37 protein-coding genes and 1 pseudogene are annotated in these 42,761 nt (G+C 42.7%); 25 read left to right on the top strand and 13 right to left on the bottom strand.

The genetic code is table 11. The annotated features are described in order from the left end of the window. Nucleotides 1–162: 162 nt before the first annotated feature. From mtnA to IM450_RS19445, 3 genes are all read right to left on the bottom strand, one after another. Nucleotides 163–1,242 carry an S-methyl-5-thioribose-1-phosphate isomerase gene (mtnA, locus tag IM450_RS19455; protein ID WP_287669928.1) on the bottom strand — a complete coding sequence of 360 codons (1,080 nt, stop codon included), beginning with the start codon at nt 1,240–1,242 and terminating at the stop codon, nt 163–165. A gap of 157 nt (nt 1,243–1,399) precedes the next feature. Further along, the gene (locus tag IM450_RS19450; protein WP_287669926.1) at nt 1,400–1,795 is read right to left on the bottom strand and encodes a helix-turn-helix domain-containing protein; all 396 of its coding nucleotides are present in this window, start codon (nt 1,793–1,795) and stop codon (nt 1,400–1,402) included. Between the two features lie 193 nt (nt 1,796–1,988). After that, nucleotides 1,989–3,596, bottom strand: coding sequence for an MFS transporter (locus tag IM450_RS19445; protein ID WP_287669924.1), 1,608 nt, complete (start codon nt 3,594–3,596; stop codon nt 1,989–1,991). Between the two features lie 569 nt (nt 3,597–4,165). On the opposite strand from IM450_RS19445, the gene IM450_RS19440 reads away from it, so the two are divergent. The 8 genes from IM450_RS19440 to IM450_RS19405 all read left to right on the top strand — a co-directional run bounded on the left by IM450_RS19440 (nt 4,166) and on the right by IM450_RS19405 (nt 12,861). Then, on the top strand, nt 4,166–5,269 hold the full coding sequence (locus IM450_RS19440; RefSeq protein WP_287669922.1) for a glycosyltransferase family 4 protein: 1,104 nt from the start codon (nt 4,166–4,168) through the stop codon (nt 5,267–5,269). Between the two features lie 493 nt (nt 5,270–5,762). Next, the gene (locus IM450_RS19435; RefSeq protein WP_287669920.1) at nt 5,763–6,488 is read left to right on the top strand and encodes a PEP-CTERM sorting domain-containing protein; all 726 of its coding nucleotides are present in this window, start codon (nt 5,763–5,765) and stop codon (nt 6,486–6,488) included. Between the two features lie 85 nt (nt 6,489–6,573). Beyond that, nucleotides 6,574–6,726, top strand: a complete 153-nt coding sequence (locus tag IM450_RS19430) for a DUF433 domain-containing protein (protein ID WP_287669918.1) — start codon at nt 6,574–6,576, stop codon at nt 6,724–6,726. Between the two features lie 295 nt (nt 6,727–7,021). Further along, the gene (larE, locus tag IM450_RS19425; protein ID WP_002740227.1) at nt 7,022–7,831 is read left to right on the top strand and encodes an ATP-dependent sacrificial sulfur transferase LarE; all 810 of its coding nucleotides are present in this window, start codon (nt 7,022–7,024) and stop codon (nt 7,829–7,831) included. Nucleotides 7,832–8,108: 277 nt separating this feature from the next. Next, the gene (locus IM450_RS19420) at nt 8,109–9,119 is read left to right on the top strand and encodes a permease (protein ID WP_045359294.1); all 1,011 of its coding nucleotides are present in this window, start codon (nt 8,109–8,111) and stop codon (nt 9,117–9,119) included. A gap of 24 nt (nt 9,120–9,143) precedes the next feature. Then, nucleotides 9,144–9,935, top strand: a complete 792-nt coding sequence (locus IM450_RS19415) for a TIGR03943 family putative permease subunit (protein ID WP_287669915.1) — start codon at nt 9,144–9,146, stop codon at nt 9,933–9,935. 39 nt (nt 9,936–9,974) lie between these two features. Further along, nucleotides 9,975–11,453: a hypothetical protein gene (locus tag IM450_RS19410; protein ID WP_287669913.1), complete on the top strand. Its 1,479-nt coding sequence runs from the start codon at nt 9,975–9,977 to the stop codon at nt 11,451–11,453. A gap of 31 nt (nt 11,454–11,484) precedes the next feature. Continuing rightward, on the top strand, nt 11,485–12,861 hold the full coding sequence (locus IM450_RS19405; RefSeq protein WP_287669911.1) for an aldehyde dehydrogenase: 1,377 nt from the start codon (nt 11,485–11,487) through the stop codon (nt 12,859–12,861). Between the two features lie 11 nt (nt 12,862–12,872). Here IM450_RS19405 and IM450_RS19400 read toward each other — a convergent pair whose 3' ends face one another. Both IM450_RS19400 and IM450_RS19395 read right to left on the bottom strand, forming a co-directional pair. After that, entirely contained in the window at nt 12,873–14,282 is a 1,410-nt protein-coding gene (locus tag IM450_RS19400; protein ID WP_287669909.1) for an isochorismate synthase, read from the bottom strand. Nucleotides 14,283–14,517: 235 nt separating this feature from the next. Then, a complete protein-coding gene (locus IM450_RS19395) occupies nt 14,518–14,922 on the bottom strand; it encodes an NIL domain-containing protein (RefSeq protein ID WP_287669907.1) in 405 nt (134 codons plus the stop codon). A 41-nt stretch (nt 14,923–14,963) separates the two neighbouring features. On the opposite strand from IM450_RS19395, the gene IM450_RS19390 reads away from it, so the two are divergent. The 3 genes from IM450_RS19390 (at nt 14,964) to IM450_RS19380 (ending at nt 17,950) form a co-directional block, all read left to right on the top strand. After that, nucleotides 14,964–15,515, top strand: a complete 552-nt coding sequence (locus IM450_RS19390; protein WP_004163817.1) for a thioredoxin family protein — start codon at nt 14,964–14,966, stop codon at nt 15,513–15,515. A 196-nt stretch (nt 15,516–15,711) separates the two neighbouring features. After that, nucleotides 15,712–16,065, top strand: a complete 354-nt coding sequence (locus IM450_RS19385; RefSeq protein ID WP_004163816.1) for a hypothetical protein — start codon at nt 15,712–15,714, stop codon at nt 16,063–16,065. Further along, on the top strand, nt 16,034–17,950 hold the full coding sequence (locus IM450_RS19380; protein ID WP_287669904.1) for a hypothetical protein: 1,917 nt from the start codon (nt 16,034–16,036) through the stop codon (nt 17,948–17,950). Before IM450_RS19385 ends, IM450_RS19380 begins: the two co-directional genes overlap by 32 nt. A 41-nt stretch (nt 17,951–17,991) precedes the next feature. Here IM450_RS19380 and IM450_RS22760 read toward each other — a convergent pair. Beyond that, nucleotides 17,992–18,175 (bottom strand): annotated as a pseudogene (locus IM450_RS22760) (hypothetical protein). A 20-nt stretch (nt 18,176–18,195) separates the two neighbouring features. Then, nucleotides 18,196–20,160 (bottom strand): ATP-dependent zinc metalloprotease FtsH, encoded by a 1,965-nt coding sequence (gene ftsH / locus IM450_RS19375; RefSeq protein WP_287669902.1) that lies wholly within the window; start codon nt 20,158–20,160, stop codon nt 18,196–18,198. Between the two features lie 132 nt (nt 20,161–20,292). Here ftsH and ccsB point away from each other — a divergent pair, with 132 nt between their 5' ends. From ccsB to IM450_RS19345, 6 genes are all read left to right on the top strand, one after another. Beyond that, nucleotides 20,293–21,279, top strand: a complete 987-nt coding sequence (ccsB, locus tag IM450_RS19370; RefSeq protein ID WP_004163813.1) for a c-type cytochrome biogenesis protein CcsB — start codon at nt 20,293–20,295, stop codon at nt 21,277–21,279. Nucleotides 21,280–21,524: 245 nt separating this feature from the next. Continuing rightward, the gene (locus IM450_RS19365; RefSeq protein WP_287669899.1) at nt 21,525–22,418 is read left to right on the top strand and encodes an aspartoacylase; all 894 of its coding nucleotides are present in this window, start codon (nt 21,525–21,527) and stop codon (nt 22,416–22,418) included. 56 nt (nt 22,419–22,474) lie between these two features. Continuing rightward, the gene (locus tag IM450_RS19360) at nt 22,475–23,797 is read left to right on the top strand and encodes a serine/threonine protein kinase (RefSeq protein WP_004163811.1); all 1,323 of its coding nucleotides are present in this window, start codon (nt 22,475–22,477) and stop codon (nt 23,795–23,797) included. A gap of 353 nt (nt 23,798–24,150) precedes the next feature. Next, nucleotides 24,151–25,395, top strand: a complete 1,245-nt coding sequence (locus IM450_RS19355) for an ATP-binding protein (RefSeq protein ID WP_287669897.1) — start codon at nt 24,151–24,153, stop codon at nt 25,393–25,395. Between the two features lie 46 nt (nt 25,396–25,441). Continuing rightward, nucleotides 25,442–26,017 carry a Uma2 family endonuclease gene (locus IM450_RS19350; protein ID WP_287669895.1) on the top strand — a complete coding sequence of 192 codons (576 nt, stop codon included), beginning with the start codon at nt 25,442–25,444 and terminating at the stop codon, nt 26,015–26,017. Nucleotides 26,018–26,097: 80 nt separating this feature from the next. Next, on the top strand, nt 26,098–26,682 hold the full coding sequence (locus IM450_RS19345; protein WP_287669930.1) for a Uma2 family endonuclease: 585 nt from the start codon (nt 26,098–26,100) through the stop codon (nt 26,680–26,682). Nucleotides 26,683–26,695: 13 nt separating this feature from the next. On the opposite strand, the gene IM450_RS19340 is transcribed toward IM450_RS19345, so the two are convergent. Both IM450_RS19340 and ntcA read right to left on the bottom strand, forming a co-directional pair. Continuing rightward, entirely contained in the window at nt 26,696–28,183 is a 1,488-nt protein-coding gene (locus IM450_RS19340) for a DUF3084 domain-containing protein (RefSeq protein ID WP_287669893.1), read from the bottom strand. 7 nt (nt 28,184–28,190) lie between these two features. Next, on the bottom strand, nt 28,191–28,868 hold the full coding sequence (gene ntcA / locus IM450_RS19335) for a global nitrogen regulator NtcA (protein ID WP_002793163.1): 678 nt from the start codon (nt 28,866–28,868) through the stop codon (nt 28,191–28,193). Nucleotides 28,869–29,082: 214 nt separating this feature from the next. On the opposite strand from ntcA, the gene fabI reads away from it, so the two are divergent. Next, complete coding sequence (gene fabI / locus IM450_RS19330; RefSeq protein WP_002760333.1) at nt 29,083–29,859, top strand: enoyl-ACP reductase FabI; 777 nt, start codon at nt 29,083–29,085, stop codon at nt 29,857–29,859. Nucleotides 29,860–30,213: 354 nt separating this feature from the next. Here fabI and IM450_RS19325 read toward each other — a convergent pair whose 3' ends face one another. Genes IM450_RS19325 through IM450_RS19315 form a run of 3 tightly spaced genes read right to left on the bottom strand, consistent with a single transcriptional unit; the run spans nt 30,214 to nt 34,321 of the window. Then, nucleotides 30,214–30,522, bottom strand: coding sequence for a hypothetical protein (locus IM450_RS19325; protein ID WP_287669891.1), 309 nt, complete (start codon nt 30,520–30,522; stop codon nt 30,214–30,216). 7 nt (nt 30,523–30,529) lie between these two features. After that, complete coding sequence (locus tag IM450_RS19320; protein ID WP_287720665.1) at nt 30,530–31,177, bottom strand: hypothetical protein; 648 nt, start codon at nt 31,175–31,177, stop codon at nt 30,530–30,532. Nucleotides 31,178–31,180: 3 nt separating this feature from the next. Beyond that, entirely contained in the window at nt 31,181–34,321 is a 3,141-nt protein-coding gene (locus tag IM450_RS19315) for a CHAT domain-containing protein (RefSeq protein ID WP_287669887.1), read from the bottom strand. A gap of 496 nt (nt 34,322–34,817) precedes the next feature. On the opposite strand from IM450_RS19315, the gene IM450_RS19310 reads away from it, so the two are divergent. From IM450_RS19310 to IM450_RS19300, 3 genes are all read left to right on the top strand, one after another. Then, the gene (locus IM450_RS19310) at nt 34,818–36,728 is read left to right on the top strand and encodes a heavy metal translocating P-type ATPase (RefSeq protein WP_287664664.1); all 1,911 of its coding nucleotides are present in this window, start codon (nt 34,818–34,820) and stop codon (nt 36,726–36,728) included. Between the two features lie 20 nt (nt 36,729–36,748). After that, entirely contained in the window at nt 36,749–38,029 is a 1,281-nt protein-coding gene (hisS, locus tag IM450_RS19305) for a histidine--tRNA ligase (RefSeq protein WP_287664666.1), read from the top strand. Between the two features lie 154 nt (nt 38,030–38,183). Next, nucleotides 38,184–38,834 carry a hypothetical protein gene (locus IM450_RS19300; RefSeq protein ID WP_287664668.1) on the top strand — a complete coding sequence of 217 codons (651 nt, stop codon included), beginning with the start codon at nt 38,184–38,186 and terminating at the stop codon, nt 38,832–38,834. A gap of 214 nt (nt 38,835–39,048) precedes the next feature. Here the strand turns inward: IM450_RS19300 and murJ are convergent, their stop codons facing one another. After that, nucleotides 39,049–40,776, bottom strand: coding sequence for a murein biosynthesis integral membrane protein MurJ (murJ, locus tag IM450_RS19295; RefSeq protein ID WP_287664678.1), 1,728 nt, complete (start codon nt 40,774–40,776; stop codon nt 39,049–39,051). A gap of 382 nt (nt 40,777–41,158) precedes the next feature. Here murJ and IM450_RS19290 point away from each other — a divergent pair, with 382 nt between their 5' ends. The 4 genes from IM450_RS19290 to IM450_RS19275 all read left to right on the top strand — a co-directional run bounded on the left by IM450_RS19290 (nt 41,159) and on the right by IM450_RS19275 (nt 42,383). Next, nucleotides 41,159–41,485, top strand: a complete 327-nt coding sequence (locus IM450_RS19290) for a hypothetical protein (protein ID WP_287664670.1) — start codon at nt 41,159–41,161, stop codon at nt 41,483–41,485. Beyond that, the gene (locus IM450_RS19285) at nt 41,470–41,703 is read left to right on the top strand and encodes a DUF2283 domain-containing protein (protein ID WP_002769319.1); all 234 of its coding nucleotides are present in this window, start codon (nt 41,470–41,472) and stop codon (nt 41,701–41,703) included. The genes IM450_RS19290 and IM450_RS19285 overlap by 16 nt, the downstream gene beginning before the upstream one ends. A gap of 218 nt (nt 41,704–41,921) precedes the next feature. Continuing rightward, a complete protein-coding gene (locus IM450_RS19280; protein ID WP_287664673.1) occupies nt 41,922–42,080 on the top strand; it encodes a hypothetical protein in 159 nt (52 codons plus the stop codon). 90 nt (nt 42,081–42,170) lie between these two features. Then, nucleotides 42,171–42,383, top strand: coding sequence for a hypothetical protein (locus IM450_RS19275; protein WP_287664676.1), 213 nt, complete (start codon nt 42,171–42,173; stop codon nt 42,381–42,383). The last annotated feature ends 378 nt before the right edge of the window (nt 42,384–42,761 follow it).

Here is a 42,761-nt window from a genome sequence, read left to right as displayed (position 1 = left end):
TTTTAGCTTTGCTTCTACGACTAGCATCTAACAATCCTCGACCCTTGGCTAAGTTAATTATAACACAGTTTACCCACAGATGGTGGAATTAAACCGATGCTCTGCGGTTGATATTCTGGTCGGATTTCATCCCCCGCAAAGGTGAGTATCTTGTCGAAAAATCTAGCGGGGGCATTCATCCGACATTTTAGGTAAAAAAATTAATTCAGCCGGTGTTACCGCTCCTTTTTCCGTGATGATAGCGGTGATTAAAGCGGCGGGAGTAACATCGAAAGCGGGGTTATAAAAGTTAACATCTCTAGGGCAAACGGTAGTTGTCCCCACCTGATAAATTTCGGCACGATCGCGCTGTTCGATCGGTATCCCCGTACCATCCTTAAGGGAAAAATCCACCGTCGATAGGGGGGCAGCCACATAAAAAGGCAGATTATGAGCTTTTGCCAGCACCGCGAGGGAATAGGTGCCGATTTTGTTAGCCGTGTCCCCATTGGCCGCAATGCGATCGGCCCCAACAATCACCGCATCGATCAGTTTTTGCTGCATACAGTGGGCCGCCATGCTATCGGTGATCACGGTGACGGGAATTCCCTCCCGCGCACATTCCCAAGCGGTTAATTTTGCCCCTTGCAACCTTGGCCGGGTTTCGTCTGCATACACTTGTATTAATCTTCCCGCCGTCCAAGCGGAACGAATTACCCCTAAAGCAGTACCATAACTGGCCGTGGCCAGGGAACCAGTGTTACAGTGGGTTAAAATTGTCAGTTTTTCTGGTTGATCTGGCAGCGCCAATAAACCATGATTACCGATCGCCCGACAGGTTTCCACGTCTTCTTTTTGGATATTGTGGGCAGTTTCCAGGAGATTTTTGGTAATTACTGCCACTTCTGGTTCACTTTCCCTGGCCACTTTTAACATTCGCTCGATCGCCCAGAATAAATTCACCGCCGTCGGCCGGGTTTGGGCTAATCGATCGGCTATTCTAGTTAAATCGGCCAGAAACTGCTCTTTCTGGTTGGTTTTAATTTCCTGCGCTCCTAAAACCATACCGTATGCAGCCGCTACCCCGATCGCTGGGGCGCCGCGGACAATCATCGTTTCGATCGCCCGGGCCATGGCTTCACTGCTGGTGATCTCAACTTCCCCATACTCCATGGGTAAACGGGTTTGATCGATCAGCCAAACTTTGTTATCTTGCCAACGCACGGGATAGATCGAGTTACTCTCGGCAGTGTTTGTGGTCATAATTAGTAATCTCCGTAATAGTTGAAAAATTGGTTTTTTTTTAAGAGGTCTAGTCCCGTGCGCTCTAGTTACTTTAAGCGAGCGAGCTTGGATTCTGGTTATAGCTAGATTAGGGTTTAATCTTATACATCCCGAATTTTATCCTTTTTATTCTTGTCTAAGTTTTTGGACTCTTTCTATCTCTTTTCTGGTCGGGTGTAGAGTTTTTTTTGCGGGTGATTCTCAAGCGTTCGGCTATTCTTGCCACTGTGGCCACACTTAACACTATACCGGTTCTTTCTAGGAATAGTTTCGATAGTTCGGCTAGAGTTGCGTCATTATTTTCCTCAATCAAATCACCAAGGGCGATCATCTGTTCTGACGTAAGTTTTAAATGACGGCCACATCGATAAGTCTTCGGTCGAATATCTCCCGTTTCTCGAGATTGCTTCAAAAGCTTTTGTACGAAACTTAAGGTTACGCAGAATCTTTTCGCTAATTGTCTTTGAGAGATGGGTTCGTTATAATAACAGTCTAGGATTTTCTGACGGAACTCTACTGGATAGGATTTCATTTTTTGTACAATTTAGCTATCGATAACATTATACTCATTGAAGACATTATGCTGCTGGGTCGATTGTACCCAGTAATCAGTAGTTCAAAAGTCAATACAAGTGCTTTAGGGTAAGGGTTTTCTGATTTTTATGCAGGAAGTTCGGGAATCAATAAAAATAATCTCCTGTCTCCTGACGGCCGACAACTGATGTTTACTTTTCCTCTTGTCTTCTTGCTGCTAATTGGTCTAAAATTTCGGCGTGAACTTGGCGAGTAATTGGATAAAAATAGGCAAGAATTAAGCTAATGATCAGAAAAAATGCCGGTAAAGGCGCAATTGCTAGGCGAATTGCTATTAAAGCACTATCCGGCTGCAGGGGAATTGCTTCTCCTGGTATTCTTGGTTTAAAACCCGATGTTTCTAGAGCAATACCGACAAAAAATAACCCCAAAGCTAAACCAATTTTTTGCAAAAGTACCATGAAAGCATAAAAAATACCTTCTCGACGTTTTCCTGTTTCTAATTCGTCTAATTCAATCACATCAGGAACCATTGACCAAGGAATTAAATAGGCCACAGATACGCCAAATCCTGCCAAAACTGCCAAAGTATACATTAAAGTTATTTCTCCTGGTTGGAGCAAAAATAAACCGATTTGGGCAATAATCCAGAATGTCATCCCTAAAAAATAGACTATCTTTTTGTCTAATTTCTGACTAACTGCTTGCCAGAAAAATAACATCACTAAAGCTGTTCCCTGTACTGCTAAAGCGACTAAACCCGATTCTGCTTCCGATAGTCTCATGTAGCTGACAACGTAGTAAACCAAAATCGAGGCGGTTAATTGTACTCCCAACCAAGCACAAAGATAGATGCCAATAACGTATAAAAAGGGACGATTACCAAAAACTATTTTTAATTGTTCTTTCAGGGGAATAGTTTCGGTATTATTATCTGCTTCTCTCTGTTTAATTGCCGCACCATCCCTGAGATGATTTTCAGTTTTACCATAGTAAATATTTAACCCAGAAACTATCCCTTCTATTCCTAATAAAATTGTAGAAATAGCGATAAAATCTCTGGGATTAACCCCAATTTTTCCTACTCCATAGACAAAGGAAAGCGCACCGATAACCATAAAAGCAATTGCCAAAACTTTTTTCCGAGCGGGATTAAGAATCGCTTTTGCTCCTCGTTCTTGTAAAACTAAAGCGCACCAAATAACTGCTATAATCGACATTAAAGCACAAACTACACCTAACAATAAAAAAGCTTTATGGAGATCGTTGGCATAGGAGGATGAGACGAGAATATAGAGAATTAATGAGAGAATGCTACCCCCGATTGAAAAGGCAAAACGAAAACTATTTAAGCGGGTTCTCTCATTATAATCATAGGTTAATTCAGGGGTGAGAGCCTGGTAGGGAAGATTGACAACCGTGTAGGTTAAATTAAAAATAATGCCGATAAAAATATAATATAAAAATAACCATAATTGGTTATTAGTCGGGATTAACCACAGTAAAAAATAGCTAATTCCGAAGGGAATCGACCCCAATAACATCCATGGTAAGCGACGACCCCAGATAGTACGAGTTCGATCGCTCCACATCCCAATGATCGGATCGTTAATAGCGTCAAAAATTCTCACCACCATCAGCACACTACCGGCTAATCCTGCCGATAATCCTGCCACATCAGTCAGGAAAAATAGCAGGTAAAATACCGAGATATTGGCAGTGATAGCCGGCCCCAAATCACCAGCACCATAGGCGATCTTTGTGGTTAAATTGAGTCTTTCAGAAGTCAAGTGAGCCATAAAAGCAATTACAGAGATTAAGTAGGTATGCACAATTATTTGTAGGATGGGTTAGCGGTAGCGTAACCCATGCGGGCGTTGGGTTTCATGCTTCAACCCAACCTACGTTCATTTTATATTTAATTCCACCCACCTACTTAAAATAAGCTTAACCGTTCTGGGGGCATTTGTAACCTTTGTCAGAGCAGTTGAGTAACTTTAATTTTTTTATCTCTAGTAATTCCCGAAAATATCCAGCGTTAAAAAGGGAAGATTCCTCGATGACACCGGGGAAAGAGAAATAGCTTTATCTTTGGCATCCGAGAAAATTCTGACTATTCTATCGCCTTGGTCAGCATTATGAGCTAAACTGACTAATATCAGTTATTTTAGCTATCAGCATCCGAATTTCCCTGATTCTGGCAGTTACACGCAAGAAGAGCCACAAGATTGTTCTTTTTCGGACTGTTAGCGGTTAGGATCTATTACTTGGGAAACGATCGAAATAGATCAAGAAAGTGTGATAGTACAGATCAAAGATCGGGGAAAATTTTTTCGCCAAACCCAAAACTTTTTGACGCTGACGTTCTATGATGCCTCATATATTCCTATTTTTAGAGATTTTTTCCCAAGAAGGTGGTATTCAATCCTATATTAAGGATGTTCTGCAAGCCTATCTCACTTTACCCGATTCTGAAGCGGCCGAGGTTTTTTTACTGCGGGATGCCCCTGATTGTCCTAATCCTTTTAAAAATCAAGGTATTACCTTTCATTACCTGAAAAATAACTCAGCAACTCTCGGACGCATCCAATTAGCCCTTAAGTTTTTAGTTTCTCTCCTCCAGAAACGTCCCCAACAGGTTTTTTGTGGTCATATAAATTTAGCCCCCCTCACCCGTCTTTACTGTCAAGCTTTAGACATACCCTACACCGTCCTCACCTACGGCAAAGAAGTCTGGGAACCTTTACCAAATTCCCAAAAACAGGCCCTGCAAGCGGCCGAATCGATCTGGACAATTAGCCGTTACAGTCGCGATCTTATGTGTAAGGCTAACGCTATCGATCCCAAAAAAGTAGCAATTCTCCCCTGTGTGGTGGATGAGGAAAAGTTTAATTTAGGTGAAAAGTCCTTGACATTAATCAAAAAATATGATATAGAAAATGCCAAAGTTTTATTAACAGTGGCCCGATTGTGGTCGGGGGATATCTATAAAGGGGTAGATGTTACCATTCGGGCCCTGCCGACAATTCTAGAGACTTATCCCGAAGTAAAATATCTAGTCATCGGACGAGGGGACGACCTCCCAAGGTTAGAAGCTTTAACCAAGCAGTTAGGAGTGGATAAACAGGTAATTTTCGCCGGTTTTGTCCCGACGGAGGAATTAGCGGACCATTATCGTTTGGCCGATGCTTACGTTATGCCTTCCCGGGAAGGGTTCGGGATTGTTTACCTAGAAGCGATGGCCTGCGGTATTCCCGTGATTTCTGGAGATGAGGACGGTTCAGCAGAGCCGCTCCAGGATGGTTTGGTGGGGTGGCGCGTTCCCTATCGAGATGCCGAAAAGGTGGCTAAAGCTTGTTTAGAAATTTTGTCAGGTCAGGATCAACGTTGTCACCCGCAATGGTTGCGTCAACAAACTCTAACTAAATTCGGGAAAAAGACTTTACGAGCAAAATTAGAGCAGTTAATCTAAATCCCTATGCTCTATGTTAGTGCGGGTTTTGAGGAGCATCCCAGAGCTGCACGGGTAGGAGACCCGTTTTACATAGATTCTCTAATTTTATCTGTGGGCTAGGCTTCTAGCCCGTCCTTCCTGTCATTCAACCAGTTTACCTAAATTACACTAAATCCGGTTATTAAAAACTGCTGATTGTCGGTATTCCTGCAAATGTAAGATGCACCAGGTCAATTTATTGCGGGGGAACCTAGGAGCGAAGGTGATAATTTCGGTCAAAGAAATAAGTAGAGGTAGAACCTCGCTTATCTGCGTTGCCAGCTATAACCTTGCAACCAGTCAAAAATATTTATATAATCCAAAACTATCTTAAACATAAAAATCAATAAAAAATGATGATTAAATACCCCTTGACTTCCCCCCCCCTTGTGATAATTTTTGCTGTGGGATATTGGCGCAAAACTAGCGTTAAATATGACCATAATTTTCTCCTATTACTGTCATCGAATCCATGAAAAAATTACTGACAATGTTAACCCCCTTGACTCTGATGGGGTTGGCCGGGGTTACTCCTGCTCAAGCGGCAATAGTAGCTGGTTGGAATCAATTTACCACTGATGGGGCATCTTACCCCAAAGCGGCGGATACGGTTGGCACGAATATAACCAGCACTGGGTTAAACACCGCCGGGATACGTCATTTATCCTCACAATTTGTAGGGTTCAATTTTGCTCTTGGCGGTCTTAATACTGCTTCAGATGGCTCAACTGGCTCATGGAATACAGGTAGCACTGTTAATACTAGCCAATACCTGGAATTTGCCGTGCAACCCGGTGCAGGTTTTCAGGTCGATTTTACTAACTTGCAACTCAATGCGAAGCGGGATGAAACGGGGCTAGATTTAGTCTTGCGCTCTAGTGTTGATGGGTTCACCAATAATTTAGGGACACAAGTTAGCCTAACAACTAGCTTTAATACCTACAGCTTTGACCTAAGCAGTTTAGCACCCCAAACCGGCCCGGTGCAGTTCCGTCTCTATGGACTGAATGCTGACTCCTTCAGTGTCTTCTTCTTTGGTGAAAACTCCGCTAATGTTGCTGGTGGTGGGTTTGTGGCTCTTAATGGGGATATTACTCCTACTGGTGGCGGTGCTGTATCAACCCCAGAACCTAGTGGTATAGTGAGTTTAATCGCTGTTGGTGCGTTGGGTGCTGCTTCTCTTCGTCGTCGGGGATAAATTATCCTTGGCAGGGGCAACTACAGAGGGTTTGCCCCGAAATGCTATCATCAATTTTAGATTTGATCACCAGTTAATCAACATTATGTCATACAAAGATATTATTACCATAGAACCGGAAAAAAGGAGCGGAAAACCTTGTATTAGAGGAATGAGAATTACTGTTTATGATGTTCTCTCCTATCTGGCTTCGGGAATGACTTATGAGGAAATTTTAGAAGATTTTCCTTACTTATAGCGGTAAGCGCTTGAGTGAGATACAGACCAAGCCTTGCCTAGCATGGTTTATAGCTCGTGACACTGTACTTCATACGACTGCACACCGCTATAACCAAGGCGGATATTTTAGCCTGTTTGAGTTATGCCGCCGAGCGTGAACGTCAAACCATTTTAGTTAACTAATGAAATTACTTTTTGATCACAATTTATCACCTCGTTTAGTTAGTCTATTAATCGAGGGGTAGCCCTGATTAATTACGGCACGGCATATAATAAAAAACGGTCTCCCTAAACCAGTTGCCAAAATCGCCGCCATGGACAGTCAATTACTCGATAAACTCGGACAATTACAAAACCTCTTACAAACCAGTGAAAAGGCTCTGATTGCCTATTCTGGGGGCGTGGATAGTACCCTAGTGGCCAAAGTGGCCTATGATTTGCTAGGGAGTCAAGCATTGGCAATTACGGCGGTTTCCCCCTCCCTACTGCCGGAAGAATTGGAAGAAGCGATCGCTCAGGCCGATTATATCGGTATTCGGCATGAATTGGTGGAAACCGAGGAAATGAATAACCCCAATTACACCAGTAATCCCGTTAATCGCTGTTATTTCTGCAAAAGTGAGCTACACGACACCCTTAAACCCCTCGCTCTCGCTCGTGGTTATTCCTACGTCATTGATGGCGTTAATGCTGATGATTTAAGGGATTATCGTCCCGGGATCCAAGCCGCTAGAGAACGCGGCGCTCGTTCACCTTTGGCGGAAATTGCTATCACAAAAAGCGAAGTTCGTCAACTATCTCGTTACTTAAATTTACCTTGGTGGGATAAACCGGCGCAACCCTGTTTAAGTTCCCGTTTTCCCTACGGGGAGGAAATTAGCCTGGAGAAATTGCAAAGAGTCGGACGGGCGGAGATTTATCTGCGAAAATTAGGTTATCGTCAATTACGGGTGCGATCGAGCGGCGATACGGCACGGATTGAATTACCGGCAGCAGAAATCCCCGACTTTATTAATCGGACAAATTTAAGCGAATTAGTCGCTGATCTGCAAAAATTAGGCTTTATCTATGTCACCCTCGATCTAGAAGGTTATCAAAGCGGCAAGCTTAATCGAGTCCTCTAGGAGGGAGGTGATGGGGGAGTGGGAATTATGAATTATGAATTATGAATTATGAATTGGGAAGTGCGGGGAATAAATCAAAATAATCTCCTGACTCCTGAATACTGGCTCCCGTCTCCTGTCTCCCGTCTCCTGATAACTGGTCACTGATAACTGATAACCGGTCACTCGATCGGATATATTAAAAAAGTGTTAAAAAGCTGGGGAGCAGACTGATGAACCTTTTTCAGGGGTTCCTAAGTCTTTATCCCTAAACCCCCAATTCCCAAGGCGAGGATAGATGAGTCAACTACAAAATGCCTTTACCCTATTCCTGAGCCTGTTGGTGGAAGCGATGCCTTTCTTGCTGCTAGGGGTGATTCTCTCTAGTATTCTTTTAATATTTGTCGATGAACGTCGCCTAGTTGCCTTGATGCCTCGAAATGCTGTTTTAGGAGCATTTGTGGGGGGATGTATTGGGTTTTTGTTCCCCGTCTGCGAGTGTGGCAATGTACCCGTGGCGCGACGTTTACTTGTGCAAGGAATGCCGAATGCAGTAGCGGTTAGTTTTCTCTTAGCAGCGCCGACAATTAACCCGATTGTTATCTGGTCCACTTGGGTAGCTTTTCGCGATCAACCGGAAATTGTTTTCTATCGAGTTATCTTTTCTTTGTTCATCGCTACGGTTATCGGTATTATCTTTAGTATCCAAAAAGATCCCCGACCGCTCCTCCAAACCTCTTTGGCAAAAAGCCTCAATTGGCAACCGCAAACACCGGAAAAAGAATCTATCCCACTACTACTACAATCCGGTTCTTTTCTGATCGGTAATTCTGGCAAAACTTTGCGCTTAGATGAAAGTTTTGCCGCTACTGCTGTCCTACCAGCAGTGCAAGCAATCCCGATGAAAAGGCGCTGGTTAACTTTTCTGGAAAACGTGGTGATGGAATTACGCGAATTAGGAGGAGTGTTAATCTTAGGAAGTGCTATAGCGGCCGGTTTACAGGTGTTTGTTCCCCGGGAATTTGTTCTTAATTTGGGTCAGGATCCGATTACTTCGATCTTGGCAATGATGCTGTTAGCGGTCATTGTTTCGATTTGTTCCACGGTTGATTCTTTTTTTGCTCTCTCCTTTGCCTCTAGTTTTACCAGTAGTTCCCTGCTGGCTTTTCTAGTGTTCGGTCCGATGATTGACCTGAAAGGTATTGGTTTAATGTTGTCTATTTTTAAACCGAGAATGTTAATTTATCTCTTTGCTTTAGCAGCGCAAATGACTTTTTTACTCACCTTGGCTCACAGTTATTTATTTTAGGTCAGTACCTGGATAGTTTTTCCCATGAATTCATCACGTCTAAAAATAATCGCCCCCCATTTTATCGATATTATTGCCCTAATCGGTTGGGGTTCATTACTATTTAAATACTGGATAACTGGACAGTTAAATTTACTGATCCATCCTAATTATTTTTTTCTGGTTCTCATCACCAGTATTGCTTTATTTATTCTGGGAATAGTCAAGCTTTGGACATTATTAAAGCAGTGGCAAAAAAAGATTAATTTAGATAGTAACGATAATCGATCGCATATTACCATTCTTCCTCAACATTTTGGCTCAGGTTTATTAGTAATAACTGCCCTTTTAGGTCTATTTATCGCCCCGCAGCCCCTCAGCAGTCAAATCGCATTACAGAGGGGAATTAGTGAATCTTTACCCCTAACTCGCGTGCAAACTCAATCCTTTGGTACTACCGTTAAACCAGAGGAAAAAAGTTTAATTGAATGGGTAAGAACTTTGAATGCTTACCCCGAACCTGATGCCTACACGGGACAACCGGTAAAAGTCACAGGTTTTGTGGTACAATTGCCGCAATTACCCGATAACTATTTATTAATTAGTCGCTTTATTCTTACCTGTTGTGCCGTGGATGCTTATCCCGTGGGTTTGCCGGTGAAACTATCAGGAAGTCGCAGTCAATATCCCAATGACACTTGGTTAGAAATCACTGGAGAAATGACCACGGAATCCTTACCCGTAGAGGTGGGAAAATCAACCACCAGAAGACAATTAGTAATTAAGGCTAAATCGGTGAAATCTATACCCACTCCTGTGGATCCCTACGGATATTAACAGTTAACTGTTATCAGTTGTTTCTAACCATCTACTATAATGATCAAGACCTTACAACTACAACCGATTGATAAATTAGCGATAACATTAATTGTATCCCTAACTTTAGTAATTGGTGGCTTAATTTGGTTAGGTAATAGCTGTGGTAATCAATGTCTTTTACAAACTGGTCCAAGAGTCAAGGAATTTAGCTGGGAAAATCGAGAAATTGGTGCGGAAGATCAAGCATTTATTATCACTTTTGATCGCCCCATGGATCATGCTAGTGTAGAAAAAAATCTAGTGATCGATCCTCCGCTGCCGGGGAAGTTTAGTTGGGCCGGAAGACGATTAGCTTATACTCTCACTTCTCCCATTCCCTACGGAGAAAAATACCATCTGCAAATTGAAGGTGCGCGGGAACAATTTCCCAGCGGTAATCGATTAGGACAAACCCTAGCAATCTTTGAAAGAGAATTTAAAAGTCGCGATCGAGCTTTTGCCTATATTGGCACTAATGGGGAAGAACAGGGAAGATTAATTTTTTATAACCTGACCGAGGAGAAAAAAACCCTCTTAACCCCCGCAGATTTGACCGTTATGGCTTTTGAATTTTACCCTGATGGTAAAAAAATCCTCTTTTCGGCCGTGGCGAAAAATCAGGGGATAGAGGGAATTCGTGAACTGCAGCTTTATCAAGTTGATAGCAGTCAATCCCCTGCAAAAATTGAGTTAGTGCTAGACAATAAAGATTATCAAAATAATCATTTTGATTTAGCTAAAGATGGGAAAACCATTGTCGTGCAGAGAATTGAGCGCCGCAATCCGATTAACTTCGATTTATGGGCAGTTAAATTGGGGGAAAAACCCCAACAATTAAACATCCAAGGCGGGGAATTTTTGATTGCACCTGATAGTAAAACTTTGGCTGTCACCCAGGGGGAAGGAATCGCACTTTTGCCTTTAAAAACCGAAACAAAACCCCTAGATTTTTTACCAAAATTTGGGCGAATTTTGAATTTTTCTGCTGATGGTACGGCTGCGGCAATGGTGAATTTTAATACTGATAATGCCAAAATGCGTTATATTCGATCGCTTTTTTATGTCAATAATCAAGGATCACAAAAACGCTTACTCAATCTACAAGGTTCGATTATAGATTGTCAATTTAATGCCACCGGGAGTGACTTGTATTGTTTGTTAACTGAGTTAGTTACTAACAGTCAAGAGTACAAAGAAAAACCCTATTTTGCTAAAATAGATGTGAAGACTGGTCAAGTGACTCCCCTACTGGAATTAGCCGATTATCGTGATATTCACATTAGTTTATCTCCCGATGGTTTGGCAATTATTTTTGATCAACTTCGCACCAGTTATGATACTAATCCGACTAATCCCTTGACTACTGACTCAGGAGAAACAATTATCAGTGGTCGTTTGTGGATGTTAATTCCTCCCCTACAAGATGGAGTGAAAGCAAGTAAATCTGATTTAATGGAATTACCTCTAGCGGGAATTCGTCCCCAGTGGATGCCATAGAATTACCATCATTAACTTAGGAATTATTTCGATGCTGTCAAACTCAGAAAAATTAGCCAAATTGCGTCAGTATTTTGCCAGTGGTTCCACTCGTTCTTATCAATTCCGTCGTCAGCAGTTAGAGAAGTTAAAACAGGCAATCATTAAATATGAAGCAGAGATATATCGAGCTTTATATAGTGATTTAAAGAAAAGTCCCGAAGATTGTTGGATTACTGAAAATGGCTTCCTTTTGGTGGAAATTAATACCGCTTTAAAAAATTTGCGCTCATGGATGCAACCCAAAACCGTTAAAACTAATCTTTTAAATTTTCCCTCCTCCAGTCAGATTATTCAGGAACCTTTAGGAGTGGTTTTAATTATTGCTGCTTGGAATTATCCCCTCCAATTGTTATTAGTGCCTTTAGTCGGTGCTATTGCTGCTGGTAACTGTGCGGTATTAAAACCGAGTGAATTTGCCTCAGCGACGGAAAAATTAGTAGTTAAAATAATTGAAGAAATATTCCCAGAAGAATATGTGTTAATTGTCTCGGGAGATGGTGCGGAAGTAATTCCGAATATGTTAGACAGTTTTACCTTTGATCATATATTTTTTACTGGCAGTACAAGGGTAGGAAAAATTATTTATCAACTAGCGGCAGCAAAGTTAATTCCCGTTACTCTAGAATTAGGGGGAAAAAGTCCCTGTGTTATCGAAGCTGATGCTAATATTTCCGTGGCAACCCGTCGCATTGCCGTGACAAAATTCTCTAATTGTGGTCAAATGTGTATCGCAGCTGATTATGTTTTGGTACATCAATCCCAGCAGGAGAATTTGATCAGAGAATTAGCTAATACTATTGTTAATTTTTTCGGTGAGAATGCCAGATTAAGTGCTGATTATGGTAAGATAATTAATGAGAAACAATTTGATCGCTTGATTGACTTGCTCCAAGATGGTGAGATTGTTTTTGGAGGCAAAACCGATCGAGAAAATTTATATATTCAACCAACTTTATTAACTAATGTTTCCCTCGATGCTCCTATTATGCAAGGAGAAATATTCGGTCCAATTTTACCGATCATTGCCTTTAGCACTTTTGAGGAAGCTTTAGCAATTATTGCTAAAAACCCTAACCCTCTAGCTTTTTATCTGTTTACTACCAAGACAAAAACCGAAAAGAAATGGTTAGAATCAGTTCAGTTTGGGGGAGGTTGTATTAATAACAATAGTTTTCATTTTACTAATCCTAGTTTACCCTTTGGTGGTCGGGGAAATAGCGGTATTGGTAGCTATCATGGTCGTTTTTCCTTTGAGAATTTTAGTCACCAAAAAGCGATTATGAAAACACCTCTTTGGTTCAATCCCGCTTTAAAATATCCGCCTTTTAAGGGTAAATTAGGCTTATTTAAGTTATTGGTTCGGTGAAAAGCTATAGTTTAGGTTAAGGCTTTTAAGAGAGCTTGAAATTTAAGCTGAATTTCTGCTAGTTCTTTTTCCGGATCGGAACCGGCAACAATACCCGCACCGGCGTATAATCGCGCTCGATCGCCTTTAATTAAGGCCGAACGAATACCAACAATAAACTCACTATTATTTTGACAATCGATCCAACCCAAAGGAGCGGCATAAAGAGAGCGATCAAAGGTTTCATAATGACGAATTTGTGCTAAAGCGATCTCGGTGGGAACCCCAGCAACAGCAGGAGTGGGGTGTAGTTGGGCAACAATTTCGAGGGGATGGATGGAGGGTTTTAGTTTGGCATGGATAGGAGTCCAGAGATGTTGAATATTGGAGAGTTTTAACAATCTAGAAGGAGAATTTTGCGGATTTAAGCCAATTTGTCGCAGTTTTTGGTTAATAAACTCACTAACGGCCCGATGTTCCCGTTGTTCTTTTTCACTAGCGAGGAGTTTATTGGCAAAGAGAGCATCTTCGATCGCATTTTCTCCCCGGGGAGCGGATCCCGCTAAAGCATCGGTGATTAATTGCCCCTGATGGACAGTTAACAAGCGTTCGGGACTAGCGCCGATAAAATGATCTCCCCGTCCATTGCCGAGGGAAAAAGTGTAGCAATCGGGATGACGCTGACGCAAATTATCGAGACAGTTTACCAGATGAAAAGGACGGGGAGAAATCACGTCAAGAGCGTGAGCAAGGACAATTTTGCTCAAATTTTGAGCCTGGATAGATTGGAGTGCATCGGCAACAGCCGCTTGAAAATTATAGGTAGGATGAATATAGTAACTACAGGAATCCTGGTGGGGATTTTGTCGGCAATTGCTCGAGTTATTTTGGATAATTTTGAGGTTATTAATAGTTTCTTCGAGGGAGTTTTCTATTTCTTTTTCGCTGGTGATTAGGAGATTGGTCAGGAAAAAATATTCCGACTGTTTTTTGATAATTTGAAACTTAGGCAGGGTTAGGGTAGCTGAGGGAAAGGGGGTAGCTATTTCCGAGTCGAAAAAAGTGAAACTACAAAAGATGCGGGGAGTAATCTCGCTATAGTTATCAATTTTGATAATTCTTTGTTGACAGTTTTCAATAAATTTTTGAGCTTTTAAAAAACGTTGTTTACCGTGGAAAGTGGCAGTAAAGGCGATTCCGTAGCCGAGAAAAGCGGTTTCTTGTTCGGGATTTTCCCAATAACAATGGGTGGGATAGCTAGGGGCAATCCGAGAGAGAATTTCTAGGGGATCAAGGGGGGAAATTTTTTGACAAAAACTAACGATCGACGGATTTCCCTTTTCTGCGGCTAACAGTTGCGGGTTGAGGATAAAGTCATAGAGGCCGCGAAGATCAGCAATCGGACTATCAGGATAGGAAAGGCGAGGAACGGCAGAAGTCATGTCAAGTTTTTTGTATTTTTTGCAAAAAAACCATGATTAATGGTATGTAATCCCCACAGATGTGGCCAGAGTCAAGGCTCTCTTTTTAACTATGATATCGGAGAAAGGGTCTTTAGGCAGAAAAGGAGCGAGATATTTGTGACGATTAACCGCGTTGGAGACAAATGAAGGCTTAAAATCTCCAGAGATGGCTATTATTTAAATGGGCAAAAAAATTAATTTAATAACTGCTACTTTACAAGTTTGTGGAAATTGCCGCCACGGGACAAGTGGGGATACATTGTTCACAAACCACACAACGGGAACGCAAAAACTTAAGACGAAAACTTTCCGGATCAAGGGTTAAAGCTTCCGTGGGACAAACTCCCGTACATAAGCCACAATCGACGCATTTTTCTTCATCAATGACGATTTCGCGACTAACTTGGGAAACGCCAATATTTTGTAATTGTAACCATTTGATCGCCGCTTCTAACTCATCGATATCTCCCGATAATTCTAATACTAATGTTCCCACTTGATTGGGGGCAACTTGGGCGCGGATAATATTAGCGGCGACGTTAAAATCCTTCGCCAGTCGATAGGTAACGGGCATATGGACGGCTTTTTTGGGAAAAGTGAGAGTAACTCGTTTTTTCATGAGGATAGGATAGGATAGGAATAATTTTTGAGAGACTATCCATGACAGCCACCACACCCACCAATAAAATCAGAAATCTGCTGCTGGCAGTAACGGCAGTTATCCTTAGTGTAGCGATTTTCTTCGGGTTTCAAACCACCGCTAGTTCTGTATCTTTGGAAGCGCAAGCGGAAAAAGCGACACCTTTCGATCTTGCCCTCAGTAATGGTAAACCCACCCTAACAGAATTTTATGCTAATTGGTGTACCAGTTGTCAGGCGATGGCCGCTGAAATTGCCGAAATTAAAAAACAATACGGTAATGCCATTAATTTTGTCATGCTCAACGTTGATAATAATAAATGGTTGCCGGAAATTCTCCGTTATCGTGTGGATGGTATTCCCCATTTTGTCTTTTTAAATAATCAAGGACAACCAGTTGCCCAAGCGATCGGAGAACAGCCAAAATCAATTTTAACTGCTAATTTAGAGGCACTTTTAACTAATTCTACCCTACCCTATGCCACCACTACGGGACAGACTTCTGATTTTAATGTCCTTGTGGGTGCTAGTCAAACCGATCCTCGCAGTCACGGCAGTCAAGTTAAGCAGTAATCAGTAATCAGTTATCAGTTATCAGTGGAAAGCTTAGGGCTGAAAGCTATCATTCAAAAGTTAACTATCAATATAGCGCTTTTCACGTTACTGAGGTATCGACAAGTTTTGCCAACAAAGGGTTTAAGTCCCTTGCCCATGCCTCATTCTGATGAAAGCTGCTATAAGTACATTTCATTGACTGAATTTTTTAACTATGGCGATTATTGTTCAACATTTGACCACAGGTAACGAATATATATTCCTAGGAGTTAGTGGGGGTGAAAGTAAGAATATTTTACCCACTAAAATGTTAGGAGATTTCTTCGCAACTGAGACTCCAGATAAATCTCGATCGCTGACGGTTTGTGACGATCAAGGACGGATTCTTTGGTTTCCCGTCACAGAAATGATCGTGGTGGAGGTAGATGGTCAAAAACCCGAAGAATTATTACCAGAAATTATCCCCCCCGAACCAATACCTTTACAATTAGATAAAGAGAATCAACCTCAGTCCCCAGAAAATCAAGGAAACATCGATGAATTTGCCGAAGATGACGATTGGATCTAAAATTAAATACCTAATTTTAGCGGGAATAATTGCCCTATTTACCATTGGCTTTAATTCCCTCTATTCTGTTTCTCAAAACTCGATCGCTTCCTTCCCCGTTGCCGAAGTTAAACCCCAATATCTTAACGATTGGACACCGGAATTAGAGGCAGAATTTCAACAAAGGGCTAAGGAAGTTATTAACCATTTTGCTCAGGCAGAAAGTTATGGCAATTTGTGGGGAGAAAACGAGAAAAGATCCTATCCTATGGCCATGTTTGATTTCTTGGCAGGAAACCGGCAAAAAGCCCTGGATTTCCTGCAACAGGATGACCCACAAACACAAGAACAAGCCCACACTGATTATATAGATTATTATTTTTCTTTTACCCTGAAAGGACAAATTAGAAAATATTTTCTTCTCGGAAAGTATCTCGATCCAGTTTATCGTCAGAGAATGTATAATGCGGCGAAAATTTGGACAGAAACCGACCCTTTACAACGGCCCCACCCTGTCCACGGTACCGGCCAAGGAACGGGTAATGATTGGAGTATAACAAGACGGGGTTTATGGGTAGATAGTCGCAATACTGATAACCTGCGGGCGATGCGCGAAACATCAGTTTATCTGATGGCCGAAGAAACCGGAAATGAAGCAACTCGTCAAATTTATAAAAGTAAAATTAAGCGTTACGTTTCAGCTTTATATAACATCGGGATGGGAGAATGGGATTCAGAAGTTTATCACGGTCACACCTTTGCTCCCTATCTCAATCTCTACGATTTTGCTCAAGATACGGAAGTTAAACAATGGGCAAAAATGACCTTAGATTGGTTATCCATGGCCGCTAGTGTTAAATATTATCGCGGCGGTTGGGGTGGCCCTGTAAAACGTGATTATGGTGGTAGTAATGGGGTAATGCGATCGGATTCTGCCCGAACTTTTTGGTTATACTTTGGTGATACCCCCGTCGCTAATAATCGCCCGGAATTAGACTCTCTTTATCTAATTACCAGTGGTTATCGTCCTCCTTTGGCAGTGATGGAATTAGCCCGAAAAAACTTTAATAAACCGGTAGAAATTCTCGCCAGTAAACCCCTGTATGAACACTGGAAACCGGGCAATAATCAAAGTCCGGGTTATTGGGAAACTCAATTTATTGGGGCTAGTTATCAAATGGGTAGTCTGGCGGGAACTTTCCCTGATGGCGATGTGGCCCCGTTTAAATTAATGGCCTTTAATCAACACAAAGGTGTGGATTTTTTTGTGGCTAACACCGGCAAAAATGGCGTAAAACCGGGCAAAAATCCCGGGGATGAAATCGGACAATATCGCAATCTTTTAATCTGGTTACGACCAGCAGATCAAGCTTTTTTCTGGCAATTACCGAAAACTGCCAAGGTAGAAAAAGATAATAATATCTGGTTTATTCAATTAGAAAAAACTTGGTTAGCCCTGAGATTAATAAATCTTTCTTCTCCTGAAATGATCGAGATTCCTAATTCCCCTTATCCCGATGATAATACTTACCAAGCTTTACCCACAGGTAACAATTATGCGGGTTTTGCTCTGGAAGTGGGGGAAGCGGCAACCCAGGGTAGTTATGAGAATTTCAAGAGCATATTTAAGCAAAAAAGTCAAGTAAATTTAACTCAAATTAACCAAGGCAGCCTCTTATTTAAAGGCAGTCAGGGACAGAGTTTACAATTTACCTATAATCAAGTCAATTTACTGCCGATGTTAATTCGTAACGGTCAAAAGCACGATTGGTCAAAAAATTTCGCCCTTTATAACAGTTTAAGTCGAGATAACTCTCCCGTTTCTTTGGGATGGAAAGAGGGCAAATTAACCGTCAAAGCAGGGAAATATCAATTTTCTAATGCTTTGATTCTGTCTTCTCCTTAAGTTAGATATTCTGGACTATTTATGAGGATTGCTGGATAAATCTAAAAACCTTTTTGGCTAATACTTTTAGACTTTTTGTCAATCAAAAAGTACCAGTTCTGGGAGTGATCGGGGGAAAATTAAGGTACTTTTTCTCTGAAAATTAGGTAATTGATCAGATGAGAATCTGTAAAAACCTACACCCCACACCCCACACCCTGTCCCCACGAAAAACTTTTTCAGCAGACCCTGTTTATGAGGATTGATCAGACCATTTGCGCTTGATTTAAGAATTCTTGCAATTCTTCTCCTTCGATTACTTCGGTGGTCAAAAGATTAGCAGTAATGGACTCTAATAAATTGCGGTTGTGACTGAGAATTGCTAGGGCTTTTTGGTAACTAGCGTCGATAATTTGTTTAACTTCTTCATCGATCGCTTTGGCCGTATTTTCCCCGATCGAACGGCGGGGACTACCCTGATTATTACCTAAAAAATTAGCCTGTCCTGTTTTATCGTAGGCTAGGGGTCCCAGGGATTTACTCATACCATACATTGTCACCATTCTTTCAGCAATATCCGTCGCCCTTTGTAAATCATCGGAAGCGCCATTAGTGACACTGCCAAAGATTAATTCTTCGGCTGCCCGACCGCCCAATAACATAGTAATTTGTTCTTTAAATTCGGTTTCTGTCATCAAAAAACGGTCTTCCGTGGGAATTTTCAGGGTATAACCCAAAGCGGATAAACCCCGGGGAACGATAGAAATTTTCTCGACGCAACCCCCCCCCGGCATGACAGCACCAACTAAAGCATGGCCAACTTCGTGATAAGCGACGATTTTCTTTTCTTTTTCCGATAAAACCCGACTTTTCTTTTCTAAACCAGCGATAACTCTTTCTATCGCCTCTTTAAAATCAATTTGACTGACTTTTTCCCGATTATTGCGGGCAGCCAAGAGAGCGGCCTCATTGACGAGGTTGGCTAAATCGGCACCGGCAAAACCGGGGGTTTGGGTGGCGATCGCTTTGAGGTTAACATCTTCACCCATCTGGACTCGTTGGGCGTATATTTGCAAAATTGCCAATCTTCCCGCTAAATCGGGACGATCCACCAAAACTTGGCGATCAAAGCGCCCCGGACGCAATAAAGCGGCATCAAGAGTCTCTGGGCGATTGGTGGCGGCTAAAACGATGACAACGGCCTCTTTGGGGCTAAAACCGTCCATTTCCGTCAAAAGTTGGTTTAAAGTCTGCTCGCGCTCATCATTGCTGCCGCTAGTTCCCGATCCCGAACTTCTCGATTTACCGATCGCGTCCAATTCATCAATAAAAATGATGCTAGGGGCATTTTTCTTCGCTTGGGCAAATAGATCCCGCACCCGGGCTGCCCCGGTCCCGACAAATAATTCCACGAATTCCGAGGCCGAAATGCTAAAAAAAGTCACTCCCGCTTCTCCCGCGACCGCTTTTGCTAAGAGAGTTTTTCCCGTCCCCGGCGGTCCGACTAAGAGAACACCCTTAGGAATACGCGCCCCAATTTTATTAAAGCGCTCGGCATCCTTGAGAAATTCGACAATTTCCTTTAACTCGGTTTTTGCTTCCTCGGCCCCGGCCACATCACTGAAGGTAATCGGATATTTTTCGTCGTCTCCGTAAACTTTAGCGAGATTTTTATTAAAAAGCAGCGATTTACGCGTGTCATCGTTGCGATAGAACAGAAACTGCATGGCGGCGACTAAAATTAAGGGAGGAACCACCCAAGCGAGGAGAGTGCTGATCCAACTGTTTTCGGCTACGGGAATCGCCTCGAAGATTACGCCTTTTTGCTGTAATAGTTGGGGTAATTGGGGGTTATAAACTGGAATCGTGGACAAGACTCGTCCGGAGACTAGATTACTGCTTGGTTTGCTGGCCAGAGAACTAGAATCACTGTGAAAGGGATTACTTGATTCTGGGGGATTAACGGGGGGATTACCCGGAATAGCCAGGGATTCTAAAGGATTTTTTAATTGATAATAGATGACTTGATTGCCAATTCTGACCCTACTGATGTCGCCCCGTTCCACTTTATTGATAAATTCGCTGTAGGGTTCGAGGGGAATATTGGATAATTCTGAGGGACGAGGGATAAGAAAATAGCCTAAAGCGGCAACACCAGAACAAATGATCAGGATTTTGCCTAACAGAGGCAAACCCGACCAGGAAAATTGATTATCTTCTTGATTAGTCATAATTTTTAGGGTGGGTGAGAGTGAAAATGCAAAGTTTATACTAACAATTCCCTATCTCGATCGCCTTACCGATGGGATAGGATAGAGGATGGAATACTTGGTAGCGAGCGAGCGACAAACGAGAGAAATCCCATGAATTTAGTTAGCTTAGAGAACTTTCTCGATAACACTTCTTTTTTAGTCCTGTTTTTAACCATGCTGGTTTATTGGGCTGGGGCAGCCTTTCCTAGCATACCTTTGTTGCCGGGCCTGGGCAGCACGGGAGTGGCCATCGCTAACCTCTGTATCGCCGCTTTATTGGGAGCGCGTTGGTTAGAAGCGGGTTATTTCCCCATTAGCAATCTTTACGAATCTTTATTCTTTCTCGCTTGGGGTGTAACTGCGGTTCATTTAATTGCTGAGTACACTAGCCGCAGTCGCCTGGTGGGGGTGGTGACGACTCCTGTAGCCATGGGGATTACCGCTTTTGCCACTTTGTCTTTACCAGGAGAAATGCAAACTTCGGCACCCTTGGTTCCGGCTTTAAAATCGAATTGGTTGATGATGCACGTTAGCGTCATGATGTTAAGTTATGCTGCTTTGATGGTGGGTTCCCTGATGGCGATCGCTTTTCTGATCGTTACTAGAGGTCAAAATATCGAGTTAAAAGGCAGTTCCGTGGGTACGGGAGCCTATCGTCTGCAAAATAAGTTATCTACCACTCTTTCGGCTCCAATTTTCGTGGAAACGGCTAACGGTGGCACAACCGCCCTTTTAACTCCCACCTTAACAGCGATGGCGACTCTTTCGCCCCAACGTCTTAGCTTGGCGGAAACCCTCGATAATATCAGTTATCGGGTCATTGGTCTCGGTTTCCCCCTTCTCACCATCGGTATCATCGCCGGGGCGGTTTGGGCCAATGAAGCTTGGGGTTCCTATTGGAGTTGGGATCCAAAAGAAACTTGGGCGCTAATCACTTGGTTAGTTTTTGCTGCTTATCTCCATGCCCGCATTACCCGGGGATGGCAGGGAAGAAAACCGGCTATTCTAGCGGCGAGTGGTTTTGTTGTGGTTTGGGTATGTTATTTAGGGGTGAATCTTTTAGGTAAAGGTCTTCATTCCTACGGTTGGTTTTTCTAAATCAGTTATAGGGGTGGGTTGGTAAACCTGCCCCTCCTGACTTGAAAGAGGGTGTAGGAATTATAAATTATGAATTATGAATTATAAATTATGAATTATGAATTATGAATTGGGGTGTGGGGTGTGGGGAGTTTTCTCAGTGAACTGATAACTGATAACTGATAACTGATAACTGTCTCCTAACCCCACCAAGAAACTTTTTCAGTAAACCATAAATAATTACAACTTTTCAAAAATTATAAAAAATGATCGAGCAGAAAACTACTATTAAAAATCTGGCTTTAATTGCCGGTGTGCATGGCAATGAACTAACTCCCGCTTATTTGGTTAAATACCTGCAAAACTCAGCTAATCTCCTGGCCCGCAGCAGTTTTCAATCCCACACTCTCATCGCCAATCCCTTGGCCCTAAAGCAACGGGTTAGATATGTCGATACGGATTTAAATCGTTGTTTTAACCGAGCAGATTTAGCCAATCCTAATTATCGGCAACACGAGCAACTAATAGCGAAATATATCTATCAACAAATCCAAGAAAAATCCATTGATTTATTAATAGATATTCACAGCACCACATCTAACATGATGCTGGCGATTATTTATTCTAACCCCCATCCTTGGCTATTAAAACTCTTTACCTATCTGACTAAAATTAATCCTGAGGTGCGCTTAATTTATCATCCCGTCAGCGAGGAAGAAAATCATTTTCTTAAAGGAATTTGTCCCCTAGCTTTTACCCTAGAAATCGGTCCGGTTAACCATGGTGTCATCTGTCCCTATCTTTTTCGTCAAACCGAAACACTCATCTATCAAATCCTAGACTATATCGAACAGGAAAATTATCTCGCTGCCCATCTCGATACTTTCGGCGAATCCCTAACAGTTTACCAACGTTTAGGCTCGATCGATTATCCTAGGGATGAACAGGGTGAAATTAAAGCCATGTTACATCCTCAGATTCTCCAACGAGATTATCAGGCAATTCAACCCAATCAACCGATTTTTCTAGGATTTGATGGTCAGGAAATTATCTATCGTGGGGAATCTACATTATATCCTATCTTTGTTGGAGAATCTTCCTATAAAGAAAAAGGAATCGCCCTTTGTTGGACAGCAAAAAAACAAATCGATATTAATTAGTACCTCCACAGCAGTTTTCCTGACAAAAAACAGGTCTAAATAAGGGAAAAGCCAACATGACCTTTACTTCTGATTCTCTTTTAGCTGAACGTTACCAACTGCAACAACGCCTAGGCAATACCGCTATCGGTCGTCAAACCTGGTTAGCTACTGATCTATTATCCCAAGAATCGGTAATTATTAAACTCCTCGCTTTTAGTCCCCAGATGGAGTGGGAAGAATTAAAATTATTTGAACGGGAGGCAGCCGTCTTAGCTTCTCTCCATCATCCCCGTATTCCCCGCTATCGCGATTATTTTTCCCTCGATAAAAATCAAGGTGACGGGATTCCTTGGTTTGTGCTTGTACAAGATTATATACCGGGAGAATCTCTAAGCGATCGCTTAGAAAGGGGGCAACGTTTCACCGCTACGGTAATTCGAACTATTGCCCAAGAAGTTCTCGAAATTCTCATCTATTTGCAGGAATTATCGCCCCCAGTATTACATCGAGATATTAAACCTAGTAATTTAATTATTAACTCGGAAAATAACGTTTATTTAGTAGATTTTGGCGCAGTCCAGTCCCGCGGTGCAGTAACAGGAGTTACTTTTACCGTGGTGGGGACGAGTGGTTATGCACCCCTAGAACAATTTTGGGGCCGGGCGGTTCCCAGTTCTGATTTATATGCCTTGGGCATGACTTTAATTCATTTATTGACGGGAATTGTCCCGATAGAACTGCCCCACCGCGACTCTAAAATTCAATTTCGCCAACTGGTGACAATCGATGATGATTTAATCGATTGGTTAGAAACTATGACCGATGTAGCGGTAGAAAAGCGGTTTAAAAGTGCCAGAGAAGCCCTGAAATTTCTCCAACATCCCTACTATCGCCAAGCCTCAAGTTTAATTGATCCTAAGAAATTACCAAAACCTCCCCACAGTTCCATCCGTATCGCTAAACATAAGGATAATTTAGAGATTAATTTACCCCCAAAAATTAAGCTACCTTCCGATGCGCCTACTCTCTGGTCTTTGGCGATTTTCCTTACTATCACTGTCTTTATCTCCCCAATTATTACCTTTATTATAGCTCTGATTGGTTTTATTTTTTTGCGGGAGATGCAGTTAATTCTTACCCCTCAAGAAGTTTTAATTAAATATAAACTCTTCAATTTTATCTACCAAAAATTTGCTTTCAAAACTCAAGACTTATGGGGTATTTTTCTTCATAGCAATGGTACAGAAGCTAACTATCAGATTCGTCTGCGGACGGCTAAAAATTATTATCTTATCGGTCAGAATCTCCGCGAGGATGAATGTCTCTGGTTAGGACAGGAAATCCAAGATTGGTTAAATTTTATTAAATACAGTGTTTCTCATCAAGAGGAAGTGTAACCTGACACGGTATTATCTCCTGACTTGAAAGAGGGTGTAGGGTGTGGGGTGTGGGGTGTAGGGAAGGAAACCTCTTTCATCTGTGGGGGTGAAAATTTTTTCATCGGGACTGACTCCCCAAAAGGAGAACTTTGTACCTCACCATTAAGATAAATGAAAATCAATTCAAGAAATCTTGGGAATTAGTCGGTAGGCATTTTCCCTTTTTTAACCTTAATCTTGCAGAGATTACCCTATCTTGATAGAATAATAACTGATTTACATTTTCTTGGATACAGGACGGCAATTATTAAATCGGATTAGGAATTACAAAAAATCAGCCATGAAATGTTAGTTATTAGTGGAGAATAAAAATGATATCTGAAATTTACCAAAAAGTCAGCTTGTTAGTTTTGTATCAAGGGGTTTTTGATAATGCTATTGGCCAGGCATTTATTACCCTATTATCTACGGATAATATCGCCGATTTTCTAAAAGCATATGGTCAATGGTTTCAAGCTTTAGCATCTAAAAATATTAGTTGGAATGATTTTCTAGTCGAACAAATTTTATTAGATGACAATCCCTTTAGTCAACAGGTACAGAAAAAAAGTGTTTGGGAGTTACCCGAATCTTTAATTAATGGCGTGAAACAGGATTTATCTATCCTCCAATCTCTCTATAATTCTAGCATTTATAGCCTCAGCAATTCGACAATTTTTGAACGAATTAAATTTCTCAGTTTCCCCGCTTGGGAAGTGGACAATAAATTAGAAAGTTTTCTACATTCTGGTTTAGATTGGACGGAATTAGTCGAAGATCTAGCCGATTATTATCGCGAATGTGGTACAGGAATTTTTGCCCGTTATCAAGCTTTAAGGTGGCAAGAAAACCGATTACAAGGGATTACTCATCCCGATCCCGTGCAGATTCAAGAAATAGTCGGTTATGAAATGGCCAAGGAAACCTTGATTAAAAACACTGAGTTTTTATTGGCAGGTTATCCCGCTTTAAATGTCTTACTCTATGGCAGCCGTGGTTCGGGAAAATCTTCTCTAGTCAAGGGATTATTGCAAAAATATCATAGTCAGGGATTGCGCTTAATTGAAGTGGCAAAATCGCAATTAAAAGACCTACCATTAATTATTGAAATTCTGCGAGATTTACCACAGAAATTTATTATCTTTGTCGATGATTTATCCTTTGAAGAAGACGATGAAGCTTTTAAAGCTTTAAAGGTTGTTTTAGAGGGAAGCATCACCGCTAGACCGAAAAATGTCGTAGTTTATGCCACTTCTAATCGCCGACATTTAGTCAGAGAATTTTTCGCCGATCGACCACAACCAAAAGATAGTGATGAAGTGCATAATTGGGACACAGTACAAGAAAAATTATCCTTTAGTGATCGCTTTGGTTTAACCCTAACTTTTGAACCCGCTAATCAAGAAAAGTATTTGAAAATAGTGCGTCATTTAGCAAGTTTAGCTAAATTAGAAATTAGCCTAGAAGACCTAGAATTTCGTGCCAAACAATGGGCAACCCAACATAATGGGCGATCGGGAAGAACTGCTAGACAATTTATTGATTTTCTACAGGGGGAATTAGGATTAAACAGGTAGCATTAATTGTGTTATCATTAAATAAAAGAAGCTCTGATCTAGAAAAATGTTGACTTCATCGTCTCCCAAAACCCTCCGCTTAGAAGCATATCGTAATTTAGAAACTAGCGCAGAAACTAAACACGAATATCACGACGGGGAAATTATCGAGATGACAGGGGGAAGCATCAATCATAATAGTATTCTCATTAATCTTATTGTCCTGCTAAAATTAGCTTTAAGAGGAACTAATTATCGTCTTCAATCTAGCGATCTACGTCTATGGATACCCCAATATAATCGCGGTTTATACCCAGATTTAATGATCATTGCCGGGGAACCATTATTGAGTGATAATCGCAACGATGAAATTTTAAATCCCTGCCTAATTATCGAGGTTTTATCTCCTTCCACCTCTAGTTATGATCGGGGTGATAAATTTCGTTATTATCGTTCTATACCCCAATTAAACCAATATCTTCTCGTCAGTCAAGGGGAGATACTAATAGAATCCTATAGCAAAACCTCAGAGAATAATTGGTTACTGCAAGAATACACCCCAGCCAGGGGAATTATATCCCTAGATTCTTTAGGAATTAGCTTAAATCTTGCTGATATTTACGAAGGAATTGATTTTAATTGAGGAATAATTTATGAATGATAACCTTTTTTTCTGTGATCTAGGTTATAATCAGGAGGATTAAAAATTCTGTGACAGAGAAAATGCTAACTCGATCTCCTACCAAAACCCTCAGCTTAGAAGAATATCGTAATTTAGAAACCATAGCCGAGGTTAAACACGAATATCACGACGGAGAAATTATCGAGATGACAGGGGGAAGCATCAATCATAATCGACTGGTACGCAATTTAATTCGCTTGTTAGACAATGCTTTAAGGAAAACTATTTATGAAGTCTTTCCCAGTGATTTGCGACTATGGATACCCCAATATAATCGCGGTTTATACCCAGATTTAATGATCATTGCCGGGGAACCATTATTGAGTGATAATCGCAACGATGAAATTTTAAATCCCTGCCTAATTATAGAGGTTTTATCTCCTTCCACCTCTAGTTATGATCGGGGTGATAAATTTCGTTATTATCGTTCTATACCCCAATTAAACCAATATCTTCTCGTCAGTCAAGGGGAGATACTAATAGAATCCTATAGCAAAACATCAGACAATAATTGGTTACTGCAAGAATACACCCCAGCCAGGGGAATTATATCCCTAGATTCTTTAGGAATTAGCTTAAATCTTGTCGATATTTACGAAGGAGTTGATTTTAATCTCAAATCCTAACTTTAGCTATCTTTTAAGAAGACGTACTAAAAATAATTTTACCATCTTTTACCGCCACTAAACGCAAAGTTAAGGGGCCAGCCGTATTAGTTTTACTAGCAGCAATTGCCTCAAGTGTCTCGATAGAATTACCCGACTTTTTCACTTGACCAATAAAGTTAACTACCGTAGTTAATAACCCATCTTCCACTTGAATTGACCCTAAAACTCCCGCACTTCTAGCGCGAAATTGAGCCGAAGCTAAGAGTAAATCTAAACGCTTTTGTAGGTCTTCTTCCGTCATATTTTGGGGATCAATGGAAACGGCAGCGATTACCTGTTTCTCCTCAAAAACTCTTTGATTGGGAACCACATCAGCAAAGACACGAATCTCGCTTTCTCCTAAGACATAATTACCTGCGGAAAGGATTCTCACCACATATTCTTTACCGTCCTGTAATTGTTGACTTAACTGTTCTACCTGTGCTTTTGTGATCTTAACTAAACGCTGGTCAAAATTAGGCTGATTCGGTTGGGTGGCACGGATAGCATTTATATTCGCTTCTCGCAATAACTTATCAATAACAGCGACAATAGCTTGGGGATCAACAATACGAAAAGCTCCAAAAGATAACACCTGTCCGCGGAAAATAGCGATTTGTTTTTCCCGCAATTCTTGATAGGTTTGATAGTATTGTTCTAAAACTTCTACTTCCCGCTTAAGAAAAGCCATTTGGGTTTCTAAATCTTTTAATTTTCCCCCGCGCTGTTCCAAAGCTAAATTTTTATCCACAATCGATCGATCGAGTTCTCCAATACGTTGATCCCGGCGATCAATTTCTAGCTGTAGGGTTTTTTGTTGGGTTTCCAACTGTTGAAGTCGCGCTTGTCTGGTTGTTAATAACTTTTGTTGATTAGCTAACTCTTTATCTCTAACTTGAACTGTGGTTTGTAGTTGATTTATCTGACTAGAAAGAATTGATTTTTGTTGGGACAATTGATCCCGTTGACTGATTAACTGTGCCTTTTGATTAGTTAAAATAACTCGTTCATTATTTAAATTAGCCACTTCCTTACGAAACTTTTCCAACTGTCCCGAAACTAACCGCAAACGTTGACGAGAAGCTTGATAATTTTTGTTAAGAACCTCTAGACGTTTCTGCACGGCTATCTGTTCACTTTTAGCCGTTTTTAACGCTTTTTCCACCTGATTTTTTTGCTCGGTGGTTTTTCTTACCTGTCTTTCCAAATCCTTAATAGCAGCACGACGTTCATTTAACAGGCGATCCAGTTCAAAAACTCCTTGACGCAGGGATTTACTAGAAGCAAACAAGACAATTAAAGTGGAACCGGCGATCAAAATTCCCGTTACAATCGTCATCAAAGTTGCGGTTTGTTTCGGACGCAGATTAAATAAACGCATCCTTTTCTTACCGATACGGCTACCTATACGATCGCCAATCACCGCTATCAGACCACCTAAAACCACGATGGCCAAAACCAAAATATAAGCGCTAGTCATCCAGAATTTAAGTAAATTGTTGACTGAGAGCGACGGGATTATGGACGGTAATTTTCTTCTTGTAAATTGAGACCATTTCTTGATCCCGCAGCTCTCCCAATAAACGGGTGACAGTGACGCGGGTAGAACCGATCGCCTCTGCGATCGCTTGGTGAGACAATTTTAGGTCAACCCGGATACCATCGGTGGTGGGAACCCCAAAATCACGACAGAGAATCAATAAAAAACTGACCAAACGTGAACCCATATCCCGGTGAGCCAAGGTTTCGATCATCATTTCCGTTTGCAGAATCCGCGAGGACAACCCCTGCAGCATCAACATTGATAAATCGGGATTATTGCGGAGGGACCTTTCTACCTGATCGATCGGGGCCGAGAGTAATTCTACCGGAGTAAAAGCCACGGCATGATAAAAACGATCTGATCGCTGGCCGGTGAGTAAGGATAGCACACCAAAGACGCTATTTTCCCGCAGTAGAGCCACGGTAATTTCCTCTCCCGCTTCATAGACTCGCGATAACTTAACGGCTCCTTTCAGCAAAAAATAGACTCTTTCGGCGGGATCTCCCGGGAAAAAGATCGTTTTGCCACGCTCGAACAACTCCACCACCGGGGGGAAATTGCCGCTGCCGATTCGACGGAACACATCTGCTAGGGGTTTATCTTGTATTAATGATAAGTCCATCTCACATCCAAAAAAGGGGAAAATTGTTTTTATTATCCAACGAGTGTCACCTCTATTAAACACAACCGCTCGCTAAACTGGGAAAAGTTTTGGGCGCTTTTTGCCAGACAATGGGGGAGGGGTGATCATTGCTGCCCCGTTATCTGTATCCCTATTATACCGAATCTCGCTGGGGTCGGCTATTGGGGAGATTTTTGTAAGAGAAACGAGAACTATGTTAGATTTAACGGGAAAAAACGCCCTAGTGACGGGAATTGCCAATAATCGCTCGATCGCTTGGGGAATTGCCCAACAACTCCATCAAGCTGGTGCAAATATCGGTGTCACCTATCTCCCCGACGAAAAAGGCCGCTTTGAGAAAAAAGTGCGAGAATTGGCCGATGAACTTAATCCCGCTTTTTATGTCCCCTGCGATGTCCAAAATGACCAACAGGTAGAAGATACTTTCGCTACAGTGGCGGAAAAATGGGGCAAACTGGATATTTTGATTCACTGTCTCGCTTTTGCCGATAAAGAGGGTTTAACGGGCGATTTTACCGCCATCCCTCGGGAAGCTTTCACTAAATCCCTAGATATTAGCACTTTTTCCCTAACCCGTCTAGCTCGATCGGCTAAACCTTTGATGACGGAAGGGGGAAGTATTATCACTCTTACCTATCTCGGTGGTGTCAAGGTAATTCCTAACTATAATTTAATGGGGGTGGCAAAAGCTGGTTTAGAAATGAGTGTTCGCTATTTAGCCGCCGAATTAGGTGGTCAAAAGATCCGAGTTAATGGTATTTCTGCCGGTCCAATTCGCACCTTGGCATCTTCGGCCGTGGGGGGAATTCTTGATATGATCCATCATGTGGAAGAAATCGCTCCTTTACATCGCACGGTGACACAAATTGAGGTGGGAAATACGGCCGCTTTTTTAGCCAGTGATCTTGCTAGTGGTATTACCGGACAGATTATTTATGTAGATTCCGGTTACGAAATTATGGGAATGTAGTTTTAAGTAGGTAGGTGTTAAAAATCATCAGCACCCCCCTTATTAAGGGTAGTAGGGTTGATTCATGAATCAACCCTACAATGAATCAACCCTAGGATCAAGGAGGGATCAGCGCCCCCCTTATTAAGGGGGGATCAAGGGGGGATCAGCGCCCCCCTTATTAAGGGGGGATCAAGGGGGGATCAGCGCCCCCCTTATTAAGGGGGGATCAAGGAGGGATCAGCGCCCCCCTTATTAAGGGGGGATCAAGGGGGGATCAGCGCCCCCCTTATTAAGGGGGGATCAAGGGGGGATCAAAACCTTCTCAACAGGATTTAGTATAACTTTTGGATATGGATAAAGCTGGCATTTCTATTACTTCGCTTCAAATAATTTCCAAATCTCTTGAATAGAAATAAAGATACCGAGAACAGCAGCTAACAAAATAAGGATTTGACTATCCGAGCCAAGGCAATTCTGAAAATCTTCATCAGTTAACACTTTATGGACGACCTTAGACATTGCCAATACAGCCGATAAACTTAACCCAGAAACAAAAAGAATTTCTAGATAAGATTTATTGTTTCCCCGTCTTGGCTGTTTTTTTGTAACCACTGCCACGCTTGCGGTAATAACCAAGGTTCCGATTAACAAAAGAAAGTTTTCAATGTTAACAATCTTCATCAAAAATTTATGCTGATTTTGCTTTCCTAAAAGTAATATACCATCCGCAGCCGGCCGCTAATATCGCACCAATAACCGCGCCATAAACTCCCGCAATCGATCCCCCTAGGGCTGCACCTCCCACCGTTACCACCATCAGGCGATCGGCTTTATCCCAAAATCGAGGGGAATCAGCACCCTCGCGATCAAGGGGGATCCCCCCGCCTGTCGGCACCCCCCTTATCAAGGGGGGCAGGGGGGATCCTGGATCAAGGGGGATCCCCCCGCCTGTCGGCACCCCCCTTATCAAGGGGGGCAGGGGGGATCCAGCTAATTTTTGGGCAGTTTTTACCCAATCTTGGCTAGGAATAACATCATTAATAAATAGGGACTCGAAATCTAAACTATCGGGAAAAGTGACGCTTAAACTTTTGGTGCGTTCTTGGTTAGCATAGGCTGCGTCTAACTCTTCGATCGCTTTTTTATAAGCTTTTTCTAGGGGGGGAAAATCCTTGACAAGTTGCCGCAATTGTGTTGCTGCCTGGGGTTGTTCTTCCCTTAATAATCGTTCAATTTCTTTGAGCGATCGCTGTAGATATTCTGGCAAGGGTTCAGTCTGCTGTGCGAGGGCGATTAGCAGCGCTTCAAGATCGATAATTGTTTTGGGAATTTCCATAAGTTAGTCCTGTCCAGTCAGGGTATAGGCCGCCCAATGGTAAGGATCACTATATTCTGTTAGTTGATCTAGCCCTATTGTACTGCCTTCCTTCAAAGTATTCGCCGCCCTCACCTCCAGTCGATCGACCCCTTCCCTTAGGTCGGGAAGTTGTCCAAGTTGCTCGATCCAGTTAGCTATTTGCTGCCAAGTGATATTTTTTAACCAATTTTGTGTATTTTTCAAAGCTAGGGACGGAGATTCACCCGCTAATAATCTTTGATAAAAGTTAATCATAAACCAAGCACTAGAAATCTCCTTCACCGGCCAGAGGGTACTGACCACATTAGTCGCACCGGCTGCCAAGAAAGCACTGACGAGGCCGACGTATTCGGTGGTAATGCCATCCTTACCGGTGAGAGCGGTTTCACAGGCAGCCAGACAGACGAGACGGTAACTAGAGAGGTTGAGCTTGTTGATATCCCGGACGGTCAATAAACCATCGCTAAGGGCGATCGCAGACTCCTGGGGACGAAAAGAGTCATAAAAGCCGTGACCAGTGAAATGAAAGGTTTTATGGGCATTTTCGAGGGCTTTGCGGACGTTTTCGCGTGATGCCTTTTTCGGGCTAATTCTCTGGCTCGGTTGCAGGATATGGCTAATAATCGCTGATTCCAGTTGGGCGAAATCCATGGGTTTTTGTTCCGTTTTGGGGTCTTCGACGCTGAGGAGGGGAGAATAGGAGAAATCGCTGGACTGGGGACGCAAACCGACCTGAGCAGAGGGGAGATAGGTGGCGGTGTATTTTTCGGGGAAGAGGGTATGTAGGGGGAAGCGGTGCAGATCCCGGTGGGGGATGAGAATCAGGGAATCAACGGAAACCGGCAAAGGTTCGAGAATTTTATCGATCTGTAAAATCCGCTTTAATTGGGCAAAACGGCTGTTAAGTGACAATCTCCAGGGGTGATTTTGTTTATTCTCGGTTTCTTTTTTACTGGCATAGTCAAGGTATTGTTTATCCCATTCAGTTAACCAAGTCCGAAACTGTCGCGCTGGTTGACGGCGTTGTTCTGGCTCTAGAATGACGGGATCAGCCTCTGGGGTGATAATAAAGGTGGTGAGATTGTCCTCGCTGAGATACCAGTAAATAATCGCCTTATTCGGACTGGTCAGGCTTTGGATAGTGGCATAATCGGGACTGGTGGGGTTTTCTTGCCAACTATCGAGAATCCAAGTCAAACAACGATTTTTATAAAATTCTGCCTGTTCAATTGCGTCTAGAGGATGATTTTCCTCGATCAGTAAATCGATTTCTAGGTGACTAAAACTGCTGAATTTTGCCTCAAAAGCCGGTTTATCGCGTTTCTGGGCGCGTAGTCGGGTGAAAAGGTGGCGCCCCTGTTGTTGATAGAATCGCGCTTCAGGGATTTCCTGTAGGGAAAGATGAGCGCGGATCAATCCTTGCAGAATTTCTAAATGATCTTCGGGGAAGTCTTTTTCGGTGAGAATCGGTAAAGCGATTTGATAATGTCGGATTGCTTCGCGCCAATAGGGACTAGCATTCTCTTTATACTGGGAATGTCCCAGATAAGCTTCCCCTAGATAGCGATAAATTTGCCCCCACGGAGGCGATCCTTGAATGAGGTGGGGAAGTGCCTCCCGGAGGGCGAAAATATGGGGTTCTCGGTCATTAAGGGCTACTATCGGTTTACGGTAAATGAGAGCTTCTAGACTAGGAGTAGAAATACGATTTTTACTCAGAGAACAAACGGCCCCCCCTCGGCCGTACCAAGCTTCATGCTTATCGGGTTTAATTTCTAAAGCTCGATCGTAGGATGCGATCGCTTGTTCAAATCTGCCTAAATTACCTAACGCAACCCCTCGGTTGTTCCAAGCATAATAGTAATCGGGTTTAATTTCTAAAGCTCGATCGTAGGATGCGATCGCTTCTTCAAATCTGCCTAAATTATCTAACGCAATCCCTCGCTTGTTCCAAGCATAATAGTCATCGGGTTTAATTTCTAAAGCTCGATCGTAGGATGCGATCGCTTCTTCCAATCTGCCTAAATCAGCTAACGCATTCCCTCGGTTGTTCCAAGCTTGATGTAAATCGGGTTTAAATTCTAAAGCTCGATCGCAGGATGCGATCGCTTCTTCAAATCTGCCTAAATTAGCTAACGCATTCCCTCGGTTGTTCCAAGCTTCATGCTTATCGGGTTTAATTTCTAAAGCTCGATCGTAGGATGCGATCGCGTCTTCAAATCTGCCTAAATCATCTAACGCACTCCCTCGGTTGTCCCAAGCTTGATGGTAATCGGGTTTAAATTCTAAAGCTCGATCGTAGGATGCGATCGCTTGTTCAAATCTGCCTAAATTACCTAACGCAACCCCTCGGTTGTTCCAAGCATAATAGTAATCGGGTTTAATTTCTAAAGCTCGATCGTCGGATGCGATCGCTTCTTCTAATCTGCCTAGATTATATAACGCAATCCCTCGGATGTGCCAAGCTTCATGGTAATCGGGTTTCATTTCTAAAGCTCGATCGTAGGATGCGATCGCTTCTTCCAATCTGCCTAAATTACCTAACGCAACCCCTCGGTTGTTCCAAGCTTCATGGTCATCGGGTTTCATTTCTAAAGCGCGATCCCAGGATGCGATCGCGCCGAGAAAATCCCCATTCATGTATTTCTGGTTTCCTTGCTCAAACCAGAATTCGGCATCCTGAACCACTTCCGTTAAATCCGTCTCCTTTGAGCATAGATTTTCCCCCTCCACACTGGAAACATCCCTCACCGCGTCGCGTAACTGGAGGCTAATCCGTTGGGATACTTCCCCCAGATTTCCCGTCATCACCTTGCCTAAAGCCGCCAGATCCCGCCCTAAAGTTTGATAATCTTCCGGATACTGTAGCCATTCCTCGCTTTTGACCCCTAGCCACCGCGCCAGCTTTTTATCGTCACAATGGCGACTGTATAGCCATCCCCGTAACCCGCCGGTAGTGGTTCCCGCCGCCACCTGCTCGAATAACCCCATCAATATCCCTTCATATTCCCCATCGCTGGGTTCTGGAGGAGTATTTTTGACTTCTTTGGGGTTAATTGCCTTCGGACTGGCAATAAAGAGCGATTTTAGCCAATTCCAGAGCTTTTTTAGTAAGGATAGCATCGAAGAAAGGGGGAAAGGAAGATAAGGAAATTATATCTCTACTGCCGAAAGTCGTCCCTCTACCGGTTCAAATTCGTCCTCTAATAGCCAATTTTCCGCTTCCTCCTAACTCGCACGGCTCTCTTCTTCTTTGTCTGATCAGTTTAACTGAATGTAGTGATCGATCTTTGTGTCCTTTGTGCCTCTGTGGTTCCTTCCACTCTTCTTTGTCTGATCAGTTCAACTGAATGTAGTGATCGATCTTTGTGTCCTTTGTGCCTCTGTGGTTCCTTCCACTCTTCTTTGTCTGATCAGTTTAACTGAATGTAGTGATCGATCTTTGTGTCCTTTGTGCCTCTGTGGTTCCTTCCACTCCCTCGCCAGCAGGACTGTATCTTAGAATACATTTTAACCAGCAAACCTAAGAGAGCCTTCGCACCGGTGAATACCACATAGGGGTTTTCTGCATCGATCTAATTTTTTCTAGAATGGGGAGAAAAGTAATTGCCATCAATCCATGATTCAGAGTATCTCGTCCTCTTGGTTGTCTGAGTATTCCTCGGCAGTTGCCGCAGGAATTTGCGCTATTTTAGTCTTTTTTGGTTGGTTATGCCTACACTTTAATCTGATCGGCCCAGCTTTTATCCTACTAGCGATCGCATATCTGGTGGGAGGATACGAGAGTACCCAAGCAGGATTGACGACTTTATGGGAGGAAAAAGAACTAGATGTGGACCTGTTAATGATTGTAGCGGCCTTGGGGGCGGCGATTTTGGGACTCTGGGATAGTAATTACTATCTCATCATCGATGGAGCCATTTTAATCCTGATTTTCGCTATTAGTGGCGCATTAGAACAGATTGCCATGGCAAAAACCGATCGCAATATTCGTTCTCTCATGGCGATGACTCCCGATACTGCTAGATTAATCACGGGAGACAGGGAAAAAGAGGTTCCTATCAAGCAATTACGGATCGGTGACACAGTTTTAGTCAAACCGGGCGAATTAATCCCCATTGACGGCATTATTATGGAGGGAAACAGTCCCATTAATCAAGCGCCAATTACGGGAGAATCGCTTCCCGTGGATAAAACCATCGGGGAAGAAGTCTTTGCGGGAACTCTCAACGGTGCGGGAGTGCTACGTTTAAAGGTGGAAACTCCCCCCGAAAGTCGCTTAATTGAGAGGGTGATTCGTTTGGTAGAAAAGGCACAAAATGAATCCCCTCCCTCCCAAGAGTTTATCGAAGGTTTCGAGCGAGGTTATGCGAAAATTATCGTGATTTTGGGCTTAATTTTCGGGATTTTACCGCCTTTTTTCTGGGGTTGGACTTGGGAAACCACTATCTATCGGGCCTTAATTTTTCTCGTGGTGGCTTCTCCCTGTGCTTTAATGGCCTCAATTATGCCGGCTTTGTTATCGGGTATCGCTAACGGGGCAAAACAGGGGATTTTATTCAAAAATGGCGCAAGATTGGAGATGATCGGCCGCATACGAGCGATCGCTTTTGATAAAACCGGCACTCTCACCCTTGGTAAGTTGCAAGTGGTGGAAATTATCCCTATCCATGCAGTCAGCGAAAATGAGGTGTTAGCGGTGGCTGCAGCCCTAGAATTCTGTTCGGAACATCCCATCGGATCCGCTATTACCGCCACAGCCAGGGAACGTGGTATAAATTTCTTCAGTGCTAATCAGGTGCAAGCGGTATCGGGACGGGGTATCACGGGAAAAATTGCCGATAAGTCGGTATCTGTGGGCAATTTTGCCTATATTCGTGACCATATTACTGATCTTGACCAGAATATTTTAGCTATGCGCGAACGTTTACAAAAAGAAGGCAGAACCCTCGTCTGGGTAGTACAAGAGAATCAGATAATCGGGGCGATCGCTGTGGCCGATAGCCTGCGGGAATCGGCAGTTAATCTGGTGAAGCAGCTAAAAAAGATCGGTATCGAACATATCGTTTTAATTACGGGTGATAATCAACAAAGTGCCGATAAAGTTGCTGAAAAACTCGGTATTGAGGAGGTTTACGCTGATTTACTGCCCGAAGATAAGTTAACCGTGATCAAAAATCTCCAAGAAAAATATCACACTGTCGCTATGGTGGGGGATGGCATTAATGACGCGCCCGCTTTAGCTATGGCTAATGTGGGGATTGCCATGGGAAAAGCTGGTAGTGATGTGGCCTTGGAAACGGCCGATATTATCCTTATGTCCGATAATTTAGCCAAAATTCCCAGCGCGATTAACCTTGGTCGTCGTGCCAATCGCATCGTTAAACAGAATATCACCTTCGCCCTCGCGTTTATCGGCATATTGCTAATAGCCAATTTTGCCGGTGATATAACTTTACCTCTTGGTGTCATCGGTCATGAAGGATCGACGGTATTAGTGACTCTAAGCGGTTTAAGATTGTTCAAATAGGGATAAAAATACAGAGAACTATGGGCGAAATCCAGGCAATCCGAGGCACAAAAGATATTTTACCGGCGGAGGTCGGTTACTGGCAGTGGTTAGAGGAAACTGCCAGCAGAATTTTAGGGACTGCGCTGTATCAAGAGATACGAACTCCCATTTTTGAACAGACGCAACTTTTTGAACGGGGTATCGGCGAAGCGACGGACGTGGTGGGTAAAGAAATGTACACTTTCTTTGATCGCGGTCAACGTTCCCTGACTTTGCGACCAGAGGGAACGGCTGGGGTCGTTCGCGCCTATATTGAACACAAATTACAGGCCGCCGGAGGAGTACAAAGACTCTGGTATAAGGGGCCGATGTTTCGTTATGAACGTCCGCAAGCGGGTAGGCAGCGACAGTTTCATCAAATCGGGGTCGAATTGTTGGGAAGTGATGATCCTAGGGCGGATGTGGAAGTAATTACCCTTGCCAGCGAGATATTAAAAGCTGTGGGGCTAGAAAACCTAAAATTAGATATTAATTCCCTGGGAAATGCCCAAGATAGGCAAAATTATCGTCAGGCCCTGCTAGATTATTTGACTCCCTACAAAGCTGATTTAGACGCGGATTCTCAACAGAGATTAGAAAAAAATCCCCTGCGAATTTTGGATAGTAAGGACGAGAAAACCAAGATTATCTGTAAGAATGCCCCCAGTATTCTTGAGCATCTCGGCAGTGATTCTCAAAAGCATTTTGAACGGGTGCAATCTTTACTAACCGATTTGGGAGTTATCTATAATCTTAATCCCTGTTTAGTGCGAGGATTGGACTATTACACCCATACGGCCTTTGAAATTCAGTCCGATGATTTAGGCGCTCAAGCCACGGTTTGCGGTGGGGGTCGTTATGATGGTTTAATAGCTCAATTAGGCGGACCAGACACACCAGCAGTGGGTTGGGCAATCGGTTTAGAACGTCTGATTATATTATTACAACAAAAGCAATCTTTATCTTTTTTGGTTCCCGATTTTTATCTCGTCTCCAAAGGAGAAAAAGCTGAGGCCCGCAGTGCGGTGTTAGCGCAACAATTACGCGGATTGGGGTTTAGCGTCGAGTTAGACTTAAGCGGCAGCGCTTTCGGAAAACAATTTAAACGGGCCGATCGAGCTAAGGCCGTGGGCTGTATAATTTTGGGGGATGCTGAGGCTGAAAATGGCACGGTACAACTGAAATGGATGGCCACCCAAGAACAAATTAGTCTAACCCAAGCGGATTTACTGACACAAGCAGGGGAATTAAAAGCGCAAATCTCCCGGCACAAATCCTAAGTTTTAGCGTCATGGGCAAACATTAGGCTCTCTTATTCTTTGTGTCCTTTGTGTCTTTGTGGTTCATTCCACTCGCTCGCTGGCGGGACTGTATCCTAAAATACATTTTACCCACCAAACCTAAGAGGCCAAACATCAGTCCTAGGCTAGGATTATGGAATTTATACTGCAAAAACAAGGGGAGAATCACGGAAGCACAATTTCTACTAATTCCCTAGAAATTGTCTCGGGAAACTATCGTCTTTTGGCCCGTCTGGATTCTCCTTTTGCTCATATCGAAGTGCGTATCGATTACGAATCTCCCGAAAGTAGCGAACGATATACCCATTATTATCGATCGGATGCCGGGGGTTGGCTGGAAATTTTTTCCTATCGAGATTTAGGAATAGGTAGCTGGAAAATTCGCTGTTATGGGGATATTTTGGCCGAATTGGGGGGGCAAGGTTGGCAAGAAGTGTTAACTTTAATTGTTACTCCTGTTAAGATCAATTATCTGGCTCAATTAGAACAGTTAATTAAAACCGAAATTGAACCTTTATTAGCACAAGAATCCTCTGCGGAGATGATAAAATTAGAATTTGCTGATTTAACCAATAATTCTGCCTTTGTTTTTGATTTATGCCTACCAGAGGAAACAATGACCGCTAGAGAAGGGGTAACTCTAGAACTGCCAGAACCTGCTAATATGAAAAAGAGCCTTCAAAGTTTATCTAATCGCAATTCTGCACCCCTACCCCCGAAAATATCCGGTTCTAATTCTCGCCGAAAATCACCTCAACTTCCCCCAATTCCTAAAAATAAATAACCTTTCGCAATTCTGCACCCCTACCTCCGAAAATATCTGGTTCTAATTATCTCAGGGACTTTTTCCCTGAAAATTAGATAATTGACCAGATGAAAATCGGTAAAACCCTACACCCTACACCCTACACCCTACACCCTACACCCTACACCCTACACCCAGAAAAAACTTTTTCAGCAAACCCTATGTAATGATGAGGTGAGGCAGCAACTTAAACCTAAGATTTTTTCAAGAACTTCTGACGAACTCGCGAGATTAACAGGTCTAATTCAGGTAACTTCAATAACATCGCACCGAGGAGGAATAAACCCACCGCTACGGTTGAAGCAAAACCTAACTGTAATAATTGTAGGAAAATATTACCAGCACCGAAAACCTTTTCCCAACCCCAACTAGCACCCCAACTAGCAACACCAGAAAGCATTGTAATTACCGTTAATCCCAATAAGGATAAACCCCATTCTCCCAAAGGTAAACCTCCTAAACGACGATTTAAAATCACCGTAAAAATGCCCATAGAAAGGATATTAACCCCCACAGTTGCTAAAACAATCCCCGGAGTACCAAAAGGTCTATACAAGAGGAAATCCAGCGCACCATTGAGAAAAATATTTACCATACTCACCTTAAAAGGAGTTTCGCCATCACCCAAAGCATAGAACACTCGTACCAAAACATCGCGACCGAGATAGAAAAACATCCCGAAACCGTAGGCCATTAATACGGGAACCACCTGTTCCGAGGCAGCCAGATTAAAGGCACCCCGTTGATAGATAACCCGCACTACCGGGAAAGCGAGGGCGATAAAGATAGCGGTGAAGGGTAACATGGTTAAAGCCGTCAATAATAAACCCTGACGGATTCTTTGCTTCAATTCTCCCCAATTTTCCGGTTCCGTCAGTCGAGAAAATATCGGCATAAACGGCACGAGAATCATGTTAGACATGATGCCCAAGGGCGTGAGAACGATAAAACTGGCGTAACGCATGGAAGCGGCGGCATTTTCGATAAAAGAAGCGAAAAAGAGGTCAGTATAAACGTTAATATGCAACATTCCCGAAGATAAGGTCGCCGGAATCATCACCCGCAACACCTCCGACACCCCCGGTATCCGCCAATCCCAACGAAATGTTAATTTTCCTAAACCTGCCTTGACTTGTGCGCCCACTTGTGCTAACCATTGCCAGAGCGCCCCGACGAGAGTACCGCCGGCGAGGACAAAACCCCCCAGTTGCACATATTGCGGCTCATCAATGCGATCGCCAACGAACCAAGCCAGCAAACCCACCCCGATAATCACCGCCACACTGGAAAAAAGCGGACTGAGACTCGGTAGCCAGTATTGGTCTGCCGCGTTGAGAGTACCGAAACCGATGCCGATTAAACCAGCTAAAACCGCCATGGGGGCCATAATTTGCAGTTGTTGAATGGCCATGGCACGGGTGGCGGCATCTAAACCGGGGGCGAGAACATCGATAAAAATATTGGCAAAAACGATTAAAAAGACGGTGACAGTTAATAAAATCGCACTGACTAGGGTGGTGACAGTCTCGACAATCGGCGCGGACTCGGATTTATCTCTTTTGGCCAAAACACTGACCAAAGCGCTGTGAAAGGGACCGTTAATGCCACCGAGGAGAATTAACAGAAAACCGGGGATAACGTAGGCAAAAGCGTAGGCGTTCACCACCGGCCCAACACCGTAGGCAGCGGCGATTACCTGTTCGCGGACTAAACCAAAAACCTTACTGATTAAGGTGGCAACGGCGACAATTCCAGCAATACCGGCTAAGGAACGGGTAGCTTTCTTACTAATGACGACACCTCGAAAGAAAACAACTGCATTGATCGATTCTACCCGTTTCTGTGTTCCCGTAGAAACGCGCTCTCTAGTTGTCAAATTTAATTTGACTGGAATGTATAAGACCCATTTCTCCACAGACATCCGTATAATACCAAGAGCCAACCGAACCATAAATATTGATGGTTCTACTCTTGATCACGAAAATCGCCCGTTCAAGAAAACTTAACAATGCCCACCAGCGATCGCAGTTGCCAAGGCTAAAGCGATCGCGGTTTTAAAGTTTAATTAAGATAAAAGTGTTTCTAACGCAATCGCCAAAGGTTTAAGGGTGCGAGGGATTGATGTTACAATGTCTTCAGAGGAAGGACTGATTGGGGCTTCTGATCAAGAGCAATTAGCTTATGCTTTGTCGCAAGGCTGAGTGGTTTTCACGTTTCATGTATCTGATATTGGCAGCAGCGATCGCCGATGATTAAGTTTTGGTTTTTAAATTTAAGATCAGTTTTGGAGACATGAAGAAAATTTGGCAAGGTCTTTTTTCTGTGGTTATTTAGAGGTAGAGGTTGAATTAACCGATGAGCGAGAACAGCATATTATTGATCGCCATCCGGGTACATTACCCGATTATGAGGAGCAATTAGCCCAGACTTTAGCTGATCCAGATTTAATTCGTTCTAGCGATCATGATGAAAAGGCGTTGTTATTTTCTAAGTGGTTTTCAACGATTCGGACGGGACGATTTTTAATTCTGGTGGTGGTTTCCCAAACTGCTCTTAGTCGTCATTGGATCGTGACTATATACACAGCCCGAAAAATTACAGGGGGAATAATGGTATGGAAAAAAATCTAACTTTTCGCTATGACCCGACGGGAGATATTCTTTATGTAGATGTCTGTTCTCCCTATGCAGATCAAGAGTCGGAGGAGATTGGGGATGAAATTGTCGCTCGTCTAAATCCGACTTCTGGGGAGATTGAGAATTTGGAGATTTTATTTTTCTCGAAACGCTGGAATCAATCCTTACCGTTACAATTGCCGATTGATGCTGCTTTTCGATTAGTGGGATAATGGGACACCCCCTACGCAATCGGCGATCGCACTGTTTTGACAGTTCAAGCAACGGCAAGATTGGTCGGCATGGCGTAACGTAATATTATAAAAATATGTCGTATTCAAGAGTAAAAAGACTTGTTAGATAGCATACTCAGTCTAAAAAAAATTGAATTTGATGACTGAAGGTAAATTTTTAGCCTACATTAACATCAGCAAAAGCCAAGAGGTTACTAATGACTCAAGCGATTCGTCAAACAATTTTTGTTCAGTCAGATGGTCGTCTAGAAATTCAGTCAGATCAGCTTTTCCCTGGGAGAAAAGTAGAGGTTATTATTATTCTGGAAGATGACCCTGAAATTACATCAGCAGAAGCTTTAGAATTAAGAGATTAGAAGATTTAGGTAATCCAAAGAAATGGATAACTGGGGTTGAAGCAGAGGAAGAGATTGATGAGGATGAGTTAAGGGAATGGGTGAAAAGTTGTGGCTACTAAAAGTCATTATTTCGTGCAATGGGTAGCTGATTTTCAAAATGATTTAGTTTGTTTACCTGCCGAATTGCAGGCTCGTTGGTCGAAGTATCAAAAACTTCTAGCGATAGACCCCTATCAAACTTTGGGGTGGCCTAGTCATCATTTAATTGGTAAGTTGCAGGGGTGTCGTGCTATGGAAATTGATTGGAATATTGTTAGTTAGGGCTGGCTGAATAATGGTAAAACCCTTTTAAAATAAGGCTTTTGACCTGTTAAAATCCGATGTTCATGCTGCGAAAATAGGATTAAAACCTTCAAAAACCTTGCATTATCCCTTTTGGAGTACAAAAGCTGGTACAAAAAGAGAGGGCAACAAAGCCTGAAACGACCGACGACCGGCTACTGACGACCGGCTACTGACTCCTAACCCCACCAATAAACTTTTTGCCGCAAACCCTAAGTAGGGGCTGCTGAAAAAGTTTTTCGTGGGGGCAGGGTGTGGGGTGTGGGGTGTGGGGTGTAGGGTTTTACCGATTTTGAGGTAGTCAGTTACCTAATTTTCAGGGAAAAAGTACCTGAATTTTACCCCCGATCCCTCCAA

It is taken from the genome of Microcystis sp. M083S1 (genome assembly GCF_020246405.1).
Classification (GTDB): domain Bacteria; phylum Cyanobacteriota; class Cyanobacteriia; order Cyanobacteriales; family Microcystaceae; genus Microcystis; species Microcystis aeruginosa_C.
This window is presented reverse-complemented; position numbering and strand designations above follow the sequence as displayed.

What these genes read in the sequence shown, in the direction of transcription:
- IM450_RS19350 (WP_287669895.1), top strand. Translation starts at nt 25,442, where the DNA reads ATGTTGACTTCATCGTCTCCCAAAACCCTCCGCTTAGAAGCATATCGT.
- murJ (WP_287664678.1), bottom strand. Translation starts at nt 40,776, where the DNA reads ATGTCTGTGGAGAAATGGGTCTTATACATTCCAGTCAAATTAAATTTG.
- IM450_RS19415 (WP_287669915.1), top strand. Translation starts at nt 9,144, where the DNA reads ATGAATTCATCACGTCTAAAAATAATCGCCCCCCATTTTATCGATATT.
- fabI (WP_002760333.1), top strand. Translation starts at nt 29,083, where the DNA reads ATGTTAGATTTAACGGGAAAAAACGCCCTAGTGACGGGAATTGCCAAT.
- IM450_RS19385 (WP_004163816.1), top strand. Translation starts at nt 15,712, where the DNA reads ATGGCGATTATTGTTCAACATTTGACCACAGGTAACGAATATATATTC.
- IM450_RS19310 (WP_287664664.1), top strand. Translation starts at nt 34,818, where the DNA reads ATGATTCAGAGTATCTCGTCCTCTTGGTTGTCTGAGTATTCCTCGGCA.
- IM450_RS19280 (WP_287664673.1), top strand. Translation starts at nt 41,922, where the DNA reads ATGACTCAAGCGATTCGTCAAACAATTTTTGTTCAGTCAGATGGTCGT.
- IM450_RS19340 (WP_287669893.1), bottom strand. Translation starts at nt 28,183, where the DNA reads ATGACTAGCGCTTATATTTTGGTTTTGGCCATCGTGGTTTTAGGTGGT.
- IM450_RS19285 (WP_002769319.1), top strand. Translation starts at nt 41,470, where the DNA reads ATGGAAAAAAATCTAACTTTTCGCTATGACCCGACGGGAGATATTCTT.
- ntcA (WP_002793163.1), bottom strand. Translation starts at nt 28,868, where the DNA reads ATGGACTTATCATTAATACAAGATAAACCCCTAGCAGATGTGTTCCGT.
- ftsH (WP_287669902.1), bottom strand. Translation starts at nt 20,160, where the DNA reads ATGACTAATCAAGAAGATAATCAATTTTCCTGGTCGGGTTTGCCTCTG.
- IM450_RS19430 (WP_287669918.1), top strand. Translation starts at nt 6,574, where the DNA reads ATGTCATACAAAGATATTATTACCATAGAACCGGAAAAAAGGAGCGGA.
- IM450_RS19435 (WP_287669920.1), top strand. Translation starts at nt 5,763, where the DNA reads ATGAAAAAATTACTGACAATGTTAACCCCCTTGACTCTGATGGGGTTG.
- larE (WP_002740227.1), top strand. Translation starts at nt 7,022, where the DNA reads ATGGACAGTCAATTACTCGATAAACTCGGACAATTACAAAACCTCTTA.
- IM450_RS19320 (WP_287720665.1), bottom strand. Translation starts at nt 31,177, where the DNA reads ATGGAAATTCCCAAAACAATTATCGATCTTGAAGCGCTGCTAATCGCC.
- IM450_RS19420 (WP_045359294.1), top strand. Translation starts at nt 8,109, where the DNA reads ATGAGTCAACTACAAAATGCCTTTACCCTATTCCTGAGCCTGTTGGTG.
- IM450_RS19300 (WP_287664668.1), top strand. Translation starts at nt 38,184, where the DNA reads ATGGAATTTATACTGCAAAAACAAGGGGAGAATCACGGAAGCACAATT.
- IM450_RS19355 (WP_287669897.1), top strand. Translation starts at nt 24,151, where the DNA reads ATGATATCTGAAATTTACCAAAAAGTCAGCTTGTTAGTTTTGTATCAA.
- IM450_RS19450 (WP_287669926.1), bottom strand. Translation starts at nt 1,795, where the DNA reads ATGAAATCCTATCCAGTAGAGTTCCGTCAGAAAATCCTAGACTGTTAT.
- IM450_RS19410 (WP_287669913.1), top strand. Translation starts at nt 9,975, where the DNA reads ATGATCAAGACCTTACAACTACAACCGATTGATAAATTAGCGATAACA.
- IM450_RS19360 (WP_004163811.1), top strand. Translation starts at nt 22,475, where the DNA reads ATGACCTTTACTTCTGATTCTCTTTTAGCTGAACGTTACCAACTGCAA.
- hisS (WP_287664666.1), top strand. Translation starts at nt 36,749, where the DNA reads ATGGGCGAAATCCAGGCAATCCGAGGCACAAAAGATATTTTACCGGCG.
- IM450_RS19380 (WP_287669904.1), top strand. Translation starts at nt 16,034, where the DNA reads ATGAATTTGCCGAAGATGACGATTGGATCTAAAATTAAATACCTAATT.
- IM450_RS19405 (WP_287669911.1), top strand. Translation starts at nt 11,485, where the DNA reads ATGCTGTCAAACTCAGAAAAATTAGCCAAATTGCGTCAGTATTTTGCC.
- IM450_RS19440 (WP_287669922.1), top strand. Translation starts at nt 4,166, where the DNA reads ATGATGCCTCATATATTCCTATTTTTAGAGATTTTTTCCCAAGAAGGT.
- IM450_RS19345 (WP_287669930.1), top strand. Translation starts at nt 26,098, where the DNA reads ATGCTAACTCGATCTCCTACCAAAACCCTCAGCTTAGAAGAATATCGT.
- IM450_RS19365 (WP_287669899.1), top strand. Translation starts at nt 21,525, where the DNA reads ATGATCGAGCAGAAAACTACTATTAAAAATCTGGCTTTAATTGCCGGT.
- IM450_RS19390 (WP_004163817.1), top strand. Translation starts at nt 14,964, where the DNA reads ATGACAGCCACCACACCCACCAATAAAATCAGAAATCTGCTGCTGGCA.
- IM450_RS19325 (WP_287669891.1), bottom strand. Translation starts at nt 30,522, where the DNA reads ATGAAGATTGTTAACATTGAAAACTTTCTTTTGTTAATCGGAACCTTG.
- IM450_RS19315 (WP_287669887.1), bottom strand. Translation starts at nt 34,321, where the DNA reads ATGCTATCCTTACTAAAAAAGCTCTGGAATTGGCTAAAATCGCTCTTT.
- ccsB (WP_004163813.1), top strand. Translation starts at nt 20,293, where the DNA reads ATGAATTTAGTTAGCTTAGAGAACTTTCTCGATAACACTTCTTTTTTA.
- mtnA (WP_287669928.1), bottom strand. Translation starts at nt 1,242, where the DNA reads ATGACCACAAACACTGCCGAGAGTAACTCGATCTATCCCGTGCGTTGG.
- IM450_RS19445 (WP_287669924.1), bottom strand. Translation starts at nt 3,596, where the DNA reads ATGGCTCACTTGACTTCTGAAAGACTCAATTTAACCACAAAGATCGCC.
- IM450_RS19395 (WP_287669907.1), bottom strand. Translation starts at nt 14,922, where the DNA reads ATGAAAAAACGAGTTACTCTCACTTTTCCCAAAAAAGCCGTCCATATG.
- IM450_RS19400 (WP_287669909.1), bottom strand. Translation starts at nt 14,282, where the DNA reads ATGACTTCTGCCGTTCCTCGCCTTTCCTATCCTGATAGTCCGATTGCT.